The sequence below is a fragment of the Flavobacterium sp. genome, from assembly GCF_050696275.1.
Lineage (GTDB): Bacteria > Bacteroidota > Bacteroidia > Flavobacteriales > Flavobacteriaceae > Flavobacterium.
This window is the reverse complement of sequence record NZ_JBOGUT010000001.1, coordinates 1-57,671: the sequence shown is the minus strand read 5'-3', so window position 1 is coordinate 57,671 and position 57,671 is coordinate 1. Positions and strand designations below refer to the sequence as shown.

The 57,671-nt window shown below is 34.6% G+C and carries 61 protein-coding genes and 1 tRNA gene (1 of these 62 running past the window's edge); 14 read left to right on the top strand and 48 right to left on the bottom strand.

Translation table 11 applies throughout. The annotated features are described in order from the left end of the window. From ACRDEC_RS00310 to ACRDEC_RS00295, 4 genes are all read left to right on the top strand, one after another. Positions 1–30, top strand: the end of a protein-coding gene (locus ACRDEC_RS00310) for a DUF6929 family protein (RefSeq protein ID WP_431496335.1). Its footprint begins 792 nt before the window's first position; the window shows 30 of its 822 coding nt (coding positions 793–822); its start codon lies beyond the left edge, outside the window; it ends in the stop codon at positions 28–30. A gap of 62 nt (positions 31–92) precedes the next feature. Next, the gene (locus ACRDEC_RS00305; protein ID WP_431496334.1) at positions 93–683 is read left to right on the top strand and encodes a phospholipid scramblase-related protein; all 591 of its coding nucleotides are present in this window, start codon (positions 93–95) and stop codon (positions 681–683) included. Positions 684–891: 208 nt separating this feature from the next. Next, a complete protein-coding gene (locus tag ACRDEC_RS00300; protein WP_431496333.1) occupies positions 892–1,392 on the top strand; it encodes an RNA polymerase sigma factor in 501 nt (166 codons plus the stop codon). Between the two features lies 1 nt (position 1,393). Further along, positions 1,394–2,329 (top strand): hypothetical protein, encoded by a 936-nt coding sequence (locus ACRDEC_RS00295; protein WP_431496332.1) that lies wholly within the window; start codon positions 1,394–1,396, stop codon positions 2,327–2,329. Positions 2,330–2,390: 61 nt separating this feature from the next. Here ACRDEC_RS00295 and ACRDEC_RS00290 read toward each other — a convergent pair whose 3' ends face one another. Continuing rightward, positions 2,391–3,464: a PAS domain-containing sensor histidine kinase gene (locus ACRDEC_RS00290; RefSeq protein ID WP_431496331.1), complete on the bottom strand. Its 1,074-nt coding sequence runs from the start codon at positions 3,462–3,464 to the stop codon at positions 2,391–2,393. 191 nt (positions 3,465–3,655) lie between these two features. Next, positions 3,656–5,287 (bottom strand): ABC-F family ATP-binding cassette domain-containing protein, encoded by a 1,632-nt coding sequence (locus tag ACRDEC_RS00285; RefSeq protein WP_431496330.1) that lies wholly within the window; start codon positions 5,285–5,287, stop codon positions 3,656–3,658. A 134-nt stretch (positions 5,288–5,421) separates the two neighbouring features. Here ACRDEC_RS00285 and ACRDEC_RS00280 point away from each other — a divergent pair, with 134 nt between their 5' ends. Beyond that, a complete protein-coding gene (locus tag ACRDEC_RS00280; protein ID WP_431496329.1) occupies positions 5,422–6,669 on the top strand; it encodes a tRNA modification GTPase in 1,248 nt (415 codons plus the stop codon). A gap of 79 nt (positions 6,670–6,748) precedes the next feature. On the opposite strand, the gene ACRDEC_RS00275 is transcribed toward ACRDEC_RS00280, so the two are convergent. The 10 genes from ACRDEC_RS00275 to ACRDEC_RS00230 all read right to left on the bottom strand — a co-directional run bounded on the left by ACRDEC_RS00275 (position 6,749) and on the right by ACRDEC_RS00230 (position 15,286). Beyond that, a complete protein-coding gene (locus tag ACRDEC_RS00275; RefSeq protein ID WP_431496328.1) occupies positions 6,749–6,967 on the bottom strand; it encodes a putative signal transducing protein in 219 nt (72 codons plus the stop codon). Positions 6,968–6,983: 16 nt separating this feature from the next. Continuing rightward, entirely contained in the window at positions 6,984–7,610 is a 627-nt protein-coding gene (locus tag ACRDEC_RS00270; protein WP_431496327.1) for a DEAD/DEAH box helicase, read from the bottom strand. Between the two features lie 75 nt (positions 7,611–7,685). After that, the gene (locus ACRDEC_RS00265) at positions 7,686–8,849 is read right to left on the bottom strand and encodes a sigma-54-dependent transcriptional regulator (RefSeq protein ID WP_431496326.1); all 1,164 of its coding nucleotides are present in this window, start codon (positions 8,847–8,849) and stop codon (positions 7,686–7,688) included. Positions 8,850–8,935: 86 nt separating this feature from the next. Next, positions 8,936–10,240: an ABC transporter permease gene (locus ACRDEC_RS00260; protein ID WP_431496325.1), complete on the bottom strand. Its 1,305-nt coding sequence runs from the start codon at positions 10,238–10,240 to the stop codon at positions 8,936–8,938. Positions 10,241–10,321: 81 nt separating this feature from the next. Beyond that, positions 10,322–11,239, bottom strand: coding sequence for an ABC transporter ATP-binding protein (locus tag ACRDEC_RS00255; protein ID WP_431496324.1), 918 nt, complete (start codon positions 11,237–11,239; stop codon positions 10,322–10,324). Positions 11,240–11,307: 68 nt separating this feature from the next. Beyond that, a complete protein-coding gene (locus ACRDEC_RS00250) occupies positions 11,308–11,802 on the bottom strand; it encodes a hypothetical protein (RefSeq protein ID WP_431496323.1) in 495 nt (164 codons plus the stop codon). A gap of 111 nt (positions 11,803–11,913) precedes the next feature. After that, positions 11,914–13,029: a molecular chaperone DnaJ gene (gene dnaJ, locus ACRDEC_RS00245; RefSeq protein ID WP_431496322.1), complete on the bottom strand. Its 1,116-nt coding sequence runs from the start codon at positions 13,027–13,029 to the stop codon at positions 11,914–11,916. Between the two features lie 42 nt (positions 13,030–13,071). After that, positions 13,072–13,644: a nucleotide exchange factor GrpE gene (locus ACRDEC_RS00240; protein WP_431496321.1), complete on the bottom strand. Its 573-nt coding sequence runs from the start codon at positions 13,642–13,644 to the stop codon at positions 13,072–13,074. A 192-nt stretch (positions 13,645–13,836) separates the two neighbouring features. Then, positions 13,837–14,745, bottom strand: a complete 909-nt coding sequence (locus ACRDEC_RS00235; RefSeq protein ID WP_431496320.1) for a TIGR01777 family oxidoreductase — start codon at positions 14,743–14,745, stop codon at positions 13,837–13,839. Between the two features lie 88 nt (positions 14,746–14,833). Next, entirely contained in the window at positions 14,834–15,286 is a 453-nt protein-coding gene (locus ACRDEC_RS00230) for a DUF4442 domain-containing protein (protein ID WP_431496319.1), read from the bottom strand. A gap of 188 nt (positions 15,287–15,474) precedes the next feature. On the opposite strand from ACRDEC_RS00230, the gene ACRDEC_RS00225 reads away from it, so the two are divergent. The 6 genes from ACRDEC_RS00225 (at position 15,475) to ACRDEC_RS00200 (ending at position 20,788) form a co-directional block, all read left to right on the top strand. Further along, complete coding sequence (locus ACRDEC_RS00225; RefSeq protein WP_431496318.1) at positions 15,475–15,927, top strand: DUF4870 domain-containing protein; 453 nt, start codon at positions 15,475–15,477, stop codon at positions 15,925–15,927. A 73-nt stretch (positions 15,928–16,000) separates the two neighbouring features. Then, positions 16,001–16,333, top strand: a complete 333-nt coding sequence (locus ACRDEC_RS00220; RefSeq protein WP_431496317.1) for a PadR family transcriptional regulator — start codon at positions 16,001–16,003, stop codon at positions 16,331–16,333. Positions 16,334–16,335: 2 nt separating this feature from the next. Next, entirely contained in the window at positions 16,336–18,033 is a 1,698-nt protein-coding gene (locus tag ACRDEC_RS00215; RefSeq protein WP_431496316.1) for a PspC domain-containing protein, read from the top strand. 6 nt (positions 18,034–18,039) lie between these two features. Continuing rightward, positions 18,040–19,116: a M23 family metallopeptidase gene (locus tag ACRDEC_RS00210; protein ID WP_431496315.1), complete on the top strand. Its 1,077-nt coding sequence runs from the start codon at positions 18,040–18,042 to the stop codon at positions 19,114–19,116. A 32-nt stretch (positions 19,117–19,148) separates the two neighbouring features. Further along, positions 19,149–19,877, top strand: a complete 729-nt coding sequence (locus ACRDEC_RS00205) for a head GIN domain-containing protein (RefSeq protein WP_431496314.1) — start codon at positions 19,149–19,151, stop codon at positions 19,875–19,877. A gap of 77 nt (positions 19,878–19,954) precedes the next feature. Beyond that, the gene (locus ACRDEC_RS00200; protein ID WP_431496313.1) at positions 19,955–20,788 is read left to right on the top strand and encodes a GIN domain-containing protein; all 834 of its coding nucleotides are present in this window, start codon (positions 19,955–19,957) and stop codon (positions 20,786–20,788) included. Between the two features lie 160 nt (positions 20,789–20,948). Here the strand turns inward: ACRDEC_RS00200 and trxB are convergent, their stop codons facing one another. Then, a complete protein-coding gene (trxB, locus tag ACRDEC_RS00195) occupies positions 20,949–21,899 on the bottom strand; it encodes a thioredoxin-disulfide reductase (protein WP_431496312.1) in 951 nt (316 codons plus the stop codon). 205 nt (positions 21,900–22,104) lie between these two features. Next, positions 22,105–22,443, bottom strand: a complete 339-nt coding sequence (locus ACRDEC_RS00190) for a hypothetical protein (RefSeq protein WP_431496311.1) — start codon at positions 22,441–22,443, stop codon at positions 22,105–22,107. Positions 22,444–22,844: 401 nt separating this feature from the next. Between ACRDEC_RS00190 and ACRDEC_RS00185 the strand changes: the two genes are divergently transcribed. Then, positions 22,845–22,919 (top strand) — tRNA-Pro (locus tag ACRDEC_RS00185). A 231-nt stretch (positions 22,920–23,150) separates the two neighbouring features. After that, positions 23,151–24,992 carry a hypothetical protein gene (locus ACRDEC_RS00180; RefSeq protein WP_431496310.1) on the top strand — a complete coding sequence of 614 codons (1,842 nt, stop codon included), beginning with the start codon at positions 23,151–23,153 and terminating at the stop codon, positions 24,990–24,992. A 42-nt stretch (positions 24,993–25,034) separates the two neighbouring features. Here ACRDEC_RS00180 and ACRDEC_RS00175 read toward each other — a convergent pair whose 3' ends face one another. The 34 genes from ACRDEC_RS00175 to ACRDEC_RS00010 all read right to left on the bottom strand — a co-directional run bounded on the left by ACRDEC_RS00175 (position 25,035) and on the right by ACRDEC_RS00010 (position 56,209). Further along, positions 25,035–25,382, bottom strand: coding sequence for a hypothetical protein (locus ACRDEC_RS00175; RefSeq protein WP_431496309.1), 348 nt, complete (start codon positions 25,380–25,382; stop codon positions 25,035–25,037). Position 25,383: 1 nt separating this feature from the next. After that, positions 25,384–25,728 carry a hypothetical protein gene (locus tag ACRDEC_RS00170; RefSeq protein ID WP_431496308.1) on the bottom strand — a complete coding sequence of 115 codons (345 nt, stop codon included), beginning with the start codon at positions 25,726–25,728 and terminating at the stop codon, positions 25,384–25,386. Positions 25,729–25,816: 88 nt separating this feature from the next. Then, positions 25,817–26,050: a YtxH domain-containing protein gene (locus tag ACRDEC_RS00165; protein WP_431496307.1), complete on the bottom strand. Its 234-nt coding sequence runs from the start codon at positions 26,048–26,050 to the stop codon at positions 25,817–25,819. A gap of 378 nt (positions 26,051–26,428) precedes the next feature. Next, positions 26,429–27,718 (bottom strand): phenylacetate--CoA ligase family protein, encoded by a 1,290-nt coding sequence (locus ACRDEC_RS00160; protein ID WP_431496306.1) that lies wholly within the window; start codon positions 27,716–27,718, stop codon positions 26,429–26,431. Continuing rightward, on the bottom strand, positions 27,715–29,376 hold the full coding sequence (locus tag ACRDEC_RS00155) for a C45 family autoproteolytic acyltransferase/hydolase (protein ID WP_431496305.1): 1,662 nt from the start codon (positions 29,374–29,376) through the stop codon (positions 27,715–27,717). The genes ACRDEC_RS00160 and ACRDEC_RS00155 overlap by 4 nt, the downstream gene beginning before the upstream one ends. Then, positions 29,373–30,899, bottom strand: a complete 1,527-nt coding sequence (locus ACRDEC_RS00150; protein ID WP_431496304.1) for a phytoene desaturase family protein — start codon at positions 30,897–30,899, stop codon at positions 29,373–29,375. The genes ACRDEC_RS00155 and ACRDEC_RS00150 overlap by 4 nt, the downstream gene beginning before the upstream one ends. A 2-nt stretch (positions 30,900–30,901) precedes the next feature. After that, positions 30,902–34,573 carry a 1-acyl-sn-glycerol-3-phosphate acyltransferase gene (locus tag ACRDEC_RS00145; protein ID WP_431496303.1) on the bottom strand — a complete coding sequence of 1,224 codons (3,672 nt, stop codon included), beginning with the start codon at positions 34,571–34,573 and terminating at the stop codon, positions 30,902–30,904. A 10-nt stretch (positions 34,574–34,583) separates the two neighbouring features. Beyond that, a complete protein-coding gene (locus ACRDEC_RS00140) occupies positions 34,584–35,762 on the bottom strand; it encodes a DUF2062 domain-containing protein (RefSeq protein ID WP_431496302.1) in 1,179 nt (392 codons plus the stop codon). Positions 35,763–35,769: 7 nt separating this feature from the next. Beyond that, on the bottom strand, positions 35,770–36,255 hold the full coding sequence (locus tag ACRDEC_RS00135) for a hypothetical protein (RefSeq protein ID WP_431496301.1): 486 nt from the start codon (positions 36,253–36,255) through the stop codon (positions 35,770–35,772). 1 nt (position 36,256) lies between these two features. After that, a complete protein-coding gene (locus ACRDEC_RS00130) occupies positions 36,257–36,628 on the bottom strand; it encodes a 3-hydroxyacyl-ACP dehydratase (protein ID WP_431496300.1) in 372 nt (123 codons plus the stop codon). Positions 36,629–36,644: 16 nt separating this feature from the next. After that, a complete protein-coding gene (locus tag ACRDEC_RS00125) occupies positions 36,645–37,241 on the bottom strand; it encodes an outer membrane beta-barrel protein (protein WP_431496299.1) in 597 nt (198 codons plus the stop codon). Between the two features lie 12 nt (positions 37,242–37,253). Further along, positions 37,254–37,886: a hypothetical protein gene (locus ACRDEC_RS00120; protein WP_431496298.1), complete on the bottom strand. Its 633-nt coding sequence runs from the start codon at positions 37,884–37,886 to the stop codon at positions 37,254–37,256. Next, complete coding sequence (locus ACRDEC_RS00115) at positions 37,852–38,478, bottom strand: LolA family protein (protein ID WP_431496297.1); 627 nt, start codon at positions 38,476–38,478, stop codon at positions 37,852–37,854. The genes ACRDEC_RS00120 and ACRDEC_RS00115 overlap by 35 nt, the downstream gene beginning before the upstream one ends. Beyond that, positions 38,468–39,232, bottom strand: coding sequence for a polysaccharide deacetylase family protein (locus ACRDEC_RS00110; RefSeq protein WP_431496296.1), 765 nt, complete (start codon positions 39,230–39,232; stop codon positions 38,468–38,470). Before ACRDEC_RS00110 ends, ACRDEC_RS00115 begins: the two co-directional genes overlap by 11 nt. Continuing rightward, on the bottom strand, positions 39,226–40,287 hold the full coding sequence (locus ACRDEC_RS00105) for a beta-ketoacyl synthase N-terminal-like domain-containing protein (protein ID WP_431496295.1): 1,062 nt from the start codon (positions 40,285–40,287) through the stop codon (positions 39,226–39,228). Before ACRDEC_RS00105 ends, ACRDEC_RS00110 begins: the two co-directional genes overlap by 7 nt. Then, positions 40,287–41,483 carry a beta-ketoacyl-[acyl-carrier-protein] synthase family protein gene (locus ACRDEC_RS00100; RefSeq protein ID WP_431496294.1) on the bottom strand — a complete coding sequence of 399 codons (1,197 nt, stop codon included), beginning with the start codon at positions 41,481–41,483 and terminating at the stop codon, positions 40,287–40,289. The genes ACRDEC_RS00105 and ACRDEC_RS00100 overlap by 1 nt, the downstream gene beginning before the upstream one ends. 7 nt (positions 41,484–41,490) lie before the next feature. Further along, a complete protein-coding gene (locus ACRDEC_RS00095) occupies positions 41,491–41,748 on the bottom strand; it encodes a phosphopantetheine-binding protein (protein WP_431496293.1) in 258 nt (85 codons plus the stop codon). Continuing rightward, positions 41,736–42,383 carry a 3-oxoacyl-ACP synthase gene (locus tag ACRDEC_RS00090; RefSeq protein WP_431496292.1) on the bottom strand — a complete coding sequence of 216 codons (648 nt, stop codon included), beginning with the start codon at positions 42,381–42,383 and terminating at the stop codon, positions 41,736–41,738. The genes ACRDEC_RS00095 and ACRDEC_RS00090 overlap by 13 nt, the downstream gene beginning before the upstream one ends. Further along, positions 42,367–43,503 (bottom strand): beta-ketoacyl synthase N-terminal-like domain-containing protein, encoded by a 1,137-nt coding sequence (locus ACRDEC_RS00085; RefSeq protein WP_431496291.1) that lies wholly within the window; start codon positions 43,501–43,503, stop codon positions 42,367–42,369. The genes ACRDEC_RS00090 and ACRDEC_RS00085 overlap by 17 nt, the downstream gene beginning before the upstream one ends. Continuing rightward, on the bottom strand, positions 43,503–43,952 hold the full coding sequence (locus tag ACRDEC_RS00080; protein ID WP_431496290.1) for an acyl-CoA thioesterase: 450 nt from the start codon (positions 43,950–43,952) through the stop codon (positions 43,503–43,505). Before ACRDEC_RS00080 ends, ACRDEC_RS00085 begins: the two co-directional genes overlap by 1 nt. Further along, entirely contained in the window at positions 43,927–45,213 is a 1,287-nt protein-coding gene (locus ACRDEC_RS00075) for an ABC transporter permease (protein ID WP_431496289.1), read from the bottom strand. Before ACRDEC_RS00075 ends, ACRDEC_RS00080 begins: the two co-directional genes overlap by 26 nt. Beyond that, positions 45,203–45,958, bottom strand: coding sequence for an ABC transporter ATP-binding protein (locus ACRDEC_RS00070; protein WP_431496288.1), 756 nt, complete (start codon positions 45,956–45,958; stop codon positions 45,203–45,205). Before ACRDEC_RS00070 ends, ACRDEC_RS00075 begins: the two co-directional genes overlap by 11 nt. Positions 45,959–45,961: 3 nt before the next feature. Then, entirely contained in the window at positions 45,962–46,951 is a 990-nt protein-coding gene (locus ACRDEC_RS00065; RefSeq protein ID WP_431496287.1) for a BtrH N-terminal domain-containing protein, read from the bottom strand. Next, positions 46,951–47,355 (bottom strand): hypothetical protein, encoded by a 405-nt coding sequence (locus ACRDEC_RS00060; RefSeq protein WP_431496286.1) that lies wholly within the window; start codon positions 47,353–47,355, stop codon positions 46,951–46,953. Before ACRDEC_RS00060 ends, ACRDEC_RS00065 begins: the two co-directional genes overlap by 1 nt. Continuing rightward, positions 47,352–47,813 (bottom strand): ABC transporter permease, encoded by a 462-nt coding sequence (locus tag ACRDEC_RS00055; RefSeq protein WP_431496285.1) that lies wholly within the window; start codon positions 47,811–47,813, stop codon positions 47,352–47,354. The genes ACRDEC_RS00060 and ACRDEC_RS00055 overlap by 4 nt, the downstream gene beginning before the upstream one ends. A gap of 5 nt (positions 47,814–47,818) precedes the next feature. Further along, a complete protein-coding gene (locus ACRDEC_RS00050) occupies positions 47,819–48,253 on the bottom strand; it encodes a hypothetical protein (RefSeq protein WP_431496284.1) in 435 nt (144 codons plus the stop codon). Then, positions 48,253–49,386: a beta-ketoacyl-ACP synthase III gene (locus ACRDEC_RS00045; RefSeq protein WP_431496283.1), complete on the bottom strand. Its 1,134-nt coding sequence runs from the start codon at positions 49,384–49,386 to the stop codon at positions 48,253–48,255. The genes ACRDEC_RS00050 and ACRDEC_RS00045 overlap by 1 nt, the downstream gene beginning before the upstream one ends. A gap of 13 nt (positions 49,387–49,399) precedes the next feature. After that, positions 49,400–50,302: a dialkylrecorsinol condensing enzyme DarA gene (locus ACRDEC_RS00040; RefSeq protein ID WP_431496282.1), complete on the bottom strand. Its 903-nt coding sequence runs from the start codon at positions 50,300–50,302 to the stop codon at positions 49,400–49,402. Between the two features lie 11 nt (positions 50,303–50,313). After that, positions 50,314–51,201, bottom strand: coding sequence for a lipid A biosynthesis acyltransferase (locus tag ACRDEC_RS00035; protein WP_431496281.1), 888 nt, complete (start codon positions 51,199–51,201; stop codon positions 50,314–50,316). Between the two features lie 4 nt (positions 51,202–51,205). Beyond that, entirely contained in the window at positions 51,206–51,457 is a 252-nt protein-coding gene (locus tag ACRDEC_RS00030; protein WP_431496280.1) for an acyl carrier protein, read from the bottom strand. A 9-nt stretch (positions 51,458–51,466) separates the two neighbouring features. Next, complete coding sequence (locus tag ACRDEC_RS00025) at positions 51,467–52,687, bottom strand: beta-ketoacyl-[acyl-carrier-protein] synthase family protein (RefSeq protein WP_431496279.1); 1,221 nt, start codon at positions 52,685–52,687, stop codon at positions 51,467–51,469. 16 nt (positions 52,688–52,703) lie between these two features. Beyond that, on the bottom strand, positions 52,704–53,435 hold the full coding sequence (fabG, locus tag ACRDEC_RS00020) for a 3-oxoacyl-ACP reductase FabG (RefSeq protein ID WP_431496278.1): 732 nt from the start codon (positions 53,433–53,435) through the stop codon (positions 52,704–52,706). Positions 53,436–53,447: 12 nt separating this feature from the next. Then, complete coding sequence (locus tag ACRDEC_RS00015; protein ID WP_431496277.1) at positions 53,448–54,560, bottom strand: WG repeat-containing protein; 1,113 nt, start codon at positions 54,558–54,560, stop codon at positions 53,448–53,450. Between the two features lie 128 nt (positions 54,561–54,688). Further along, positions 54,689–56,209 carry an HAL/PAL/TAL family ammonia-lyase gene (locus ACRDEC_RS00010; RefSeq protein ID WP_431496276.1) on the bottom strand — a complete coding sequence of 507 codons (1,521 nt, stop codon included), beginning with the start codon at positions 56,207–56,209 and terminating at the stop codon, positions 54,689–54,691. Positions 56,210–56,323: 114 nt separating this feature from the next. Between ACRDEC_RS00010 and ACRDEC_RS00005 the strand changes: the two genes are divergently transcribed. Beyond that, positions 56,324–57,565: an NAD(P)/FAD-dependent oxidoreductase gene (locus ACRDEC_RS00005; RefSeq protein ID WP_431496275.1), complete on the top strand. Its 1,242-nt coding sequence runs from the start codon at positions 56,324–56,326 to the stop codon at positions 57,563–57,565. Positions 57,566–57,671: the final 106 nt, after the last annotated feature.

Genomic DNA, 57,671 nt, shown 5'->3' with positions numbered 1-57,671 from the left:
AAAATTTATACTTTGGAAATTTCCAAATAAGAAAACCATTTGTCAAAAATTCAAATCCCAATTTAAATTAACTTTTTAATTATATACAATCAATGAATACTGTTTTAAACCACAACCTCTTTTTAGTGAAAGAGAAATTAGGAATTTTCAAAGCCTCTAACAGTTATGATATTTTAAATCCGGAATCCGGAGAAATCATCATGAACAGTACGGAGACTGATCTTGGTTTTTTCACTAAGATGTTTCGTTTTACAAAATACAAAGCCATGACGCCTTTTAATGTTCAGGTAACTGCAACGGATGGAAAAAAAGTAGTCGGTTTAAAAAGAGGAGTTGCTATTTTCAGATCTGATGTAGAAGTTTTTGATGAAAAAGATCGTTTGATCGGCACGTTTAAACAAAAATTCTGGTCAATGGGCGGAAAATTTGAAATCTTTGACAAACAAGGAAAACAAGTTTGTACTTTACAGGGAAAATGGACAGGCTGGGATTTTAAGTTTATAAAAGAGAATCAGGAAATTGCACAGGTTTCGAAGAAATGGGCAGGAATAGGAAAAGAATTATTTACCACTGCTGACAATTATATCCTTGAAATCAAAGACACCGTATTGCCTGATGATAGCGTAAGACAATTGATTTTTGCCGCTGTTTTATGCATTGACATGGTCTTGAAAGAAAGATAATAGGTAAGCTGATAGTTAATCAATTATTCGTTTTTATTTTATATATATTCAACCCGGAACTATTTCCGGGTTTTTCATATCTATTACCTGATCGTAAATAAATTAAAAATAATTTACCTTCGTCCCAACCTTTTTATAAAAAACATCCTCTTTAGGTATAAAGACATTCATTGTGATAAACGAAACCCTTATAATCAACTGTAGAAAAATGCAACGTGATGCACAGCGTCAGGTGTATGAGTATATGGCGCCAAAGCTGTACCGCACATGCAAGCGTTATCTGAAAAAAGAGGAAGAAATAGAAGAAGTGCTGGCCGATGCGTTCTATACTATTTTTACAAAAATAGACACCTTAAAAAAACTTGGTGCTTTTGAAGCCTGGGCTCGTAAAATAACCGTCAATCATTGTCTTCATCAATTAAAAAGAAATGTAAACTTTAATATTTATTTAGAAGATACTAAGCTTCATTTGCAGCCTGAGAGTTTACCGGAAACACAATTAGAAGAAGAGGATCTGCTCAATTTACTCAATTTTATTCCGGAAGGATGCAAAACTATTTTTAACCTCTTTGTGATTGAAGGTTACGGACACAAAGAAATAGCCAATATGCTTAACATATCTGAAGGCACATCAAAATCACAATTGAATGCGGCTAAAACAAAATTGAAAGATTTAGTCAACAATCTTTATTATCAAAAAGCGAAGTAAAATGGAAAATCACGATACATTATTCAACCAGATAAAAACAGCCGCTGAAAATGCGGAAGCCAAAGACTTTCCGTCGATGGACAAAGTCTGGAACCGTGTGGAAGAAAAATTGGAAACAAAAGTGCTTACTAATAAATCCAATTCCTGGAAAAAATTAGCAGTTGCCGCTTCTATTATTGCTTTGATTTCTATAGGATACCAGTTCTTTAAGCCGGAAGAAAAAATAATGCTTCCACAAAATCAAGTAGTTATTCAGGAAAAAGAAAGTGAATCAACTCCAGAAGGAAATGCAATGGTAATGACGGATTCTATCGGAATAATCAATAAAAAAGAAAGAGAAAAAATACTTCAAAACCAAATTTCAGGAAACGGGACAACAGTTGTTTTACAACAGCCGATAAAATCGGAAGAGATAATCATACAAAACTATTTCTATTCTATTTCAGAAAAGGATAAGGAAGTTTCGAGACTGGATTGGTTCCAAAACGAAGAGAGTAATACTAATTCCGATGATAATTTAAAAGGCTATCTTTTTAATACTACAGGAGTGCATCACATCATTCAGTCTTCTAAATCTGCGGACAGCACACAAGCTGGCAGAAAAAATCCGCCACTGATTGTTATTGACGGAAAAGCAGTTACAAACAACGGAAAATCCAAAGAAACAATGCTGGCTGAAATGGATGGAGAGGAAATCGAAACCATTTATTTAACCGAACCATTGTACATTATAGATGGCATTCATTATTCGGAAGAAGAACTATTTGGTCCAAATCCGACCAGCCCTTACGCACCTTTGGACAAACAGGAAATCAAAACGGTTAAAATCCTTCAGGAGAAAAACGAAATCGCTCCATATGGTAAAAAAGGAGAAAAAGGTGTCGTAATTATTACAACTAAAGACGGGAAACCTTTAGTAAAAAAAGCAATTAAATAAATTTTGGTTAATATGTTTATTGAAAAACCCGGCTTGATACTGTATCCAGTCGGGTTTTATTTTAAAAATGTATAATAACTTTAGTCCCAATTCCGAGAGTACTTTCAAAATCTATTTCACATCTGTTCATATCTCCAAAACATTTCACCAATTGCAATCCCATTCCAATACCTTTTTCATTTTCCGTTCCATTAGTTGATACGTAATTATTAGCTTTTATACTCGTTATTTTCTCTTGTGGCATGCCTACTCCGGAATCTTCTATAATCAATTTATTATCCTTATGATAGAATTTTATTTTACCCTGTTGAGGAGTAAATTTAATGGCATTGGAAAACACATTTCTTATGATAACAGTCATTATTTCTACATCGCAATCTTTGGTCACAAAATTCTCTAAGTCAATATGGACTGAAATGTTCTTATGATGAAGCATACTTTTGTAGAAATCAACAATAGTAGTAACCAATGTTTGGTAATTTATTGCAACAGGAAAAACTTCTATAGTATTAAAATTCAGCTTTGTCCAGTTTAAAACGGTTTCAATCATTCCAAGCAGCAAATTAGATTCCTGATAGATTAATTTTACCATTTCTTTGAACTCTTCATCAGTAACATCATTGTCTTCAAACATACAGGATATGGCCGATAAATTAGCGATTGGATTTCTGAGGTCGTGTCCCAAAATAGACAGCATGCGCTCATTATTCAAATTAATCTTAGTTAGCTTCTCTTGCAGGATAACTTCATTGTTTATATCTACAAAAGCGAGAATGAAAAAATCACCAAAAAAGAAGGCCTTGATTTCATACCATTTTTCTTCTTTATCTTTTGGTTTTAGACGTGCCTTTATTTTAGCCTCTTTTTCATTTTTTGAAATAGCCTCGTGCAATTTTATGTTCCAAGCATTCCGTATTTCATTCCGGTAATCTTCATCCGGGTATAAAAGAAGGTACCAAGTGTCAACATCGGGGATATCCTGAGTAGTGTAGCCAAACTCTTGAATCAGATTCTCATTAAAAAATATACTTTTGAAAGACCTATCAAATGTTTCAATTTCTGTAATAATAAATGGATAAGGTAAAAAATTGGCAACTTTAACAAGATCTTCCCTCGATTTAAAAAAAGACTCCATAATTATCATTTATCAACTACTTAAAGTTAGCCATAAATCTCTTAACAAAAAATTGAGAAGGATTACATTCCGCCATAAACAGTTAAAAATCAGATATGTCGCTCAATTTAAACAACTATTCTTACAAAATCAAAAGAAAAAAAGGGATAAAACTTTCGTCTTACCCCTTTCTATTTTTCTTATCTGTAAAATTATTTTTCGATTTCTTTCAGACTTTCCATTTTCTTATAAGCCAAAAACCCTTTGATATCTTCAAAATGTTCTTTTACTCTCTTATGTCCAAATTCGAATACTTTTTCAGCCAGACCATCTAAGAAATCACGGTCGTGAGAAACCAGAATTAAAGTGCCGTCAAAATCTTTTAAAGCATCTTTAATAATGTCTTTGGTTTTCATATCCAAATGGTTTGTAGGCTCATCCAGAATTAAAACATTTACAGGTTCCAATAATAATTTAATCATTGCCAAACGTGTTTTTTCTCCACCGGAAAGTACTTTTACCTTCTTTTGAATATCATCACCTTTAAACATAAAAGCTCCTAATAAATCTTTTATTTTCGTACGCATATCGCCAACTGCAATATGATCAATTGTTTCAAAAATGGTAAGATCACCATCTAAAAGTGACGCTTGATTTTGTGCAAAATAACCAATTTGAGCATTATGGCCGACTTCTAGTTTTCCTTCAAAATCAATCTCTTTCATAATGGCTTTAATCATGGTCGATTTTCCTTCTCCATTTTTACCTACGAAAGCTACTTTCTGACCACGCTCAATAACCATATTAGCGTCTTTAAACACCACATGATCTCCGTATGATTTAGATAATTCCTCAACAACAACAGGATACTGTCCTGAACGCGGAGATGGCGGGAATTTTAATTTTAATGATGAAGTATCCACTTCATCCACTTCAATCGGAACAATTTTTTCCAACATTTTTACACGAGATTGAACTGATTCTGTTTTTGAAAAAGTCCCTCGAAAACGATCAATAAACGCCTGATTGTCTGCAATGAATTTCTGTTGCTCGTCATAGGCTTTTTGCTGGTGAACTCTTCTGTCTTTTCTTAATTCTAAATAATCCGAATAAACAGCTTTATAATCGTAAATTCTACCCATAGTAACTTCTATAGTTCTGTTGGTAATATTATCTACAAAAGTTTTATCGTGAGAAATCACCATTACTGCTTTGGCTGAATTGATTAAGAAATCCTCTAACCATTGAATACTTTCGATGTCCATGTGGTTTGTAGGCTCATCCAATAGAATCAGATCCGGTTTTTTCAACAGGATTTTAGCCAACTCAATACGCATTCTCCATCCTCCTGAAAACTCGGATGTGGAACGGGTAAAATCTTCTCTTTCGAAACCAAGTCCTTTCAGAACTTTTTCTACTTCGGCTTCATAATTTATTTCCTCTATCGAATAAAATTTCTCGCTTAATTCTGAAACACGCTCGATTAATTTCATATAATCGTCGCTTTCATAATCTGTACGGACAGTTAGCTGCTCGTTCAAATCATCTATTTCTGATTTCATGTCAAAAACTTCGGCAAATGCCTTTGAAGTTTCTTCCATAACCGTACAATCATCTTTAGTTAATAAATGCTGTGGCAAATAAGCAATTACAGCTTCTTTAGGCGCTGAAATATTTCCTCTTGACGGTTTGTTTTCACCTGCGACAATTTTTAAAAGTGTCGATTTTCCTGCTCCGTTCTTACCCATAAGGGCAATTTTATCGTTCTCATTGATGGCAAAAGTCACTTCGCTAAAAAGTGTAGTTCCGCCAAATTCTACGGCGATATCATTTACTGTAATCATACTCGTTTATTTGATTGTCACAATTTTTAAAGGCGCAAAGATAGGTTAATTTACTATTTACTTATACTATTTAGATTTAAAGGATTTTTGAAATTAATTTAACTATTTTCGCACCTTGAAAAAATAACTTACAAATGAAAAAACAATTATTAGTACTCTTTCTTCTCGCCTGCTCTTTCACACAAGCGCAGATTACCTTCGAAAAAGGATATTTTATTTCTAATGGCAGCCGGACAGAATGCTACATCAGGAATATAGATTGGAAAGACAATCCGAGTGAATTTGAATATAAAAATGCGCTTGAAGAAACCGTAACTAAAACCGTAAATATTAATACTGTTGAAGAATTCGGAATAGATGACAGCAGCAAATACAAACGATTTAAAATCAATATTGAAAAATCCGGCAACGATATAAACAATGTTTCGAAAAGCAGTACTCCTAAATGGAAACAGGAAACTTTATTCTTAAAAGTACTAATTGAAGGAGAAGCTACTTTATATTCTTATACTGAAGGAAATTTATATAAATATTTTTTCGAAACGAAAAGCATCCCTGCGGAACAGTTAGTGAGAATAAAATACATCAATACAGATTTGATTCCTGGCAAGGGGTATTCTGATGACAGCGTTAAGGAAAACAACCAGTTCAGGCAGCAATTGTTTAATGGCTTGAAATGTGATGCTATTTCAGAAAATGACATTAAAAATACCAGTTATACAAAATCTTCACTGCTGAGAATTTTCAAAAAATACAACTCCAGCACCGGTTCAAATACCGCAATCAGTTATGGGGAAAAAAGTGATAAAGATCTTTTGGCAGTAAAAATAACTGCGGGAGTTGATCAGACTTCGTTAAAACTAACAGATCCCAACAAATATTATAATGCAAGTAATGATATCACGGGAAAAACTACTTTTAAGATTGGTGCAGAATTAGAATACACACTGCCTTTTAATAAAAATACATGGAGTGTCTTTATCAATCCTGCATATCAGAAATACGAAGCCGAAAAAAATTATACGAGAGATAATGGCCTTGGAGTAATACTTTTACATAGCCTTAAAGTTGATTATTCATTTATAGAGCTTCCTATTGGGATCAGACACCATATATTTTTAAATAAAACCTCAAAAATATTCATAAACGGGGCATTTGTATTTAACGCTTTTGGAGGTTCTGCAACATTTAATTTTGATAATGGAAAAACAATATTCGAAGGTAACTCAAGAAATAACTTTGCTTTTGGCGCTGGTTATAGCTTCCAGAACAGGTATAGTATTGAATTTAGGGTTAATACCGGAAGAGAAATATTAGGTTATCAGCAATGGTCTTCAAAATACAATTCTGTAGGGGTTCTTTTAGGATATAGATTATTCTAATCTGAGAAAACGATTGTTTACAAAAAAGCCCGGTATAGTAATTATGCCGGGCTTTTTCTATTATTTAAAGACATGTATCTTAAATACTCAATCGAAACTCCTCAATTACAGGATTTGCTTTTGCAAAATCAGTTTCCTGAATAAAGACCTCAACCGCCTGATCTGCAGTTCCAAATCCGGCCAATCTCCCTGATTGTACATTGTTTTTTACCACGGTCTCTACATTTGCTTCATTCAATTTTGCCTGTAGCGCCTGTGCAAGGATTTCGTTTCCGGAAAACACTTTCATTAGTCCCATTTTCTATTTTTTTTAATTATTCTTCTTCGTAATCCTCAACGCCAAACAAAAATGGCTCAAGCATGATCTTATCCGCTAAAACTTCAACTCTTTCGGTTAAATTTTCAGAGAAAAAAATACGCTGTGTCTTTTCGATACTGTTCGATAAACGCAAAATAATGGCATCCATACGGAGTTTAAACAATTCGTCTGCATCATCAATAATAAACATCTTAACGGTATTCATATTAAATCCTGCAGAAGAAAACATCGCATTAATTTTATTAGGCGTACCAATTAACACATCTATTCCCAAAGAAATCTGGTTTTTATCATAATCGATATCTCCTTTGTCATGTGCCCCAAAAACACGCAAATCACAATAATTTCCATATTTCTTAAACATTTCGACCATTTCCAAAACAGCTTCCTTGTCTCTTACAACAATTAAAGCTCTGGTTGATTCTCCAATGGCTTTTTCTAATTTTTGAATAACCGTATAGGCAATCGTAGTCGATTTACCTTCCCCTTTAGGCATAATTACTACCGCATCAGCACCACTTTTAAGTGTTCCGAAACTATCGGATTGCACTTCATTGGCTTCGGTTAATCCGTTTTCAATAAGTGCTTTTTGAAGATTAGGGTTTATTTTTTTTAGATTCATTTTTTATATTTAAAACCGAACAATAAAGATTGGAAAACTCCATCTGACTCTTTAAATCCTATTTTTTAATTCGTATTATTTGCTTGCAAACAATTTTACATCGCTTTCCGAAATCTCGTTGTTACCCAATATAATTAAACGTTCAACTACATTCCTCAATTCACGTATATTTCCTGTCCAATCGTATTCCTGCAACAGTTTGATGGCTGGAGCCGAAAATTTCTTGATGGTATTTCCTTGTTCGGAAGCAATCTTTTCTGCAAAATGATTTACCAATATTGGAATATCATTCCGTCTGTCATTCAGTGCCGGCACTTTGATTAAAATGACCGCCAGCCTATGGTACAAATCCTCACGGAAACGGCCTTCTTCAATTTCTTTTTTCAAATCTTTATTGGTTGCAGCAACAACGCGAACATTGACTTTGATGTCTTTATCTGCTCCAACTCTTTGAATTAAATTTTCCTGTAAGGCACGAAGTACTTTGGCTTGCGCCGAAAGACTCATATCTCCTATTTCATCCAGAAAAATAGTTCCGCCATCGGCAGCTTCAAATTTTCCGGCGCGATCCTTCACAGCTGATGTAAACGCTCCTTTGATATGTCCGAACAATTCGCTTTCAATTAATTCTGATGGAATAGCAGCACAGTTTACTTCAATTAGAGGGGCATTGCAACGCTCACTTTTTTCATGTAATTGATGTGCCACTAACTCTTTCCCCGTTCCATTAGGTCCGGTGATTAAAACTCTGGCTTCGGTTGGAGCCACTTTTTCAATCATTTCTTTAATATGGTTGATGGGTTCGCTTTCCCCTATCATTTCGTAGTTTTTAAAAACTTTCTTTTTCAAAATCTTGTTTTCAACTACGAGTTTTTTTCTGTCTAAAGCATTTCGGACTGTATTCAGCAATCGATTTAAATCCGGTGGTTTCGAAATATAATCAAAAGCTCCTAAACGCATCGTATTTACTGCTGTTTCTAAGTCTCCATGGCCTGAAATCATCACCATTGGAATTTCAGGTTTTATTTTTTTGACAGCTTCTAATACTTCTTCACCATCCATTTTGGGCATTTTAATATCGCACAAAATAAGATCATAATCTTCCGCTTTGACCTTTTCGAGGCCTTTCACTCCATCTTCTGCTTCATCCACTTTATACGTATCGTTTTCTTCTGAAAGAATTTTTACCAAAACTCTTCGGATGGAAGCTTCATCCTCTATGATAAGTATTTTACTCATTTTATTTAATGTTCTAAGAAAAAAAGCAAAGTTACAAAGGTTTTCAAACTTTCCACCTCTGTAACTTCGCCTCTTTATTACTTTATTTAATATTTAAGCCATTTGTATAATTCTTTCCAGGTTGGCTTTTTTCCGTACATTAAAATTCCAATCCTGTATATTTTGGAAGCGAACCATACAACTCCTAAAAAAGTTCCAAATAACAACCCAATAGAAATTGCCAACTGCCACCATGGCACACCGAATGGAATCCGCATCAGCATTACGATGGGTGACGTAAACGGAATCATGGAAAAAACTGTCGCAACTGTACCGTGTGGGTCATTAACCACCGTAAAAATTCCAACATAAACTCCTAACATTAACGGCATGATGATAGGCAATAAAAATTGTTGCGAATCGGTTTCCGAATCAACAGCAGCACCAATAGCCGCATATAGTGAACTATATAAAAAATAACCTCCAATGAAATAAATCACAAAACAACTGATTAATGTTCCTAAAGGAAGATTGAAAATTTCTTTAATATAAGTTTGAATTGTGTTTCCTAATTCGCCTTGAGCAGCATGCATCACCGCCGGATCAACACTTGTCTGCGCTCCAGCCTGCATACCAAAAAATGATGTTGCAGTAAACAGCAATACTCCTCCAACAATGGCCCAAATGGTAAATTGCAAAATTCCTGCCAATGAATTTCCGATTATTTTACCCATCATGAGCTGGTATGGCTTTACGGAAGAAATTATGATTTCGATAATTCTGGACGTTTTTTCTTCAATTACACTACGCATTACAAAGTTTCCGTAAATAATGATGAACATCATAATCAAATAACCAAAAGCACCTCCAATGGCGATTTTTATTTCATTGATCCCTTTTATAGTGTTTTCTCCTGAAAATTTCAATAAATGGATGCTTGCTTTCGTTTTTGCTTTTTCGATTTTATCCGAATCAAAACCTAAGGCAGTTAAGTTATTTTTTGTTAACTGATTGTCGACTACATCTTCCATGTCCATGATAAATTCCATACTTGGGCTTTCATCTGAAATGTATTCTACTTTATTGATTAATTCTTTCGAATCAGCCACTTTTGGTATATAAATTAATCCTTCGTAGTTTTTACTTGCTGTTTCCTTTGCTAATTTCAAAGGCATTGCAGATAAATCCACATAGGTAATTTCTTTTGTATTCTTGAAATCTGCTTTTAAGCTCCCAACTTCGTCATGGATAGCTATTTTAGTGATTTCGCCTTTATTCATATTGGCCAGATAGGCAATAAAAAAGGACATTCCCACTATTAACAACGGACTTAAAAAAGTCATGACAATGAAAGATTTATTACGCACTTTGGCGATAAACTCTCTTTTTATAATTAATGATAACATACTCATTTCTTAGATTATTGAGGTTAGATTACTAATTTTCAGGCTTTCCGAAAGGCTTGAAAATCCAGTATTCCAGAAGCCTATTTACTACTTAACAGTTTGAATAAAAATATCGTTTACACTAGGAATATTTTCGGAAAAATGCGTTACCTGACCATTTTTGGAAAGGATATTCAGTAATTCATTTGATGTTGAAGTTCCTAAATCGATTTCGAGTTTTAAGTCATCGTTTAATGATTTGAAATCAGTTGGGCCAACAGTAAATTTCTGGGTTAAATCATACATTAATCCTTCGACATTATTAGTCAAGATACCCACTTGAAATTTGTGTGTACGGTGATCTCGCTTCACATCATCCAGCTTACCTTCAATTAATTTATTCGATTTATGAATTAAGGCAATATAATCGCACATTTCTTCCACGCTCTCCATTCTGTGTGTCGAAAAAATGATGGAAGTTCCTTTTTTATTCAATTCAATGATTTCGTCTTTAATCAAATTGGCATTAACAGGATCAAACCCTGAGAATGGCTCATCGAGAATTAACAGTTTTGGTTCGTGCAAAATAGTCACAATAAACTGGATTTTTTGTGCCATCCCCTTTGAAAGCTCTTGTATTTTCTTGTCCCACCAGCCTTCAATTTCAAATTTTTCGAACCAATATTTCAGTTGTTTTTTAGCATGTGCATGCGACATCCCTTTAAGCTGTGCCAGATATAATACCTGCTCTCCTACTTTCATGGTTTTATACAAACCTCGTTCTTCAGGCATATAGCCAATGTGCTGTACGTGATTTGGAGACAGTTTTTCACCATCAAGAATTATTTCGCCGCTATCCGGCATAGTAATTTGATTGATGATTCTTATTAAAGAGGTTTTTCCGGCTCCATTTGGACCTAAAAGCCCATAAATACTTCCCTTGGGAACTTGCAGTGAAATATTGTTTAATGCAGTGTAATCACCATATTGTTTGACTACATTTTTAACTTCAAGAATATTATTCATTGTGGAAATTAGATTTTTGTAAAAGTATGATTTTTATTAACGTCCAGGAATTATAACTACAAACAAAATCATAAAAAAGCTGCATGCATCAATTTTGTTTTTAGCCCTTGCAAAATGGAAAATAACAGTAATTCTTTATGGTTTATAGTTTGAAATGCTTCCGACGATTTGATATGGTATTCGCAACTGAAATTTTTCCACTTGTAGGCAGGTTTAATTTCTAATAATTCGCTTTTATCCTGATCCAGCAGAGAATGGGTATCTGACCAAAATCCCTTAGCTTTCAAAATATAATCCTTATTATTTTCCTGCTCTAAAGTAGAAAATGTAATATCTGAATTCCAGTCAAACCTAGATTTAAAAATTGATTTCTCGTTTTCTTTTACAATAAAATCACTTCTCCAGGCGCTTATATTTTCAATCCTGAAAACCGGTCCGTTTGTGATTTGAACTGTCGCCTTATTGCACGAAAAAACATTGTCATAAATAAATCTCCCTAATTCATTTTGATTCTGCTCTAAAACATAAATTTTAGAATTGACGGGTTTGATTATGTATTCCATTTTCAGATTTTTTTTATAATTAGATACCATCCGATATGAAACGTTACAAAAAACCCATCCTTTTTTCAAAGGATGGGAAAATAAATAGATAGCTGTCTATTCAAAAAAAAATTATGAAAACATATCTTTGACTTTTTCAAAGAAAGATTTTTCTGATTTCTCTGGTTTTGGAACGAAATTTTCATCTTCTAAATTACTTTCGAAGAATTTCTTTTGTTCCTTATTAAGGCTTTTCGGAGTCCAGACATTTACGTGAACTAACAAATCTCCGCTTCCATAACTGTTTAAACTTGGTATTCCTTTTCCTTTCAATCGAAGAATTTTACCCGACTGAATTCCTTCTTCCAATTTAATTCTGACTTTACCGTTTACAGCTTCAATATCTTTTGAAACCCCTAAAACAGCTTCTGCAAAACTTATATAAAGATCATAATGAAGGTTTTCACCTTCACGTTTCAGAAATTCATGTTCAACTTCTTCAATAGCAACAATTAAATCTCCCGGAATTCCGTTTCCTGGTGCATCATTTCCTTTTCCAGAAACTTTCAGTTGCATTCCGTCTACTACTCCAGCTGGAATTTTAATCGATACAGTTTCGTCTTCCAAAATCATCCCTTGTGCATCAGCATGGTTTGGTTTTTTATCGATAGACTGACCTGAACCGCCACAAGTTGGACAAGTGGTTGCTGTTTGCATACGACCTAAAATAGTATTGGTAACACGCATAACCTGACCTTGACCGTTACAAGTTGAACAAGTTTTATAAGAAACTCCAGGCGCTTGGATTTTACGTTTCACTTTAACTTTTTTCTCAACACCATTGGCAATTTCTTCCAAAGTCAATTTAACTTTGATACGCAGGTTGCTTCCTTTTACTCTTCGCTGACCTCCGCCACCGCTAAATCCGCCAAAACCGCCGCCACCAAATGCGCTTCCGAAGATATCACCAAACTGGCTGAAAATATCATCCATATTCATGTGACCTCCTCCAAAACCTCCGGCTCCGTCAAATGCCTGATGACCGTACTGATCGTATTTGGCTTTTTTCTGTGGATCGCTTAATACTTCATAAGCTTCGGCTGCCTCCTTAAATTTCTCTTCAGCAGCTTTATCTCCCGGATTTTTGTCAGGGTGAAACTCAATAGCTCTCTTTCGGTACGCCTTTTTAATCTCGGCTTCCGAAGCATTTTTAGCAATGCCTAATATTTCGTAAAAATCTTTTTTCATTTTTAAAGCCCCTCGATTTTACTCAGGGTGACAATTTTATGTTTAATTACCAATAACAACCTTAGGAAAACGAATAATCTTATCTCCTAATTTGTATCCTTTTTCGATTACATCAACCACTTTCCCTTTTAATTTATCACCAGCAGGGATTTGTGTAATAGCTTCAGCAAAATCGGCATCAAAAGCATCGCCAGACTTGATTTCAACAACTTCCAATCCTTTTGAAAACAAAGTATCTTTAAGTTTGTTGTGAATCAATTCAACTCCTTTAATCAAATTTTCATCTTCTGATTTTGAAATTTCTGCCAAAGCTCTGTCAAAATCATCCATAACTGGCAACATGGCTTGTAAAACTTCCTGATTGGCAGTCTTAAAAAGATCTAAGCGTTCTTTTGTAGTTCGCTTTTTATAATTTTCAAATTCAGCAAAAAGACGTAAAAATTTATCTTTTTCGTGAGCCAAATCTTTTGCCATTTGCTCATCAATACTTAATTCTTCTACAATTAGTTGCTCACCATTAGCATTTTCTTCTAATGTAATTTCATCCAATTCTTTATCTATTTCAGTATTCTCCGTAGTCATTTTTGATTTATTTTTAAATATATTTTGAAACATTACCTTGGGATTGCAAAAGTACTGCCAAATATGATACAAATGCCAAATTGTCATTAAATAAATTTAATATAATTTTAAGATGACATTGCCAAATTTTACGTAAATTTGGAATAGAAACTTCAGTTACTTATTATTTATTATATACGATTATTAATTCACAATACCTAAAAAGCGCTATTCCAGCGCTTTTTTTCATTTTACTAACAGTTGTTCCAGCGCATTGTGAATAGATTTGTATTGAAAAGAAAATCCAAGATTGGTAATTTTTTGAGAGCTTACATTCTGACTTTCATAAAGTAACGTATGCATTTCTCCTAAAACCAATTTTAAAGTTATTTTTGGAATACCGGGCAGAAAGAAAGGTTTGTCTAAGACATCCGCAATTACGGCAGATAATTCTTTGTTTGACACCGGATTAGGCGCAACAGCATTATAAGTACCGCTCAACTTATTTTGCAAAGCAAACAAAAACATACTGGCCAAATCATGAATATGTATCCACGACTGCATTTGATGCCCTGTACCGAAAGGAGAACCAATGCCTAGATTTATAGGTTTGACCATTTTTGGCAACGCACCTCCTTTTTCAGACAACACCAACCCAATACGTAATTTACAGACTTTAACATGCAGACGTTCAAATTGATTTACCGCATCTTCCCACTTCACAACCACATTTGAAAGAAATGAATCGTTGAAATTTGTAAAATCCTCAGTATAATAATTTTGAAGACTATCCGGGTAAATCCCAATAGCAGATGCCGAAATGATTTGTTTTACCTGATGCGGATTGTTTTTTAAAGTTGTAAAAAGCAGATTTGCAGATAAAATACGGCTTTCTACAATCTCCTGTTTATTTTGTGAAGTCCAGCGTTTTGCTATAGAAGAGCCCGCAAGATTGAATATGGCACTAACTCCCAACAAACAGCTCTCATCGATAATTCCAGACTCAGGATCCCAAAAAAAACCTTGAAAATTCGGCTGATACTGGATTTTATTTTTTGAAGTTGTCAAGTAATTAATCTTAATCCCATTTTGCAACAGAAGTTCGGTGAGCGCTGTACCCACTAATCCTGTTGCTCCTGTAATTAAAACTTTCATATCATTTGATTTTACTCAAATTTACGAAAGAAAAATCTTAAAAAAGTACTAATTGTATTGAGTTTAACTTTTAAGTAACGGGTTATTATTACTTAGCTCTTACACTCCATTCAAAATCCATTTCAGAAACCTGATCTCCTTTTTCATCGATTCCTATAGATTTCATCCAGAAAGTCTGACCTTCACCTGTAGCAACTGTTTTTTGAATAGCTTCCTCAATTAAATGTCCGTCTTTACAGGTAAATGTTATTCTACCTGTTGCTTTTTTAGAATAGTTACCTTTATTATTAGCAACGAGCATGGATATTTTCTTTCCGCTTTTCTTAATATGCATCATAACTAAGGCTCCTGTCGTGAGCTCTGCTGCCATAGCCTGAACAGCAAAATACATTGAGTTGAACGGATTCTGGTTTATCCAACGATGCTTTACTGTAACAACACATTCTTCATTGGAAATCTGTTTTACACGAACTCCATTCCAAAATGCAGATGGTAATTTGAAAAACAAAAAGGTATTTAATTTTGACGGTGAAAACTCCATAATGCTTGATTTTCTGCTAAGCTACAAAAAAATACTATGCGTGCCTACTATTTTTTCATGTTAAATAAATGTTAAAATACAGTACTTTGTTTTGCATAATACCTTTTTTTAGACTTATCTTTGTATAAGAAATTAATAGTTTATCAATAGTATTATTAAAAATCAAATCAATCATCAAAAATAAAATTATGACAACTACACAAGAAAAGAATACAGCAACACTGATTCACTTAAGTACACTTACTCAGTTTTTCTTTCCATTTGGAAATTACCTGTTCCCAATTTTAATATGGTCCTTAAAAAAAGACCAATCAGAATTTGTGGACTATAACGGAAAACAAACTTTGAATTTTCAATTAAGTATGCTTTTATACACAATCGTTTTAGCTTTTATCGCTATTCCTACATTATTGTATACTGTGTTGAAAAATGTAACCTTTGAGCAATTTGAAAATGGTGATTTTCCATTCGAGCAGTTTTCAACAGGAAATGTAACCGGAATATTGGTTATCGGTCTGACTGCCTTATTTGTTTTATGTGTCTTAAAAACGGTTGAATTTTTCTTAGTTATTTATGCCGCTGTGAAAAGCAATAACGGTGAAAAATACACGTATCCTTTAGCCATCAATTTTTTAAAATAAGTTTTAATCATCAATCACAATCATCAATCATCAATCAAAAAATGAACAGTTTAATCACAAAAAAAGAAATTCTATGAACATTGAGAACACAAAAGCTCAGATGAGAAAAGGAGTTTTAGAATTTTGCATCTTATCGGTATTAAAAGAAAGAGATGCTTACACTTCTGAAATTCTGGACACACTGAAAAACGCAAAGCTACTCGTAGTAGAAGGAACAGTATATCCTTTACTTACAAGACTTAAAAATGACGGTCTGCTCAATTATCGTTGGGAAGAATCAACATCAGGGCCACCTAGAAAATATTACGGATTAACTGATGAAGGACAAAATTTTTTAACCGAATTAAATAGCACCTGGAAAGAATTATCAGATGCGGTAAACATAATAACCATACAAAACAAATAGCCATGAACAAAACAGTAAATATGAATTTAGGAGGTTTTTTCTTTCACATTGATGAAGACGCCTATCAGAAATTAAATCGCTATTTTGATGCTATAAAGCGATCACTTTCAAATGAAGGTCGTGAGGAAATCATGAACGACATTGAAAGCAGAGTTTCAGAGCTTTTTTCTGAAAAATTAACTAATGACAAACAAGTTCTTGGTATTAAAGATATTGATGATGTAATTGCCGTTATGGGTCAGCCTGAAGATTATAAAATTGAAGACAATGAACCAAATCCGGAAAGTTACACTTACGCAGCAAACAGATCCAAAAAATTATATCGTGACAGAGATGGCGGTATCTTAGGGGGCGTAGCATCAGGTTTAGGTTATTATTTCGGAATTGATAAAGTTTGGATACGAATCCTATTGGTACTATTGGTTGTTGCCGGATTCGGAACAGGAATAATCGCTTATATTGTTTTATGGGCTGTAACTCCGGAGGCTGTAACAACCTCTGAAAAACTGGAAATGAGAGGAGAACCTATTAACATTTCAAATATCGAGAAAAAAGTAAAGGAAGAATTTGAGAATGTATCCGACAAATTCAAAAATGCAGATTACAGCAAATTTGGAAGCCAGGCAAAATACGGAGCCGAAAAAATTGGTAACACTTTAGGTGATATTTTCATAGCTATCTTTAATGTATTTGCGAAATTCATTGGCGCAATTATGGTATTGTTCGCTTCAATAGGTATCATTTCGTTATTGGTAAGTTTATTTACAGTGGGTTCAACATCGTTTATGAATGTGCCTTGGCTGGATTATTTCAATACTTTTAATTACACTAACACTTCAATGTGGTTCATTAGCTTATTGTTCTTTTTTGCCATAGGAGTTCCAGTATTTTTCCTTTTAATCTTAGGATTGAAAATATTGGTAACAAACATGAAATCGATTGGAAATGTAGCAAAATATACTTTATTGGCAGTTTGGATCATATCTGTTGCTGTACTTATCTTTTTAGGTGTTCGTCAGGCTACTGAAATTGCTTTTGAAAATAAAGTTGTTGAAAAACAAGTGATCAATCTAGCTGCAAATGATACGCTTTTTGTAAAATTCAGATACAATGATTATTACACAAAATCAATCCACAATCGTGAAGACTTCAAATTTGTTCAGGATTCAGCCAACAATAATTTGATTTACTCTAACAATGTGAGTATCGAATTGATGCCAACGGAAGAAAAACTGCCATTCATCCAAATCGAAAAAAGTGCTAATGGTAAAAGTTTTGGTGAAGCAAAACAAAGAGCTCAAAAAATAAGCTACGGATTCAAAATTGAAGGCAACCAATTGATTCTTGACAATTATTTATTAGCTGATGTGAAAAGCAAATACCGCGGACAAGAAGTAGCGATATACTTATACCTTCCAAAAGGAACTTTATTGAAACCGGACAGCACAGTATCTCGTTACGATGATACAGACGGGGATTACTTCATCTCACATGACAAAAACTATGCTTACAAAGTAGGAAATGAAAGAGTTGAATGTTTGAATTGTCCTGCAGATGAGGAGTATGACGGTGACGAAAATACAACTGTTATTATTGACGAAGACGGTGTAAAAATTGAAAATGATACCGTGATATCAGACACAAAAGACATCAAAGAATTAAAAATTAACAAAGACGGTATTATCATTAAGACCAAATAATTAAAGATGAAATCCAGACTAACAACAACCAAAAACCTTCTATGTGGAATAGCTGTTTTAATCAGCCTCACCGTTTCAGCCCAAACCGGTATTAAAATTGAGCATAAACCGGAGCAGCCGATAAAGGAAAAAACAGGAAACCAATACAGTTTGAATTTCGATTTTATTATTCAAAATAATTCGGCAGACACATTACGATTAACTCGTTTAGAAGTACGTCTTCTGGATAAAAACAACATCTTGTTACAACAGAAGTTCTTAGACAATAACGGTACGGCTCCAAGCATAAACACCATTCCTGAAAATCAATGGAATGGTGTTTCGAAAAGCTTGCTGTTCAATCCTTTTCCGGAAATAAATTCTGTGACTGACAAATTGGAATATACGTTTACTTTTAATGACAAAATTGAAATAAAAGAAACAATAATTCCAAAAGAATATATTCAAAATCAAGATTTTATCTTACCGCTTAAAAAGAAGTTTTTAGTTTATGACGGTCATGATTTCAATTCGCATCACCGTCGGTTTAACTATGAATTCCCTTTTATTAGTGAATTAGGTTTTTCAGGGAATTTTATGCGATATGCTTATGATTTTGTGGTATTGAATTCAGAAAACAAGCAATTTTCGAATAAAGGAGAAGATAACACAGAATGGTTTGGTTTTTCTAACGAAGTAGTAGCCGTATCCGATGGGGAAATTATAGCTATAGAAACCAATCAGAAAGACAACAAAACATTCGATGTTCCGTCTCTAAAAGACAATCCGTTAGCCTTGTATGGGAATTATGTAGTAATTAAACACGGAAATGAAGTGTACAGTATGTATGGCCATTTAAAAAACCAAAGCTCGACTCACTTTAAAATTGGGGATAAAATAAAAAAAGGACAGCTAATAGGTTTAATAGGCACATCAGGCAGTTCATTTTTTCCACACCTGCATTTCGAAATTCGAAATAGCATTAATCACAAAGCAGAAGGAATCCCTTCTTATTTCTCAAATTATTCCTTAATTTTAGGGTCAGTAAAGCAGGAAGTAAAAAAGGGAACAGTAAATACAGGAGATATTATTCAATCAAAATAAACAAACACAAAACCATGATTATGATAAAATTTATGACTCACTTAGTCAGACTAGTAGTAGCCGTGTGCATTGCTCTATTATTTAATTCATGTAGGTATGATATTAATTCAGGAGAGAAAATCACAGGAAGCGGAAAAGTAATTTCTGAAGAAAGAAAAGTAAAAGATTTCACCAGAGTCGAAGTAAGTGACGGTTTGGATTGCGAAGTAACGCAAGGCGATAAAACCGAAGTAATTGTTGAAGCTGACGATAACCTGCAAAACGGAATTATCACGACAGTTGAAAACGGGACTTTAAAAATCACATCAATTTATAACAATTACCACAACGTTGCTTCAAAAAAAATCAAAGTGCAATTGCCTAAAATTTTAGGACTTGAAACAGGAAGCGGATGTAATTTAATTACAAAAAACACCTTAAAAGGAGAAGATATAAGTCTGAAAGCCAGTAGTGGAAGTGAATTAGAAGCAGGTGTTGAAGCAGACAAAATCACTTTGGAATCATCCAGCGGAAGCACTCTGATTGTAGGCGGAAAAGCACTTACAGTATCTACGGCTTCATCCAGCGGAAGTACTATTGATGCCGGAAGATTATTGGCAAATGACATTACTTCTCAAAGTTCGAGCGGAAGCAACTCAATAGTAAACCCGATAGTTTCATTAAAAGCACATGCGTCAAGTGGCAGTTCAATTGAATATGAAAAAGCACCAAAAAAATTAGTTATTGAGAAAAATTCTGCTGGCGATGTAAGTCTGAAGTAAAAAAAACTTTTAAATAATAAAAATCATCTATCACAAGTAGATGATTTTTTTATATTTGTAAAACAAACACCCCAAAGATGAAAAAAATTATACTACTTTTTATTGTCATTTTATGTTCCCATTTTGCCATTGCTCAAAAAAAGGAAAAAGTGAAAGGTTCAAAAATCGTAACTGCTGAAAAACATGATGTTGGGTTATTTGACCAAATTGAAATTGAAGATAATTTAGAAGTCTTTTTAACAAAAGGGAATAAAAGCGCCATTGAAGTTGAAACCGATGACAATTTACATGCGGCAATCGATTATAAAGTTTATGGCTCAGTGCTTCGTTTAAATACAAACAAAGATGTTTCCGGATTCAAAAAACTGGAGGTTAGGATTACGTATACAGACAGTTTAAAATTAATTGTAGTAAAACACGAGTCCAAATTAAACTTAATTTCAGAGATGGTGCTGAATAATATCACCATCAAAACCTATGATTATTCGAAAACATATGCGAATGTAAATTCACCGAATTTCACTTTATTAGCAAACGATAAATCAAAAATAGAATTGAATTTAAAAGGTCAGGATTCTTTTGTGGAAATGAGCAAAAATGCAGAAATAAAAGCATTGATTTCTTCCAATAAATTAAAATTTGACATGTATCAGAAATCAGTTGCAGTAATTGAAGGAGATATCAATGAGATGAAACTCCGTTTGGACAATAACGCAAAATATACCGGCAAAAACCTTACTTCAAAAATACTTAATCTTACCACCGAAGGCTATACAGACTGCAGTGTGAACACGAACGGGAGTTTGTCGATTACAGCTTTAGGCAAATCCGAAATATACATTTATGGTGAACCGAAAATCGAATTGAAAAAATTTGGTGACGATGCCGTACTGTATAAAAAATCAAAATAATACAGCCGTTTTTCTTTTTGGATAAGTGACTTTACTTCTTACATAAGCTACTTTGCTTTTTGCATAAGCTACTTTGCTTCTGCCAATTCGGAACAGTAGTAACCAAATAAAAAATCCATCCTGTAAAACAAGATGGATTTTTTATATTTTAACCTTCCGATTAATGTTCTTTGGCAGCCAAATACCTTTCGGCATCCAAAGCAGCCATACATCCTGTACCCGCAGCTGTAATAGCCTGTCTGTACACATGATCTGCAGCATCACCGGAAACAAACACACCCGGAACATTCGTTTTTGAAGACCCTGGCGTATTTATGATATAACCCACTTCATCGAGTGTGATGTAATCTTTAAAGATCGCTGTATTTGGGTTATGCCCAATAGCAACAAAGAAACCTGTAGCCGGAATCTCTATAATTTCCTGAGTCGATTTGTCTAAGGCTTTAACCCCGGTAACAACCTGTCCGTCACCCAATACTTCAACTGTATCAGTATGCATTAAGATTTCGATATTTTCTGTTCTACGGACACGTTCTTCCATAATTTTTGAAGCTCTAAACTGTTCGCTACGTACTAACATAGTCACTTTTTTACACATTTTAGATAAATAATGTGCTTCTTCACAGGCACTATCTCCTGCTCCAACGATTACTACCTCTTGGTTTCTGTAGAAAAACCCATCACAAATTGCGCAGGCAGAAACACCACCTCCCATTTGAAGATAATGCTGTTCCGATGGCAATCCTAAATACTTAGCCGAAGCTCCTGTAGAAATAATTACAGTTTCACAGTGCAATTCGATCGTATCATTAATCCATACTTTATGAATATCTCCTGAAAAATCAACTTTGGTTGCCCAGCCATCACGAATATCAGTCCCGAAACGCTTGGCTTGCTCCTGTAATTGCACCATCATTTCCGGTCCGGTAACACCATCAGGATAGCCTGGGAAATTTTCTACTTCGTTTGTGGTTGTCAATTGTCCTCCCGGTTGTGTTCCTTGGTACAAAACAGGATTCATATTAGCTCTGGCTGCATAAATTGCTGCAGTATAACCCGCAGGGCCAGAACCTATAATAAGGCATTTAATTTTTTCGATTGTATCAGACATAGCAGTAATTATTTTTTGAGTTGCAAATGTAAACTTTATTATAAAAAATTCACAGCTTAATAAATCCTAAATAACTATGCTGAAATAAATTTTATTTATTTGACAAATTCGAATAGATCAAACAGAGAAATGTAAAGAATATAGACAAAAAAGAGACCGCCAAACGACGGTCTCCTACTATTGATTACAGTGAATCGTGATCGGATTAAGCAGTAACTACATCTGCTTTTAAAACATTTGGTCCCATAGCACTGGTTGTGGTCAATTGAATGAAATATCTATAAGGACCATTCGGGCTAGCTTCTGCGATATATGCACAGTTCCAGCCTGTTCCCCATTTTTGACCTGAATCCCAGTTAGCATTATTCTCGTTATCCCATGACCAAGAAGCAGTATCTTTTGTAGGATCAGAAGGAAAACCTCCTTTGTATACATGAATCTGCCCTTGTTGGGCTCTGAAAGGTGAATTTGTGCTCCATCGTAGCCATAAATTACCGCGAGACTCATAAGCCTCTAAATTCCAAGTGAATGTTGATTGTGACATAATATTAAATTTTTTGGTTTCCTACTCGTTTAGTAAAGGTTTTTCGGATACGACCTGTTTTTTTGATTAGTAATTGTGTTATTAAGACCGTCTTTTACAACATTGCTAATTTATCTCATAAAATTATATTTTGTAAGAGTATATTTACCTATTTTAAAACCGCGTAAAACTACGCATTCTGATTATCAGTCAATTAAATAGAAAATATGAAAAAAGAATCTGAAACAGAAAACCCAGATACTACTTCAAAAGTGACAGTATAAAAAAGGTTAAATCAAAATGTAAAGTCCAGACGCTCAGCGATTAAAAATAGAAGCCTTCCAAAATCATTAAATAAATGCTATTTATTTTTAAAATTCCTTTTGAAAAGAAAAATTAAAACTTATATTTGCACCCGATTACGGGGTGTAGCGTAGCCCGGTTATCGCGCCTGCTTTGGGAGCAGGAGGCCGCAGGTTCGAATCCTGCCACCCCGACAACAAAGTTGTCAATTTATGCAAAAGCCTGTAAATCTTTATTTACAGGCTTTTTTATTTGAACTAAATAACTATCTTTTTGCAAATCATCTTCACAACTTTGACATCGTAAGAATCCTACATCCAAATTGAAATCTTTCCTTTTCTAGCATTATTTATATAAATTTCATAATTTACGTACTTTACTGGTTAATAGGTGTTTTAATTGTAATTTTGACAAATTAAACTGCAATGTCTTTAAATCTTAAATTCCTGGTTCTCTTTTTGATACTATGCAGTTATCAAATTTCTCCTGCTCAGGTTACTCCCAAAGCAAAAGACACATCGAAAGTATATCTCAATATTGAAAAATATTCCAAAAAAAGAGGCGTTACCAAATTTTTACATAAACTCGTTTTTAAACCTGTAGAAAAACAAAGAATTAAAAAAAATTCATTCCAGAAAATTAAACGACAGGACTATTCCGGATTGGAAGGAAAGATTATCAGACAAATAAATGTTGTCACTTTAGATCCTTTTGGATATTCCGAAATTGATACCACTTTACAACCAAAGCATTTTATACACAAAACCGGCAATTCTCTGCATACTAAAACAAAAAAACTGGCCATTAAGAATCTGCTGTTAATAAAAAGAAACACCCCTTTGGATTCCTTGTTAGTTAAAGAATCTGAAAGGTTAATCCGCAGCCAGCGCTATATAAGAGCTGTTCAGATTAGCTCTCAATTAGTTTCCGAAAGCTCTGATTCAGTGGACGTATCCATACGTGTTTTGGATTCCTGGAGTTTGATTCCCGATTTTTCTGCTTCGAACTCCAAATCTACATTTTACCTGACCGACAGAAATTTTGCAGGAACAGGTCATGAATTTTCCAATTCGTATACAAAAAGTTTAAAAAGCAGTCAGGAAGGTTATAAAACCAGCTATACAATACCCAATATCATGAATACGTTCATCCGATCTACGATGAGTTACACTATAGATCTGGATGCGAATTATGCCAAATCTATCAATATAGAAAGACCTTTTTTCTCTCCGTATACCAGATGGGCAGCCGGGGCCTATCTGGACCAGCAATTGAATCATAGCAAAAGTCTTGATGCCAATCAGATTTTGCAGTCACAAAGTTTTAAATCCAATTCGCAGGATTACTGGGGTGGCCATTCTTTCAAGCTATTTGATGGTAATACTGAAGATGACAGAGCCACAAACCTGATTACAAGCCTCCGCTATTACAATAAAGATTACATCGAGAAGCCGTTTAACTTTCAAGACAGTCTGGGCATTTATTCGAGTGAAAATCTATATTTGATTGGAATTGGAATGTCATCAAGAAAATATACACAGGATAAATACATCTTCAATTTTAATATTGTAGAAGATGTAGCTTCCGGTGTTTTGTATAATATCACTACCGGATATCAGAAAAAGAATAACGACTACCGATTGTACTTAGGCGGACGATTTGCTCTGGGAGATTATTTCAAATTTGGTTATCTAAGCGGTAATATTGAATATGGAACTTATTTTGATCATTCCAAAACGGTGCAGAACACTATTAATTTCAGTTCGGTTTATTTTACTAATTTGTTTGAGAACGGTACAGGCAGATGGAAATTCAGGCAATTTATCAAACCGGAACTTATTATTGGCCACAACAGACTGAACAGTAATTCCGACAGGCTTACTTTCAATGGAGATGCCGGAATCAGAGGTTTTAGCAGTCAAACCCTTTTTGGAACAAAAAAACTGCTGGTGACTTTTCAAACGCAGGGATACTCTCCATGGAAACTCCTTGGATTTCGTTTAAATCCTTTTTTAAACTTCACAATGGGAACACTGGGCCAGGAAAATGTTGATTTTAAAAAGAGTAAAGTTTATTCTCAATTTGGATTAGGCGTTATTGTAAGTAACGATTTTTTGGTTTTTCATAACTTCCAATTCTCTTTTTCTTATTACCCAAGCATCCCTGTTGATGCCGGATCCACATTTAAGACCAATTCTATTAAGTCCTATGATTTCGGGTTACAGGATTTCGATCTTTCAAAGCCATACATTGTTCCCTATCAATAAAAAACAGCATTTTCATTAAAATATAAACTTATTTGTTTTAAACTAAACGGTATCGGTCTGATTTGAATCCTTACCCTTTTCTGCACTAGCGTTAACAACAAAATTCAATGCTGATTTCAGTATGTTGCTGAAAAGATTATTATTGGAATTCTTAAATACTTTTTTAGACAAGTAACCCGCTGCTGTTAACAGGATTCCATTGAAAATATCCCTTCTAATATCTTTTGAAGAGGTAATTTCCTGCAATGTGCTTTTGATATAATTCAATGGTTTTAGGCTTTCAAATGTAACCTGAAACTGCTCTTTTAGAAGGTCTAATTCTTCCGCCTGTTGGTGCTGCAATGCAATTATTTTTTTCTGTAGCGCTTCCTTTTTATCTGTAGCTTTCATATCAGTCTTCTTTCAGGGTTTTGACAATAATGAAATTACTCACCGGATTTTTAATCCATTGTTTTCTGAAGATATAAAGCAATAATGCCAATAGCAGATAAAAGACCGCTATTACAAAAAAACCGTAGTAGGCTTTCCCTAAAATTTCCCCTATCCACAAGGCAAGACCTATATTGATCATCAGAGAAAACATAATAAGAACAACCGTAATGGCCAGCCGAACTGCTAAAGTTGAGAATATATCGGCGGATTTATCAATAGCATTGTATTTATAGAGCTCTAAAGATGTTTTAGCATAAGCTTCGGCTCTTTCAATCAGTTTTTCTATTGCAGAATTATTTTCCATAATTCGTTATTTAAAACATTGGAGACCGTAATCTAAAGCCTGCTCTATGTTTTTTACTATTACATAAAGCAGGCTTCAGTTACGAAAATTACACTTTTTTATTGGTCATTTCTTTGGCATCACCTAAGATACGTTCGTACTTGTTGTTGACCTCATTTTTGATTTCATTAATTTTACCTTTCAAGTTATCGGCATAATCTTTTCCTTTGTCAACTATCTTTTTTCTCGTATTTGATCCCTTATCGGGCGCAAATAAAACTCCTAAAGCAGCCCCGACGGCTACGCCACCCAATACTCCTAATAATACATTACTTGCTTTCATAATTTGTAGGTTTAAATTCAACTTTATTTTACGAATTCATTTTAAAGATACAGCAATAATTACTATAACTCACAGTATATCAACACTATTTTAACATTATTTTATTTACTCCATCCTCAAAAATCAGCAAAAACAAAACGGATAAACTAAATCATTCCGAGTCTGAAAAATTAAATTTCCAATTCCCTTTTTTTCTTTTTTTAGTAGTAATTACGGTTTCGGTAGTAGTAAAACCCAATTTCAATTGCCACAAAACAGAGCAATCTTAGTTGATAATAATGTGTAAGTTAGTATGAGATAAAACTTTCGGATGATTGTTCTATACCTAAATATAAACGAAGAATTGTTCCTTTTATTGTAAAAAAAGACTGACTGAGTTTAATTCCTCTTATCAATAAAATGTGTCGGTTTTCTGCTCATAGGAGAAAATACTATTTTATTCAGTACATCGGCAGGCACAAATTCCACCTTAGGAGTAACACGTAATTTTGCTCTGAAATGATCTTTAATTTGAGTCAAAAGGTCCTCAGTATTTTCTTTTGCAGCAATTTTAATCAGAATTTCATCCGTGCCTAAATCATTAGTAGAAATTTCTATTACATGATTTTGAATTGCTTCAAAATACGTCAGTGAATCATGCATTGCAGGCGGATATAATGTTGTTCCTTTGTATTTGATCATATGCTGTTTGCGACCTACAACAGGGCCAACACGCATCGTATTCCTGCCACACAGACAAGGTTCGGCATGTAGTTTAACAATATCCCCTGTTTTAAATCGTAATAAAGGCATTGCTTCAACACCTAAAGTAGTAATGGTTAATTCTCCGCTTTCGCCTTCTGCAACCGGCCTATTATTATCGTCTAAAACCTCCGTGATGATTAGTTCCGGATGATGATGTCCTCCTTTCAATTGCTGACATTCGGTAAAAGCAGTGCTCATTTCGGTGGAAGCATAGGTGGAAAACAGTTGAACATTCCATTTTGCCGTTATTTTTTCGGCTAAAACAGAAGAAGAAAAATCCTGATTACGCAACGATTCTCCTATACAAATCACTCCTTTAACACTTGATGCATTATAGTCGATGTGATTGTTTTCGGCAAATTCTATCATTTTCAGCAAAAAAGACGGAACGGCAATCAGGTATTTGGGATTGTACTTCTGAATCGAATCCCACTGCAATTCCGGGATTCCGGCTCCAACTCTTATGACTCCTGCTCCTAGTTTCCTAAGTCCTAGAAAATAGGCCAAGCCAGCCATAAATTTACGATCAAGCGTGGTCATAAGTTGTACAACATCGCCTTCCTTAAGTCCTGCGCAGGCAAAAGATATTGCTTCATTATAGGCCAATCGGTCCAGATCTTTATCGGTCAGGCCAAAAGTAACCGGATTTCCCAATGTCCCGGAAGTAGTGGCATAATCGATGATTTTATGCATCGGAACACAAAAAAAATCGTCATTATTTTCCTGAAGATCTGTTTTTGTTGTAACTGGTATCTGTTGCAAATCTTCAATCGTTTTTATGGAATGAATGTTCACTTCGTTTTTAGCAAACAGTGCTTTATAATAAGGTGAATTTTCGCTTAGGTATACCAGCGTCTCTTTCAGCTTCTGTTCCTGTAATTGCTTAATCTCATGTAAGGATGCTTGTTCGATTGCCGGTATCATTTTCTTCGTCTTATTTTTTTCAGATATTTTTCAATTCGGATTTTATCCGGTACAGTTGTAATTTCTTTCGTCAGTGCTTTTTCAAATTCAGTTTCAGCAGCTGCATACAACTTTTTTTGGTAATAGTATTGTCCGGCTTTACAATAAACAATCCAATGGTTTGGATTAAGATTTTGGTAAGTTGCAATAAAACTATCTTCTAAAGTTCCTTTTTCAGCAATAATCTTGTCGATTATCTGACTTTGAATCCTGTATTTTTCATAATTTTTGTATTCTTCCGAATTCAGGAAATCATCTTTTGGAATGTTTAGTGAATCTGTGCCTAAAACTACAAAATCATTTTCTTTTTTACTGAAAATTTTATTTAAGTCATACGCCACAAACTCACCTAATTGGTACGGATTTGAAGAAACCCAAACCAATCTGTTTTCGGGTTCAAAAACAATACTGTGATGCGCCAGTAGTTGATTTAATGATTTTTCGTTTCCGTATCCTATTCTTTTTTCTTTCAGTCCTTCTTTATTTCTTAGAATTTCGACCATTTTTTCCGGATTCATACTATCATTTTCCGATAATAATTCAATCATTCTGTCAAAACGATATTTGGAATGGCTTTGCTGGATGTGTTCCTGATTTCTTACATCGGATTTATAAACATCACTTTGAAAATGATTAGAGCATACTAATTGGCTGCTATTCTGAACTTCAAACACGCCTATTTTTTTGGGTGAAATTTCAATCAGCACCGCTTTTTTATCATAGGCGCTTCCTATCATAATAGACTCGGAAACAAATACTTTTCTCTTCTTTGCGATTACAATAGCTTCTTCTATATTCGAGGCATACTGTAAAATTTCTCTCGCTACAATAGATATGGGTGTTTTTGCCGCTAAGGGAATTTTTGATTTCCCAGCATTCATAGTTACTGTCAGTCCTTCTTTATTCATTCCTGAAACCACACCAATCATTCCGCCCCAAGTTACCATCATAAACGGATGTCCTTTATCCGGAGTTATAAACGCCACTATTTTGTCGACAGCAAATTCGTCACCGGCATAGAAATCAAAATTGCGTCCAATCAACAGTTTTCCGTCTTCCGTTTTATCTCCCCAAACAGCCATAGACGAACAGCCGACCAAAGCCAAATCCTGCATGGCATGACCGATATCATGAGCTCCGTGCAGGTAAAGGCTACGCAAATATTTAGGCGCTACCCAATTGTAATCATCAGAAGCATATTGTGAAATCCCATAAATCTCTGTTTTGAATTCTTCGGGAACATTCAAATATAATTTTCTGTTGTACCAACCCAGAAAGTTCCGAAGCAGTTTTTGCTTGAATTTTGACGGAATAAGATCTTGAATCTTAGAAAAAAAAATCTTTTCCTGTTTTTTTACCATTGGTTCAGAAAGACTTCCAATAGTTAATCCTCTCTGCAAAGCATCTCCTGAAACATACAGTTCCCAAAGATTTTGTTTGTTTTTAATCAGGTAATTTGATCCTGATGAAAAAAGTGTGTCAGAATGTTTTATAAGAATCGGTCTCTCTTGATTATAACCGGCTGTTTGTGGCTGATGGCGGATAGATTTAGAGATTCCACAAGAGAAAAAAAGAAAAAGTATTCCGATGAAAATGCCTATTTGAAAGTATTTTTTCATCCTAAATTTCCTATTTCACTATTAATTTTATTGATCAAATAATCCTTGCCTAAAATTTCCGAACAGGTCACCACAGCTCCGATAGTAACTCCCAAAACACCGTGCATATTGATACTTTGCCCTGTTAAAAACAGATTGTCTATTTTTGTTTTTGGTGAAATAAATGTTTTCATCGGGTTATTGGAATCCTTAACATAACCGTATAAATTTCCCCTATGTCCTCCAATATAATCTCTATATGACAAAGGCGTAGAAGTATGAACCGATTTAATACACTCTCTTATTCCAGGAAATTTTTTTGCAATTTCAGTTAAAAATGCTTCTGCTTTATCAGCTTTAAACTGTTCATATGCAGCTCCTCTTACGTCTTTCTCTGAAACAGTATTGTGAGTCGTTTCCCATTCATTAAATTCTTCAAATTTCAAATAGGTAATTGCCGTTAAACTTTCTGCCCAAATTTGATTTTCATTTGAAATATTCATAGAAGCCATATAGGCTTCCGGCCAAGATTGCTCAGTATAGTCATTTGCATCCCAAACACGGTTACTTTTCCTGAAGTGATAATAATTGTGATTTAAGTATTTGAATGTTTCCGGCTTAAAAACAATATACAAACTAAATGCTGATGGCAAAACCTCCAAACTTTGAATACGGCTGTAGTATGATTTGCGGAATTTATCTTCCCCAATCATCTTCAAAGTCGTCTTCGGCTCGATATTAGAAATGAACAAACTCCCGAGAAATTCTTCACCATTTTTCGTTTTAACCGAAGTTAGCTTTTCATCTTTAAAACCAAAACCAGTAACTTCTCTATGCTTATATACTTCTCCTCCATATTTTCTGAGTTGCTTGATTAACTGTTTTGTAATCTGGCTTCCACCGTTGATACAACGCCACGAGCTCTGAATATAGGAGTTTACAGATAAGGCATGAACATAAAACGGGGTTTTATCTGCGATTCCAGCATACAAAAAATTAGAACCTGCTAAAACGGCTTTTAGTTTTTCATTAGAGGTTAGTTCGTCCAGATAATCTTTGGCATTGATAGATAAAATCTCGCTTTGATAACCTTCGCCTCGCTTTAAATTATACAATGGAAATGAATCGCAGGTGTAACTGATTTGTTCACAATACTTCCTTATAGTTGCTTCTTCTTCTGGAAAATAAACAGCCAGCTGCTGGATAAAATTTTCATATCCTTGTGCATGTGGATATTGGATTGCATCATCATCAAAAGAAATTATATCGAAAGCATTTTCGTCCATCTTTTTTAATTTAAGATGATCCATAATGCCTATGTATGAAAAATAATTATAGAGATTTTGTCCTTTATCCAGACCTCCGATATAGTGGATTCCAGTATCAAAAATGGTTTTATCTCTTACAAACGTTTGAAGGTTACCTCCGTATTGGTTGTTTTTTTCAAGCACACAGACGCTTTTGCCTTCTTTTGCAAGAATTATTGCCGAAACTAAGCCGCCTAAACCACTACCGATAATTATTATGTCGTACTTTTTTTCCACCGTTATTTGATTAGCACCAAAATAGTTTCGGTTTCGTTAATTACTTTAAATCCTATACTCTCAAAGTCATTTTTCAATCCTGAATTATCAATCAAGATAATTTGATTTATACTTTCATTTTTATCAAAATCTCTTGTAAATGTATAATTCTTATCTGAAATCAAAAGTAAATTGGCTTTCTGATTGTAATCTGAAATGGTATTCAAATACTGTATTTGGCGCTTTTTAAGAATGAAACTGGCAGAAGCTATGCCTCTTTTTTCTTCATTTGGAATCAGCGTTTGTATTTTCCTTTTTGGCTCTTGCAAAGCCAGTAAAACATCAATTTGTCCGTAATCGTTTGCAAAATGCAAAATTCTTGCATCGTCTTTCAGGAACGAATTCAATTGCAAATAGGTTTTTTTTCTATTCTCAAAATCTGTTTTGACTTCATCGATAACTTCCCGTTCCTTATAGAGAAAACTCAAGAATAATTTATATCGGAAGTAGTTCTCATCTTCCAACTCGTTACGTATTGCTGCGAATTGCTCCCGGTAATATTTGTTTATTTTTTTTGTTCTTTGAGTATAATCCGAACCGAAATCAGCATCTGAAGCTTTGATCCTTTTGCCTACAACTACTGAAATACTTTCATTATAAATCATAAAATCGCCTTTGGGAGATACCTCAGAATTTCCATGAATATAAATAGGTAAAATATCCAAATTAAACTCCTGTGCCAGAAAAAATGCCCCTTTATGGAAACGTTTGACTACATTATCTTCAGAACGCGTCCCTTCCGGAAAGATCATTAGTGAATAACCTTGTGCTACTTTTTCACGAAGATGCTCTACTCCTCCTTCAATCCCTTGAGAGACTGGATAATAGCCCATAGCTCTGACAGCCTTTCCAAAAACAGGCGATTTCCAAACCCAGTCATTCACTAAATAAACAATTTTGTGTGTAACCATTCCCATAGCCAGAGTATCCAAAACAGAAGTATGATTTGCAATCACTACAGCAGGTTTTGAGAATGTTTCATGATGCTTATTGATAACTTGTTTTTTGACAAACGGATTGGTATATAAAACCGATGTCACAAACTTAGCCATCATTTTTCTGAAGACAAGCATTTTCTTTTCTTCTTTCCCAGGAATTATCTTAACCAGAATGCGACCGAAAGTAGATAATAAAATCCCGCCTAACCCATAATATAGCAAAGAAAAAACAGAATGTATAAATGTAAAAATCGTAACGGGTGATTGTCCTTTTTTCACTCTGTTAAAAATACAGATTCTGAATAATATAGGGTAAAAGATAAACGTAATAATCAACGCTGCAAAAACCCCGATTAATGAAACGGCTGAAATCGATTTTAAAGCAGGATGCTTAGCAAAAATCAAAGCTCCGATAGCCAAAATCGTGGTCAGCGCTGCTAAAATAATAGAAGTTCTGTATGTAGGCATTTCGTCTTTTCCGTTCGTATATTCCTTTTGCAGGGCACTGGTCATAAAAATACTGAAATCGACACCGTGTCCAAAAATAAGCGTACAGACGATAGTACTGAAAATATTCAATTGGATATTAAAAACACTCATTATTCCAGCTGTCACGATACCTGTAATCACAATTGGAATTGTACTGATAATCACCAATTCAATTCTTCTGAAGAAGACAAATAAAATTAGAATTACGGCCAGAAATGAATAATTAATCAAATCATTAAAATCGTCTCTAAGTTTCCCTAAGAAGGTTTCGTTCATTTGCTGACGGTCTATAGCAATGACTTTCTCTTCTTTCGAAATGTTTTTAACGAATGCATCACGTTGTTCGTCAGAGACTTTGGCAACGGATGAAATAGTGTAAAATCCGTTTTTATGAGAAACAAATTCCTCCAGGAAAAAGGCCTTTACTTTGGCATACTCTTCAAAAGAAATGGGTGTAAATCCGGTGTCCATCAAATGATAGAATTGTTGGTGTGTTTCTGATTTGAAACCAAAACTATTACCGCACGAAATCAAATTATCCCGAAGTATTTTTTTCTTTTCCGGTGTCCAGAACGCATTCCATTTATCAATTTTCTGCTGTTGCATTTCTTTTGAAAGCAAAACACCTCCAACAGAACTAAAATTTAAAATTTCTGAATTCTTTTTATCCGATAACAACTTATCAAACAGCTGATTATTATTAGAAACTGCTTCTTCCATTAAATTTCCGTAAGAAGCTAAGTAAATCGATTTTGAGGTTAAATTCGTCGTATTTTCCAGTTTGGCTTCGGCATTTTTAATCTCTGTCGGAATAAAATTCAAATCGGAAAGATTATTATTAAATTTCACTTTACCGAAAGTAAACAAGCTGATTATGATAACAATAAAACTGGAAATAATGAGGAATTTATTTTTTTCGAAAGAGAATCCGGCAGCTTTATCCAAAATGGTTTTATGCTCTTGCTGTCCTTCTTTGGGTTTGTACAAATGAGGAATGATAAGCAACGAAAATAACGCCGAAACCACTACGCTAATAGCCGCAAAAATCCCCAAATCCTGTAACGCTTCAGAATTGACAAACAACAAACATAAAAACGCCAAAGCAGTAGTGGTACTGCTCATAATAAGCGGCATCGTAATGTCTTTGTAAAGTGTTTTCAAATCACTGTTATTCTTATAGTGTGTCAATATGTGGAGCGAATAATCTATCGTGACTCCTAAAAGTACGGCACCAACACTTAGTGAAATTGCCGAAATAGTGGTTTTGATAAAGTAAAGGCATGCAATGGCAAACAATACTCCAAAAATGGTTGGAATAAAAATGATTACCGGAATGAGTATTTTCTTGTAGAACAATATTAAAATAAGCATTAATGTTCCTAATGAAATCAGGATAGTTGTAATGATATCGTGCTTAATCTGTTTGGCATTGGCAACTGCAATCAATGAGGAGCCAAAATAATCAATCGAAGTTTTCCCTTTAAACTGACTGTTTATTTTACTTTTAATATTGTTTAATTTCTCAACAAAAAGAGTGTTTTTTTCTGTCTCGCTTCCGCTTAATTTCGGGTTGATGAACAGCAATAACTTCGATTCGTCTTTAGTAATCAGAAAACCGTCTCTTAACTGAAATTCATCACCAATACTAAGCTGTTGTAATTTTTTTAAAGCAATAAATGAAATCCCTAACGGATCATTCAAAATAAAATCCTTAGCAACGATTCCTGTAGGAGAAATTAAAGTTCTGTAATTTTTCTCCACTTGGACTGAAATACTGTCTTTACTGAGTTTTCGTTCAATTTGAGTGTAATCTTTATCTTCCAGAAATAAAGGCAGATTGTGATACACAAAATCGAAAGTCTGCTGAATGTTTTCTTCATCGACTTTTCCTTGAATGGCTTTGATATACGCATCACAAAAAGCAACGCTGTCTAAAAAAACGGAGGCAGTTTCAGAGAGATCATCAACTGTTCCGTTTTTGTCTTTCTCAATGATAACTGTGATTTTATCAGAAAAATTAATCTGTTTAAGCACTTTGGCTGTTACGTCCGTTTTATCATTTTTAGGGATAATCCGGGTAATATCTTCTTCAAACTTTATTTTGGAAGCAAAAAAACCAAAAATCAACAAAAATACCAATGCGATTCCAATGGAAATAAGTTTGTTTCTCTGAACAAAAAAATGAATTCCAATAAAATACTTATGCATTATTTCCTTTTTACTCGTTTGAATTTCTAGACAGCGAAAGTAATAAATAACTTCCAACTCCGAAAAGAATTGCCATAGTAGTTGCTAAGACAAAACTGCCTATCAAGTATTGCATAATATGGATTCTTACGTCATTTAGAGTAATTGACGTATTTAATGTAAATTTAGCTTTATCTTCCACAAAAAGACCACCTGCCTGAAGTGAACCGTAAATAATAAAAGGGATCATTGGCGGAATACTGACATTGGAAAATGTAAAAGCTAAGATTTTGTTCCAGCGCAATAAAACGGCAAGAAAGATAACAATGATAGTTTGAAATCCCCAAAAAGGGGCGATCCCAACAAAAACACCTAAAGCGATGGATAATGCTTTTATTTCATTTGAATCAGTACTTTCCAAAATATCTTCGCGGATAAAATCCTTAAAGCTTTTTTTTTTGAAACTCATGAAGAAATTCCTTGGCTTGATATACAAAAGTGTAATAATAACCAAGATAGTGTTGAGAATGCTGATTCGGGTAAAATCCTTAAACGGTCTGAAATGTGTTACACGTTCGTTTGGATCGTACAAGATTTTAACAGGGATATTTTTTACAGGAATGCCATTCCACGCAGAGCGGACGATAACTTCTATTTCAAATTCAAATTTTTTGGTAAAAAATCGTTTCGGAATAGCATGCAATGGATACAATCGATATCCTGATTGTGTATCCTCTAAACGTATTCCTGTTTCAAACCAAAACCAGAAATTGGAAAATTTATTACCGAAACTGCTTTTTTTAGGCACACTGTCGTGATTCATGTTTCGGCATCCTATTAGCAATATGTCTTTCCCATTACTTTCCAAAGTATCAACAAAAACCGGAATATCATCCGGATAATGCTGTCCGTCAGAATCAATGGTGATGGCATATCCGAACCCTAGTTCTTTAGCTTTTTTGAATCCTTCCCGAAGTGCGTTTCCTTTTCCTTGGTTTTTGTCAAGATGGATTTTTGTAATTTGCGGGTAGGGATCTGTAATTTCTTTTGTTGTATCCGTTGAACCGTCGTTTACAACAATAATATTTTGGGTATAATTCAAAACCCCGTCAATAACACGACGCAATGTTTTGTGATTATTATACGTTGGAATAATAACACACAATTTTAAATTTTCAATTCGCTCGCTGATGGATTGAGTTGGACTCATAAATGTGTTATTTAAGGATACTTTGCTTTTCTTTCTCTGTAAAAGCTTTTGATATTCTGGTGTAGATTTTTATATATTCCCTTAGGTCTTTGGATTGTTTTTCGAAAGTAGCGATAATTATTTTTTTATCTTCTTCGATATTACTTTTATACTTTAGGAATTTAGGTGTGTTCTCTTGGATACTTAATCGTATCAATCGTATTTCCGGATTACCGGGTTCATCTTTAACCGAATTTTCAACCAATTTTACTCCTTCAATAAACAATTCCTTCTTTTGTTTTTTATCCGGTGAATATCTCGATTTCAAGACTTTTGCAGCACCTTTATAAGCTAATAAGGTTTTATTTTCTTTGTTGTATTTTGAAAGAGAATTATAAAACTCTTCTGCATTTTTCTTTGTTTTTGAAGCGGCATAATAATTTTCTCTTACATCAGGCAGTTCCTGAGCAATTAAGAAAAAGAAAGAAAACACAAAGGTCAATAAAACTTTCAAATTATACTTTTTTGTATGTATTTGTTAATTTTAACGCTACAGTTTCATCAAAAATTGTAGTGTTTTTAACTTTAATTTCCGATTCCAGATCTCCTGAAATTTCTAATTCCAGTTGCAGTCTGGGATTTTTATCGGGATTGATCAACGCCATAAACTTCACATTTGAGGCGCTTTTCATAAACAAAGAACTTCCAATAATCTCCTGTGAAAGTTCTTTGATTATCTGCATCATGCAAACACCCGGCATTACTGGATTTCCTGGAAAATGACCTTGGAAGACGGCGTGTTTATTATTGAGCACAACCACTGCTTTATATTTCCCTTCAGAAACATTTTCTACTCCTTCAACAGTATAAAAATCCTTTAATAACATGGTGTTTGTCTATTTATTATTTTACATCAAATGTGTAAGTTATCCCTGTTTGGAAAACAACATTGGTGTGGTCTCCGTTAGAATAATCCAAAACCGGGACAATTCCTTTTTTAATTCTTGCTTCAATACCGAAGTTCGGAGTAAAGTTATAACCTGCTCCAAGCATAAAAGCTAAATCTACTTCACTGTCTGTATCAAAGTTCTCATCTACAACAAAATCAAGTGTTGGTCCAACATGAACATTGAATTTACCATTGAATGTGAATTTGTTTATTACCCCTAAAGACAAATAAGATACTTCCAGCTCTTGCTTTACTCTTCTGTCGTTATTATCATAAAACACAAAATTAGCACCTTGTCTTGAGTAGGTGATTTCAGGCTGCAATGTATAAAATTTTGATAATTTTAAAGCGCCGTAGAATCCAACATAAAAATCTGTTCTGGAATCAAACTCTCTGTTATCATTCGTATAATTATCATTATAATAATCTCCTCCTTTGGAAAAATGAGCAAAATTTAATCCTGCTCTGATTCCTGGTTTGAAAGTTACTTGGGCGTTTGTTTCTACTAATCCGAAAACGCAAAATAATGCAACAATAATCGATTTTTTCATTTGATAAATGGGTTAATTATTAATTTGATTTAATTCAATTTTTAATTTTATATGCTTGTGACTGATAATTATATTTTCTGCAAAACTACTGTTTTTTGATACAAATTCGAAGATAACTTTTTCTTTCGTCTTTGAAGCATTGACTAATTTTAAGAGTTTATTATCTTTTCTGCTTTCAAAAAAATAATTGAACCGCTTTCCGTCTTTCGCTTTGTAAATAAAAGAATCCTGATTTTCAAATACTTCTTCTACCGGATGGTTTACTTTTAAAAGCAGACGAAAATCATCCCTTAATGTATTAACAATTATTTTCCGGTTCATATCTTCAAGAATATAATTGATTTTAAAATCATTTTCAGACAACTCAAAATCCAATAATTTATTCCCAAATTCAGTTGTAAAAACGACACGATGAATCGAATCGTTAATTCTTTTTGCAATAAAAATACCTCCTAGCTTATTACCGTAGACTTCAATATGTGCTTTATAAACATAATCTGTTTCCGGGTTGGAAAAATAGGGGTTTTTATATTCTTTTACCAAATTCTCATTTTTAGCCGTACCTTTTATTTCATAAGGTTTACACGAAAAAAAGAAAACTGTAAAGAGACTAATTAGTAAAAGCCGAATCGTCAATTTTCGCATTGATTTGTTTATTTTTGAATACAATTCTGGTAAAATCCCCGGAAGGTTCAATTAATTTTACTTGTGAAACTGTCCCGTCATTAATAGGAAAATACAAATCTACCTGTTTAATATATTTTTTTATTGTAGCTGTTTTAGGAGTCAGCTTAGCAATATAAGCCTCTTTGGACTTAAAATAAGAGATTTCAAATTCTTTATCATCAAACATATTTCCGCTTACACTTCCTACTATGAGCTTATTGATTTTTTCGAACATCTTACTCTTGGCATCAACAGTACTCTTATTACCCTGATCGTTTATATATACTTTGTTGTTCTTAAAAACGATACTGTATTGATAAGGCTTAGTGTATTGCCAATTCAATAAGTTTGGAGCTTTGAAAACCATTTTCCCTGAAGTTTCAATATCTTTTGACAAAAAATCAAGGTGTTTGTACTGTATAAAATCGGTTTTAAGTGATTTTATGTTTTTAGTTTCCTTTTCAACGGTTGCTTTAAAATTGGCAATTTCAGAAGCTGACATTTTTTGTTCTTGTGCAAAAATGTTCAGACAGAATGTTAAAAGCAGTACTAAAAAAAAATTAGTCTTCATAAGCCGGAAGATTTAATAGTTTATCGATGGTTACAATATCATATTTTTCTGATTGCAAAAGTAGCAATAACTGTTCCAAAACATTCACTGTTTTTAAAGAAGTGTCATGCAAAAGGATAATTCCTCCCGGTTCGATTTTGCTTTTAATCCTTTCAAAGATCTTGTTTTCATCATCAATGACAGTATCAAGTGAGCGTATATTCCAGCCAATAACCGTATGTTTTGTCTCGGAAACCGCCCTGGCAACATTTGGGTTCGTCACTCCAAAAGGAGGTCTGAAAAATTTTATTTTCTTATTTGTAAATTGAAAAAGTAACGAGTCATTTTTCAAAATTTCTTCTTTTACTTTTTCCGCAGAAAAAAAACCAAAGGACTTAGAATGAAAATATGTGTGGTTCCCTAAAATATGACCTTCGGACATCATCCGATTCATTATATCAGGATGTTTTTCTATTTGTGTCCCGATACAGAAAAAAGTAGCTTTTGCGTTATAATTCTGTAATAAATCCAATACTTTTTCAGTCATTTCATGAGGACCGTCATCAAAAGTAATTGCTATTTTATCCTCTTTCTCTTTTGGATTGTTACAATGAGCTGTCAGGAAATAGCTCAAACGAAGATCAAATGAACCCCATGAAGTTACTCCTACAAAAACCATCAGAATAAAAAGAAAAGCCCACCATTTTGCATTAAGGGCAAAAAGCAAAACAAGCAGAAGCAAACACAAAACAATTATGTTTCTATGCTTTAGCATTTTTTAAGTAAAATTAAACTGTGATCCTTTCCTTGGTATTGATTATAAAGCAGAATGGTATTGTAATTTTCTTTTTCGAGATTATTCATCTTTACAACCAATGGAATTTCCTGCTTTTTTATGATATGAGAAGCCAGCCACAATCCAAAGCCTGAAGCAGTATTGTACTCACCACTCAAATGCTTGTAATAAACCTGAGGGATTTCTTTAAAAATTGAATGAGCAATATTATAGTAATGGTCATAATCAACATCGCCGTTATTTCCTAAAACAACTGCATCAATCTGATCGATATTTGTGTCATTTGAAGCCAGAAAATCAAGAACAAAAGCGTCTACCTGATTGGTTTTTAACGTATTTTGGATAAAAACATCTTCAACCTTGGCGTAGGAACTTTCTTTTTTATTGTTTTCTAAAGTAAAAAAAACGGCTCCTTCACTAAAAACAATACCTTTAGTTTTGGAATCAAGAATATGATACGGTTTATCTTCTTCTTTTTTGATGCAATTATTCAATTTGTACATCTCAATGGTATGAGCTGCCATTTCATCAATTCCGCCTATTAAAGCCGAGTTGATTTCATCATTCCCAATTTGCATTTTGGCATCCATCAGTGCTGATTCCAATGAAACCGCACCATTTACATATGTAAAATTATAACTTTTACATTGCAAGCCTAAAGCAATTTGTGCTCCAACCGTATTGTGAGTAGATTGAATGAAAGAAGTTGGTGTTAAAAACTCTTCATTGTTATCCAGAATAGCTTTCAGAAACTTCTCAGAATCTTCAGTACAGCCCATCCCTGTTCCGGTAATTATGGCATCAGGTTGCTCTAAACCAGCTTCATTTAGTGCTTGTGTAGAAGCATAAATCCCCATCTTTACTCCTTTTGCCATCCTACGAATCGCAGCTGGCGGAATAATTTCTTTATAAGACGGCTGTTGCGCCTGTAAAACGTTTTCGGTTTCATTAACAACAACCTCACTCAAAAACTCCGATTCAAAAGTTTTTTGGGCAGAAATGCATCCCATTCCATTGATATAACAACTTCTCATTAGTTTTTTGAAAAAATTACAGTGGAACAATTACCTCCAAATCCAAACGAATTAGACAATACATGATTGATTTCTTTAGCTTTCAATGTGGTCTGCGGGATCAAATCGAATTCTTCCATAGGCATTTTAAAATTCATGTTAGGAAAAATGACATTATGCTGCAATGCCAAGACGCTGTAAACGGCTTCAATTGCAGCTGCTGCAGCTAATGTATGTCCGGTAAAGGCTTTCGTTGAACTGAATTCCGGAGTCTTTTCTCCAAAAACACGAATCAAAGCTCTTCCTTCCGACAGGTCGTTGTTTGGCGTTGCTGTTCCATGCGCGTTAATATAATCGATATCTGATGGCTGCAAATTAGCAATCTTCAATGCTTTTTGCATCGCCAGAAAAGCCCCATCTCCATTTTCGGAAGAAGCGGTCTGATGGTAAGCATCATTAGCATTTCCAAAACCGGAAACATAACCTAAAACCTTTTTATCCTGTTTTTTTACCAGCTCTTCCGATTCTAATACCAAGAAAGCGGCTGCTTCCCCTAGGTTCAATCCCTTTCGATTGTTGTCAAATGGTGTATTATAAGTATCCGACAGAATCATCAGGGTTTTAAAGCCATTGATGGTGAATTTTGCCAAAGCATCTGTTCCGCCAACAATCACGCGATCCAATTTTCCTGCCTGAATCATTCTGGCGCCCATCATTATAGCATTTGCCGCAGAAGAACAAGCAGTACTTATAGTAGAAACAAAGCCTGTCAAACCGATATATTCAGCTATTTTATGGGAAGAATCGCCCGCATCATGTGCTGTAATGTATTTTTGATTTGCTTCATTTTCAAAATAATCATAAAAATACCTTTCAGTCATGTCCATTCCGCCTACACTAGTCGATGAAATAAGACCTGTTCTGTATTCGTTTATGTCCAAAATATGGGCATCTTCTATAGCTTTCTTTGCAGCATAAGCACCAAGCATTGCCGTTCGAGGGAAATTATTCTCAGAGGAAAGTTCAAGCAATTGCTCTAACTCAAGATTGGTTAATTTTATTTCACCCACTTTAATCACATCTTTATGAATTGTTTCGAGGTTTTCAATAGTAGAAATCCCTGATTTTCCTTGGGTTAAAGCAGTAAAATTCTCTTCGACGGTTTTTCCGATCGAAGAAATTATTCCCATTCCGGTTATGGCAACTTTTCTGTTCATGAATTATTTATTTTGTTCTGTTGGCAGTAATATAAGCCGCCATAGTTTCAATAGACTGGAAAATCGTTTTTCCTTCTTTCGGATCTGTCAATTTAATTCCGTAATCCTTGTCCAATAAGACGATTAATTCCAATGCATCGATAGAATCCAATCCTAATCCGTCACCAAAAAGAGCATCGTTATCATTAACATCCTCAACTGCGATATCTTCTAAGTTTAAAACTTCGATGATTTTTGATTTTAATTCCTGTTTTAAAGCGTCCATAATGAATTTGTATAAATTTGATTTATTGTTTCTTTGTTATGTTCTGATTTGCCTTGCTTTTCAACTGAATAAAGAATGGAGCGATACTTTTCCTTATACAATTCAATCCAGCCGCAAACCACTTTTTCTGCCTTCCCTGATTCTAATAACATTTCGGCATAATTCTGCATAAATTCCGAAGGAAATGCATCAAAAACGAAAAATGCACTTTCCGATTTCAGGTTGTGCCTGATGCTGATTTCCCCAATGCAGATATTGGGTAATGTATACACAAAAACCGCTGGACTTGGAAAATAATTCTCTTTATCTGTTATTGAATCCTGGTATTTTGCATCAGTATCCAAACTGGACGATTGATTAGCAAAAACAAGGGCAATATTATTTTCTTTTTCTGATTCTGTTGTATTTCTCAGAATAATTTCTGCTGTCAAAAAAGCCAGTTTGCTCAGGTTGTCCATTTTAAAAAACTTGGGATAATCAATCTCAAAATTTTTATACGCCGCTTTTGCAAATTCTGAAAAAGACGTATTTCCTAATTCAAACAATTTTTGACCGTTAGCGAAAACCGAATTTTCTTCGATTACGCAATAATTTGATATATAATTACTTTCTTCCAAATTAATGTACCTTTTCAAATAAAACAGCTGTATTGCAACCTCCAAATCCGGAAGCTGTTTTCAGAAAGCAATTGATATCCAAAAAATTATTTTCTGTAATTATGTTGATTTGTTGTGTTACACCACTCTCACTGTATCCTTTTGAAACAACAAATTGATTTCGTTTTGCACTCTCAATGGCGATAACGGTCTCCAAAAGCCCTGAAGCTCCCAAAGTATGACCATAATATCCTTTCAAGCTGTTAACCGGCACGTGCTGTAAATTCAGTCGGTTAAAAGCAATGGCTTCCATTTCATCGTTAAATAAAGTGGCGGTACCATGTGCTGAAATATAATTTATGTTCGCTTTTTCTATTTTTGCTTCTGCAAAAGCACTTTCAATACTTCTGAATAATCCTTCTCCCGTTCTTGACGGTCCCGAGATATGATTGGCGTCATTTACTGCTCCGTCACCGGAAATTTTCATACTGCCGGCTATCACTTCATTTTCATCGGAAGTAATATAAACCGCTGCAGCTGCTTCACCAAGTGTCACACCTGTCCTGTCCTTATCATACGGTTTGCAAGGTTCGGAACTCATCGCCTGAAACGAATTAAAACCGGATAATACAAATTCTGAAACTTCGTCCCCAGCAGCCACAAATGCGTTATCATACATTCCTGATTGTATCATTCTTTTTGCAATTGCAACTGCAAGAACTCCGGAAACACAAGCATTAGAAACCACTATCGGCTCGTTTGTAAATCCAAAATAACTGCTTATTTTTTTAGCCAAAGCCGATAGATGAACTGTTTCGATTCCATTTTCAGTATTTTCGAGAAGAGAAATATTCCCTTTCGTAGTTGAAAACAGAAAAGCGGTTCTATTTGTAATCTTATTTTTTTCTACCAAAGGCTGAAGTGCCAGAATAAGCATTTTCTCCAACTTGGTAAACCTTTTTTTTGTTGTGATTGCATCAAAAGAGGCATTTAATTTCTCAGTAACTATAACCGACGCATAAAATGATTCTAATTTTCCGATTTTTTCCTGCTTTTTAATACCTGAAATGTCTTTTTGCAACGCTTCCCAATTAGAATTCACATCAAACCCTAAAGGTGTAATGCAATTGGTATTAGTGATGTAAACGTTTTTCTTCATTATTTCAACAGCCCCATCTTTCGTTTCCAATCTTCAAAAAAAGAAGGATAATTAAGTGATAAATCGCCTTTGCCATCTACAAAAACCTGAATAGTTTCTCCAATGCAGACAACATTCTCATTGGCATCAAATATTTTATACCTGAAAATCATTTTAGCAGCAGGAGAATCAACAATTGTTGTTTCAATTCGCGCCACATCTCCGTAACGAAGCGATAGTTTATGTTCGCATTTCGATTTTACGATAGGCGTTGTATACCCACTTTGCTGTATATCAAGATAAGATATACCGTGTTTGCGCCCAAAAGCCTCTCTTCCATCTTCAAAATAAGTAATATAATAGCCGTGCCACACGATTCCCAAAGGATCGGTTTCATTAAATCTAACACGTATTTTTTCGGATACGGTCAATTCTGGAACTTCATTATACTTCTCTTTTCTTTTTATCATAAACTATGGCTATTGCTGTTGTTAGTAAGAAAAACAAAAGTAGTAAAATTATTTCGGGCAGGATTTCACCGATTCCTCCGTTGCGGAGCAACACGTCATAAAACGCATTCAAACCCCAATTCATAGGGGAAACATGGGATACATACTGCATAACTTTTGGCATGGCAAAAACAGGAACCCATACACCTCCTATTGCAGCTAAAATAACTACTGAAGTGGCTCCAAACGGCGCTGATTGCTCTTGGGTTTTGGCAATTGTTCCTAACAAAATACCAAACCCGATGGCGGCAAGGCCTGAAAATAAAGCTACTATGCTCATCAGGATCAGTTTTCCGTTTACATCCAATGTTGGCAAACCAAAATATGGGAAAAGATAAACACCTACTGCTACCATAAGGAAAAACTGAATCATGCAGATAATCAGATAAGTGGCCGTTTTTCCTAAAATAACAACGGCATAAGGAACTGGATTCGTAATTAATCGTATTAGTGTCCCCTGACTTTTTTCTTTTACAATATTGATGGAAAGCGGCACAACTACAAAGAAAATGGCAAATAAAGCCCAAGCCGGAACATTATGTTGCACCGAGTTAGGCATAATTTCTTTATCATTAACTTTCGGTACTATTTCTTTAAAGGAAATAAAACTTTTCTGGTCGAAAAGAGGCGCATCATTTTCCCCTAACTGATCTTGAAAAGTAGCATAAATCGATTGAGTTTCAATTTTTGAAATCATTTTATCGATGGCACTTTTCACAGCATTCTTAAACGTCAGCTGAGTGGCCGGATCGAAATACAGTTTAACCTCTTTAGGAAGAATTTTGATGTTTTTTTGAGCTACTGAAGCCGTATCTTCCATACCGAAACTACCTAATATTTTCTCTACATTCTGGTTTACTTTCAATTGCAGGTCTTTGCTCAGTTTTTCAGGAATAACAATTGCTAATTGAAATTTTCCTTTAAAAACAGCTTCTCTGGCAACTTCCTCGTTTATAGTTTTCCCGTCAATTTGAGTTACTATTTCAAACGAACCGCTTTCATTCAGATTTTGTTTTACTGTTTCGGAAATTTGACCATTATCATTATCTACTAATAAAACCGGGATTTTGGTTTCATGAATGGATTTAAAAGTACTGTCCTGGATTAAAGTTATAGTAATAATTAACACCAAAGGCATTATAAAAAGTATTACCAATCCGCCGAAATCTCTTTTCAGCAGTAACATTTCTTTGTAGACCGACATCAGGAATTTATGCATCATCACGTAATTCTTTACCGGTTAATGAAATAAAAACATCTTCTAAATTGTGTGCATTTGGTGTTTTGGAAACCAATTCTTCAGGAGTTCCCTTTGCATAAATTTTTCCTCTGTCTATAATGGCTATATGAGAACAGAAATCCTGTGCTTCAGTTAAATGATGAGACGTATAAATAATACTCGTTCCATTAGAATTAAGTTCTTTTAAATAATCGATAATCACATTTTTTGATTGTACATCTACTCCTACTGTGGGTTCATCCAGGAATAAAACTTTGGGATTGTGCAAAATTCCTGCAATCAGGTTCACTCTTCGTTTCATTCCTCCAGAAAAGGTATCTACTTTTTTATCAGCGAATTTTAAAAGCCCAAGATGTTCTAAAGTATCATCTACTTTTTTACACAAATCTTTACCTTTCAATCCGTACATACTTCCGAAATAACGAAGGTTTTCCCTTGCTGTCAAAGTGGGATATAAAGCATATTCCTGAGGGACAACACCAATTATCTTTTTAATATCGGTTGCATTTTTATCGTATGACAGATTATTGATCGAAAAATTACCCGAAGTAGGTTTTATCAAACCGCATAGCATGGAAAGCAATGTGGTTTTCCCGGCACCATTAGGTCCCAATAATCCAAAAATTTCCTTTTCTTCAATAATCAGGCTCAGATTATTTACAGAGAAATCATCTGCATCCTTATATTTTTTATAAAGCTCATTTATATAGATAATTGGTTCATTCATCTTTTAAATTGCTCTTTTAAGTTTCTTGAAAAAGGCTTCTTCTAAATCGGCTATTTTATTTAATTCATCAGCCATACCGTTATAAACATCCGTTTTATTACTTCTGTTTTTATATACACGAGAAGCATTTACGGCAAAATCTCTCCATAAATCTCCTATTGCAGTCATTTCTAATGATAGTTTTTTCAACTCTTCATTTTTCAAAATCACGGAAGCTTCCTGTAAAAAAGCGGCATAGATAAAACGGAAACCGCCTCCGCCAGTACCAATTTCCTCCTGCATACGAACCATTTGTGCCAAATAATGATTTGCTTTTTTTACTCCATGTTTGATAGGCCATTTTCTGATACTTCGTGCTAAAAAACGCATTCCGCTTACTCCAATAATCGGAAGTGGCGCCAACATATCGTTACAGGTATTCTTAATCCCTTTTTTGATTGCAAACTCCCAATCAATTACTTCAGGAATTTCTATTGGATAATACATTTGACCCTTAGGTGCTAAAGCTCCTTTGGCAAAACGCACTTTATCCAATTCTTTTTCGGTCAGAGTGGTTACCGTTTCCATAACCGGGTCACTGATTAAAAAAGTGTCATCTTTCTTGCCATAAACAACCAGATTATGAGCATTAAAATGAAAACGATATTCATCCGGGAAATAGGTAAGATTATAAACACCAACCTGCAAGCCTGTTGGAATATTCTTTTCCAAATTCTCTTCTAAGGCTTTTTGCGCCTTTTCATTATTAGAAAACTTAATCCTTTTGACTTTAATTCCCAATCGTTTTGCAGCCCTGTTGAATATAAATCCGGGCATTGGCCTATAACTTATTGCCGGAGCATAGTTTACTTTAAGTAACGGCAGGAAAAAAAAGAACAACCCGGAACCGATTCCGAAAACCATAGGTTCACTGATACTTATTCCCTGATGCCTCAAGAGATTAGAGGCAACACCGTTCTCGCAATGTGCTGATTGATGATGAATAAATTCCATTAGTTTCCTTTATAATTTTTTAGTTCTTCAACCGAAATTTCAAAAGCTTCGGCATATTTCCCTAAGGTTTTATCACTTAATTTTTTAAAAACAGAAGGTTTCCCATGTCTTTTTACTCGCCAAATCCACATTTCGACATATCCGGCAAGCGTGAGCCAATCCATTTTATGCAATTCCATAAAATACACTATTGGACTCGCTAATCCATTAATCACATCGTTTTTTGCCTGTTCAATACGTTCGTTTATATCCTGAATGGAATTTTCCAAAGCTATCGTTTTTGGTTCCCATCCTGAACTCAGAGCTGTGGTATAATTACCATTTTCATCGGTAGCATAGCACAATTCTTTCAAATTGCTTTTAGAAAGATTACTGCTGTCCTGTGGTACTTCTTCTTTCTTCATCGCTTTTCCTGAATAAATAAGTTAATTTCTGCTTCCAAAAGCAGTTCTTCATTGCAAAACGTTTTGCATTCTATGGTACAAATACTGTAATCCGTAGTATCAAACCTTGAGACTAAAACGGCATTAGTCCTGATTGTATTGCCAACTTCAGGCAAATGATGTATCGTTATTTTTTTTATTCCGCTGATAAAGCCTATTACTTCAACATCTTCTTTCACTTGCTTAAATTCATCAACAAAAAAAGATTGTCCAACAATAGCGGAACAGGTCTGTGCAGCATTTTCGATTAACCCTACTTCAGCGAAAAAATTATTGGCAACAAATAGATTATCTGCTTTTATTTCAAAAATAGTCTTTACTTCACGATCGTTAAGCTCCAATATAAAATCAACCATTAGCATCGGGTCGCGATGTGGCAGATAATTTTGGATTTCAATTACGTTTTCCAGAGACTTCATTTTATTTAATTGGCTAGAACGGTTTTCATTTGCCCGCGAGCTATTTCTTTATCATTTAATTTTGTGACAATATCAACCAATGTAACTCCCATAAATTCTTGAAGCACATTTACTGTGGTTTCAATTTCTTCGTTGTTTTTAGGCAACTGAAGAATCTCAATTGATTTTATAGAACCGATGTAGCCAGTAGGTGCCGGTTCGTTTTTTAAATAAAACTGATAACCGGTAAACAGCGCAACTGATTGTGCCATGTGTTCAATTAATCCTGATTCCTGGAATTTTTCATCATTAAAAAATATATTCTCCTCTGAAACCGTCAGACCTGCAGTCACTTCATTTTCAGAAAAAGAAAGTAATTTATCGACCATGACAAACGGGAATTTTTGAGGAATAAGATTTCCAACAAATTTTTTATCTAATATGGGTAGTTTATTTTCCATTAGCAAACCGTTAAATAAGCATACGAATAAGAAAAACGTCCGCTTTCAGGAACTGATAATAAAACGTTGTCTCCTTTTCTTAGTTTTCCGGAATTCATGAGTTCTTCGAGCATCAGGTAAATAGAGGCTGAACCTACATTTCCAACATGCTTAAGATTCATGAACCATTTTTCAGCCGGAATACCAATCTCTTTTTCTACCAATGATTTACGCAGTCCTTCCACAAAATAATGAGAGGAAACATGTGGCAGGAAATAGGTAATATCTTCTGGTTTTATATTGTTTTTATCCAAAGCTGCTTTCATACTAAGCGCACCTTTTTCAAGTATATGCTGATCTAAAATCTTTACATCCTGTTTGATTGAAAATACCGATTTTGTCAGCCATTCTTCAGATTCATAATCGCTCCAAGGCTTAATATCTCCGTTTTCAAGCTTATCACCTCCCGCATACATACAAGCTTCCAATTCATAGGCATACGAAAACGCTTCCATCCATTCAATTCGCAACGGATTTTCTCCTTTAGGCTTGTTTTCCAGCAAAAATGCGGCTGCGCCATCCGATAGCATCCAGCGAAGAAAGTCTTTTTTAAAAGCGATGATTGGCTGTTCTTCCAGATTTTTAAGATTGGAGATTTCGTTTTCATACTTTTCGGATTTCATCCAGGTTGAAACACGCTCAGAACCAGTACAAACTGCATTTGGAGTATTTCCAGCCTTAACGGATAAATAGCCGAATTTCAGCGCATTCATTCCCGCATTGCAAACTCCTGATGAAGAATTCAATTCTACCGATTGGTTTCTCATCAGTCCGTGAACCATCGCAGCATGTGATGGTAACAAATGATCAGGTGTTGAAGTTCCACACGAAAGCAATGCTACATTTTTTGCAGAAAAAGCTGCATCATACAATTCTTCAATAGCTTTATTGGTTAATTCAGCATTGGTATGTGTTGGATTACCGGACTTGTCCAAAGCATAGTAACGTGATAGAATCCCATTGTTTCTAAGAATTATCCGTCTGGCTTTAGAGGCTGTATTATTGATCATACCTAAAAAAGATTCCATTTCATCATTAGAAACAGCCTCATTAGGCAAATACTTTCCGGCTTTTGTTATATAAACTTCAAACATAGTTTTTAAAATCTCATACCCCTTTATAATAGACTTTTTCTTTTTTTATTTTGGCATAAACCAATGGGTATTTTAGAAGGTGCAAGATATAGACAATTGGGGAGATTAACCATATTGCAACCAATAAATAAATATTAAAAACTTTGAGCCATTTTGGTCTTGAACTCGTTTTTCTAACGATTAAACCAGCCCATTTTTCGAACATTTTATTGGCTTTTTTATCCATTTCAATTAAAAAAGGTCTGATTTCTACAGCATTACCAGCTATCAAATCTGCCTGCAGACTTTCAAACGAGTTTTTTTGCAGATGTTCCAAAATGATTTTTCCGAATTTCGGAGACTCTTTTATTTCTTCATCCGAAACGCCAGGTTTTGGGAAAATACCCAGGTATTTTTCTTTCTTACCGGTAAACATCCACTGTACAATGGTTATCACACTGATATGATTGATATGTCTGTCCGTTAAAGCTATGTTTCCTACCAATTGGGCATTGATATCTTTTAAAAGTAATTTTACTTTTTCCTGAGCCATTACCCACATGTTCCGGCAACCCACTACAGTAATTACAGGAGTATTTTCAAATAATTGTCTGGCAGAATTGCTCTTTAAAAATGAATTAATCGGAATAGATGGTGAAAGGTACCAAACTTGATAGCCTAAAATAATCAAATCGTATTTACGGCTTAAAACTTCATCCGAAGGCGGATAAACTACAGCAGGTATCTGCAAAAAAGATTCAGGAAAAGCATCAAAAAAAGAATGCTTATCCCATGGAAACGGGAAAGGCTTTTCTAATTTAATATCACAAAAAGTCACTTTAACCTCCTGAGAATCAAGAAAAGGAAGAGTTATGTTTTTGACAATATCTTCTAACTGCCCTGATTGGGTATAATATAAAACGAGAACATTTTTCATCTGGATTGCTTTTATTTATCTGGCCCCAAGGTATTCCAAAAATCAAAATAATTAAACCACTGCAGCGGATATTTTTTCAATATGGATTCAACACTTTCCGTATAAGCCTTTAACAGCCCTTTCTCATCACGCTGTTTTACATTTGCAGTTCTTGCGTACAGATGGTAATGCAAATTAGGTTCTTTCATAACATATACAAAAACAACCGGCACTTTTAGTCGTGAAGCAATTAAAAATGGTCCAGCTGGAAAATTCGCATCTGTTTCCAAAAGTGATTCAGTCATGAATTTTGTCCCTTCAAAATAACGATCGCCTGTAAAACATATCAATTCATTATTGGATAGCGCATTGTTTATTTCAAAAATATGAGATAAGTCGTTTCTTACAATAATAAATTTAATGGATGATTTTTGGGTTACACTTTCCATGTATTCTTTAATTGCCGAATGCTCTCTATCAGTAGTCACTAAATTAATCTGGCAATCCAAATCTATTTCACCGAAAAAATGCTCCGCAATTTCGAAATTTCCAACATGGGCACTGATTAAAACACCTCCTTTTTTTTCACTCAAAAGTTGGTGTAATAATTCTACTCCGTCAAACTCATACGAAAATTTATTTCGCAAGCCTGCTGAAATAGCCGTCTTATCAATAATGGTTTGTCCAAATGTAAAATAACTCTTGTAGACCATTATTTTTGCCTTCAAATAGGAATATTGGAGTCTCTCCCTAAAATAATAAAATATGGCCCGATTGGATTTTCTTTGGAATACAAAATAATAAAAAGCCACAAAAACCAAAACAGAGTATGCTGCTTTAATTCCGAGCTTTTTAATACAAAATACAAATATTTTATAACCTAAAAGAGTCCCTTTGGACTTTCCGTCCCACTCGCTCATGAGATTAACCCTTTGCTTTTATTTTATTTTCGATTAAATCGTAAAAGTCCTGAAATGATGTAATCCCGACAAAATCAGCCTCTCCTAATTTTACACCAAAATTAGATTCGATAACCACTACCAAATCAACGTAATCCAAACTGTCTAATCCTAATGTCTCTTTCAATGGAGCTTCCGGAGTTATAAGATCTCCATCCACTTCAAACTCATCTACTAAAAACCCATTGACAATTTCTATAATTTCTTCTTTATTCATCTCTGAAAACTAAACTTTTTTAACTATTAATGCTGAATTTGTCCCTCCAAATCCAAATGAATTCGACAAAAATACGTCGATTTTTTTACTTATGGTATTCGTTACCAGATTTATTTTTTTTGAATCCTCATCTGGAGTCTCAAAATTAATATTAGGTGCTACAAAAGAATTTTGCATCATCAATATCGAATAAATCACTTCGCTTGCTCCTGCCATCCAGCATTCGTGTCCAGTCATAGATTTTGTAGAGCTCACCGGCGGGTTACTTTCTCCGAAAATTTCAAATATAGCTTTCGCTTCATTTGCATCACCAACAGGCGTCGAAGTGGCGTGTGCATTGATATAATCGATAGCATTCGGCTCCAGTCCAGCCTGTTCCAATGCTCGGCGCATGGCTGTTGCAGGACCATCTACGTTAGGTGTGGATATGTGCCCACCGTTTGATGAAAAACCATATCCCACAACTTCAGCTATGATTGGAGCTCCTCTTTTTACGGCCGATTCGTAGCTCTCCAAGATCAAGGTGGCACCGCCTCCGCTAGGCACTAAGCCGTCTCGGGAAGCGTCAAAAGGCCTCGAAGCTTTGGCTGCATTGTTTTCATTGGTGGAAAAAACACCCAATCCGTCAAAACTTGCCATAGCATATTGATTGATTTCCTGAGCTCCTCCGCAAATAATAATATCTTGTAATCCGCTTTTTATAAGGTGGTAACCCAATCCTATCGAATGCGACCCGCTCGCACAGGCTGCACTGACTGTAAGATTGATTCCTCTTAATTTGAAAATAGTGGATAAATTCATCGTTACCGTAGAATTCATCGATTTAAAAATAGCACCTGAACCTATTAATGCCGTATCTTTTTTCTCTCTGATTATATCGGTTGCTTCAATAACAGCCATAGAAACACTGTCATTTCCGTATAGGATTCCCACTTCATTTGTATCGAAAAAAGCTTCGTCTATATTTGCATTTTTCAACGCTTCAATAGTTGCCATATAAGCATACTCTGTTTCTTCACCAATACTGATTCGTTGTCTTCTACTGAGTAATTTTTTCAAATCAGGCCTTGGTACCATACCCGTTAAGGCAGAGCGGAATCCAAATTCTTTTCTTGCTTCATCAAATATTATCCCTGATTTTCCTTCGTAAAGCGATTCTTTCACTTCATCCAACGAAGTCCCAATGCAGGAATAAATTCCCATTCCGGTAATTACTACCCTTCTATCCATTTTTTAAAAAGTAATGTTATGAATAAATCCCTCCATTAATATTAATCACTTCCCCGGTAATATAACTTGCTTTTTTTGAAGTTAAAAATGCTACTAAATCAGCCACTTCTTCTGCTTCACCAAAACGGTTAACCGGAATTAATTTCGCTAATTCTTTTTCATCTAATTCACCTGTCATATCAGTTCTGATAAAACCTGGCGCTACTGCATTTACAGTAATATTACGTTTTGCCACTTCCTGTGCCAATGCTTTTGTAGCTGCAACCACAGCTCCTTTTGCAGCCGAGTAATTAGTTTGGCCCGGAGTTCCTTTGACTCCTGAAACCGAAACCATATTTACAATCCGACCGTATTTATTGCGTAACATTTTTTGGATAAAGAAATTAGTCACATTAAAAAAACCATTCAGGCTGGTATTGATTACATTATTCCAGTCTTCAAGTGACATCCACATGAATAATCCATCACGAGTAATTCCGGCATTGTTCACAATAACCTCTACTATCGCTTCCGGATTGGCTTCCTGCCAGGATGTTAAGGCATTTTTTACCTCTTCAGCATCGGAAACATTAAATTTAATAATCTCGCCAGTAGCACCTTTTTTAAGGACTTCTTCCAAAGTTTTTTCTGCAGCTTCCTGATTTCCCTGATAATTAATCAGTATGTGGTAATTTTTCTCTTCTGCTAATTTTTGACAAATAGCACTCCCGATTCCTCTTGAGCCACCTGTAACTAAAGCACATTTCATATTTTCAATTCTTTATTTTTGAAATAGTTCTGCATTTTCGAACCATTTATCTCCTAAAATTTTTCCATCTGGTTTGAGAAAGCCCCATTTTTTTTCAAATTTCACTCTGCTCAATCCATCGATAAAACCTTTATCACTCTTTTTGAATAACGAAATTAAACTGCTGGCAGTAATTTGATATTGAGTCGGTATTACTATTTTTCCAGCAGTCGAAATAAATCCCCATTCCTTTTCTTTCACTGGTGCCAGTCCATCATCACTAAACACTTCGGCATCATCATAAATGGGTTGCACAACATAATCTCCTTTGAGATTAATATAACCCCATTTTTTTCCTTCACAAACCGGAGCTAAATTTTTATTAAACGCTCTGACTTTATCAAATTTAGGTGATATAATCCATTTCCCTTTTAAATCAATAAATCCAATTTTATCTCCCTTTTTAGCATAGGTGATATCTTGTGTATTGAAATCCCATATTTTAGTGACTCCTTCAATTGGTGAAAATTTATTAGCAAAAACTAAACCAAAACTTTCTCCTTTTTTTGCCCAGGTCGTATTTTTATACAAATCTCCCAGATCATCATATTCAATAGAAACAATAACTTTCCCTGTTTTGTCTATAATTCCCCACTTATCATTATTTTTTGCTTGTGCAAAACCCTCTGAAAAAGATTTAATCAATTGATAAGTCGGTTCTAAAACGATAACTCCTTTAGTATTGATTAGACCTACTTTTCCATTTTGTTTAATAAAAGCAACTCCGTCTTCAAAATCAAAAACTTTTTCTGAATCAGGCATTTTTAATGCTTCTCCTTTTTTATTGATATAAAACCATTTCTTGTCTTTTTGAACCACGCAAATGCCGCTGTCAAAATATTTAGCATCATCAAAAGCAGGCTGAATTGTCCAATCTCCTTTGGCATTGATAAATCCAAATTTCCCATTTTCCTGTACTGCTGCCAGTCCGTCAGAAAAGTTTTTGGCGATTTTAAATTTTGGTTGAATAGCGTAATTTCCTGATTTAGAAATGTACCCGAATTTCCCATCTTCCCTGACTAACGCCAATTCTTGTGCGGAAAGTAACTGAACAAAAAACAACAGAATAAAAACTAATTTTTTCATAATCTATTAATTTAAAATTAAACATCACTTTATGTGGTCCAAGCTTTAAATCTCCTACATTTGAAATTTGTCTGATTGGGCACAAATCAATATATTTTTTGATTTTATGATCAAACTTTCTGTCAAATTTACTCCGCCATCAAATACTCTTTTACTTGCTGAACGAACGGATACATTACCTGATCTTCTTTAAATTCAGGGATAATAACTCTTACTTCGTCATATATTTTTCGGGTTATTGAAGAAACTTCTTCTTTATAACCCAATGCATCTATAGCCTGAACAATAGTAATTAATTCAATCGCCAGTACTTCAAATGCGTTTTCAATCACTTTTCCTGTAATCACGGCTGCGTTTGTTCCCATGCTTACAATATCCTGATTGTCATTATTGTTAGGTATACTATGAACATACATCGGATTAGACAACATTTGATTTTCAGCTGTTGTTGATGTAGCTGTAAACTGAACTCCCTGCATTCCAAAATTAAATCCTAATGTCCCTAAATTGACAAATGGTGGAAGAATTTCATTCAATTTAGAATTCAGTAAATAATTCAGCTGTCTTTCAGCAAGCATCGTTAATTTAGTAATAACCAATTTCAGCTTGTCCATTTCAAGAGAAATATAATCTCCATGAAAATTCCCTCCATGATACACATGTTGGTTTTTAACATCCACAATTGGATTATCATTTGCTGAGTTGATTTCGTTTTCCAAAACTTCGGATACACCTTTAATAGTATCCAAAACCGGGCCTAAAATTTGAGGAACACAACGCAGTGAATAATATTCCTGAACTTTTTCTTTAAAAACATCCTCAGTATTTTCTCCCGTATATAAATGATCTTCTCTTTTTCTGACCAATTTGCTGTTTTCCAGATGGCCTCTCATTCTTTTAGCAACTTCCTGCTGTCCAAAATGACGTTTTGTGTTGTTCAATTCGGCAGAAAGATGATCATCATAAGCCTGTACAATCTCGTTAATAGCACAAGAACATTTGATTGACCAATCCAATATTTTTTCGGCATTATGAACATTGACAATTCCAATTCCTGTCATTACCGAAGTTCCATTCATTAAAGCCAGTCCTTCACGGATTTCCACTTGGATAGGTTGCAGTTTTTCAATTTCAAAAACATCTTTTGTCAAACGTCTTTCTCCTTTATAAAAAACTTCTCCTTCTCCAATTAAAGTAAGTGCCAAATGAGCCAATTGAACCAAATCACCACTAGCTCCAACTCCTCCATGCTCGAAAATCAAAGGTGTAATATCTCGGTTGATAAACTCTGACATCAAATGAATTACTGATGGATGTACTCCGGAATTCCCTAATGAAAGTGTGTTCAATCTTGCCAGAATTGCTGATTTCACAAAGACCGGAGACAACGGTTTCCCTGTTCCTGAAGAATGACTTCTGATTAAATTATATTGCAGCTGCAGCCTGTCTTCATCTTTAATGCGGTATTGAGCCATCGGCCCAAAACCTGTGTTCACACCATATATTACCTTATTCCCTGAAAACTCCTTCAAAAAATTAAAACTTTCCTGTACTCTGTTCAAAACTGTACTGCTTATACCAACTTTGTTATTCTTAAACACGATTGATGTAAACTCTTCAAGGCTTAAATATTCATTAATTGTACTCATTAAGTTTTGTTTTTGCTTAAAATTAAGTAAGCAATTTTATTTTAAAATTGAAATTATGTATTTACATTTGACCAGTGCAAAGGTAGCATATTATTAAAAAGAAAAAAGAAAAATATGACACAGGAATTTGTAGATGTCCTAGTAATTGGAGCAGGGCCTTCTGGCTGTGTATCAGCATCTTACCTACATAATAACGGCACAAAAGTCAAAGTAGTTGAAAAAACAAAATTCCCTCGTCTGGTTGTAGGTGAAAGTCTTATTCCCCGAGTGATGGATCATTTTGACGAGGCAGGATTGTTTCCGGCGCTTGACGCCATGAATTTTGAGAAAAAACTCGGAGCCCGTTTTATTAGAGGTGAAGAAATCTGCGTTTTTGATTTTAGTAATAAATTTTCCGAAGGATGGGATTGGACTTGGCAGGTACCAAGAGCCGATTTTGACAACACATTGGCACAGGAAGTTATCCGAAAAGGGATAGACCTGGAGTTCGAAAGCGAAGTATTAGATGTTAAATTCAACGGAAGTAATTCCATTACAATTGTTAAGGATAAAGACGGTAACACAAAAGAAATTCACGCGAAATTCATTATCGATTCCAGTGGATACGGACGTGTTTTACCAAGATTATTGGATTTGGACACTCCTTCAAAATTGGATCCGCACTCATCAATATTCACACACGTTAAAGACATTAACCGTCCGGAAGGCGAAGAAGGAACCCTAATTTCTTTTGATATTCTGGAAACCGAAGTTTGGCTTTGGGTTATTCCCTTTTCAAATGGAAATACTAGTTTAGGAGTTGTTGGACCAACAGATTTCATCAATTCGTTATCTGAAAATAAGAACAATGCCGAAGCGCTTAAAAACGCTATTCAATTATCCGATTATTATATTAAACGTTTTGGAGGTGTAGAATTCCTGTTTGAACCGGTAAAACTCGAAAATTATTCCCGTTCCGTTAAAAAGATGTACGGTGACGGTTTTGCCTTAACAGGAAACAGTTCTGAATTTTTGGATCCGGTTTTTTCATCAGGAGTGGCTTTTGCTACAGAATCCGGAATGCTGTCTGCCAAATTAATTCACAGACAATTAAATGGTGAAAAAATAGATTGGGAAACTGAGTTTACCGAATATATGAAACGAGGAATCGGTGTTTTTACCACTTACGTAAAAGAATGGTACACTGGAAATTTACAAACCCTATTTTTCCATCAGCCTGAAAATCCAGATGTAAAAAGAAAGATATGTGCGGTTTTAGCAGGTTATGTTTGGGATCAGGAAAATCCGTTTGTAAAAAAGCACGACAACGTAATCAGAAATATGGCACACTTGCTGCAGCTCGAAAAAGGAGAATAAATAAAAACCCGGTCGTTTTGCACTGCCCCCAAAAAGTTAGACACTATTTGGGGGTATTTTTATGGAAAGAAAAGTCAAGTATAATTTTGCATTAAAGCTTGAATGC

What these genes read in the sequence shown, in the direction of transcription:
- ACRDEC_RS00120 (WP_431496298.1), bottom strand. Translation starts at nt 37,886, where the DNA reads ATGCGAAAATTGACGATTCGGCTTTTACTAATTAGTCTCTTTACAGTT.
- ACRDEC_RS00295 (WP_431496332.1), top strand. Translation starts at nt 1,394, where the DNA reads ATGGAAAATCACGATACATTATTCAACCAGATAAAAACAGCCGCTGAA.
- ACRDEC_RS00005 (WP_431496275.1), top strand. Translation starts at nt 56,324, where the DNA reads ATGACACAGGAATTTGTAGATGTCCTAGTAATTGGAGCAGGGCCTTCT.
- ACRDEC_RS00085 (WP_431496291.1), bottom strand. Translation starts at nt 43,503, where the DNA reads ATGAAGAAAAACGTTTACATCACTAATACCAATTGCATTACACCTTTA.
- ACRDEC_RS00300 (WP_431496333.1), top strand. Translation starts at nt 892, where the DNA reads ATGCAACGTGATGCACAGCGTCAGGTGTATGAGTATATGGCGCCAAAG.
- ACRDEC_RS00220 (WP_431496317.1), top strand. Translation starts at nt 16,001, where the DNA reads ATGAACATTGAGAACACAAAAGCTCAGATGAGAAAAGGAGTTTTAGAA.
- ACRDEC_RS00160 (WP_431496306.1), bottom strand. Translation starts at nt 27,718, where the DNA reads ATGATACCGGCAATCGAACAAGCATCCTTACATGAGATTAAGCAATTA.
- ACRDEC_RS00155 (WP_431496305.1), bottom strand. Translation starts at nt 29,376, where the DNA reads ATGAAAAAATACTTTCAAATAGGCATTTTCATCGGAATACTTTTTCTT.
- ACRDEC_RS00285 (WP_431496330.1), bottom strand. Translation starts at nt 5,287, where the DNA reads ATGATTACAGTAAATGATATCGCCGTAGAATTTGGCGGAACTACACTT.
- ACRDEC_RS00030 (WP_431496280.1), bottom strand. Translation starts at nt 51,457, where the DNA reads ATGAATAAAGAAGAAATTATAGAAATTGTCAATGGGTTTTTAGTAGAT.
- ACRDEC_RS00205 (WP_431496314.1), top strand. Translation starts at nt 19,149, where the DNA reads ATGACTCACTTAGTCAGACTAGTAGTAGCCGTGTGCATTGCTCTATTA.
- ACRDEC_RS00230 (WP_431496319.1), bottom strand. Translation starts at nt 15,286, where the DNA reads ATGGAGTTTTCACCGTCAAAATTAAATACCTTTTTGTTTTTCAAATTA.
- dnaJ (WP_431496322.1), bottom strand. Translation starts at nt 13,029, where the DNA reads ATGAAAAAAGATTTTTACGAAATATTAGGCATTGCTAAAAATGCTTCG.
- ACRDEC_RS00210 (WP_431496315.1), top strand. Translation starts at nt 18,040, where the DNA reads ATGAAATCCAGACTAACAACAACCAAAAACCTTCTATGTGGAATAGCT.
- ACRDEC_RS00080 (WP_431496290.1), bottom strand. Translation starts at nt 43,952, where the DNA reads ATGATAAAAAGAAAAGAGAAGTATAATGAAGTTCCAGAATTGACCGTA.
- ACRDEC_RS00035 (WP_431496281.1), bottom strand. Translation starts at nt 51,201, where the DNA reads ATGAGCGAGTGGGACGGAAAGTCCAAAGGGACTCTTTTAGGTTATAAA.
- ACRDEC_RS00045 (WP_431496283.1), bottom strand. Translation starts at nt 49,386, where the DNA reads ATGTTTGAAGTTTATATAACAAAAGCCGGAAAGTATTTGCCTAATGAG.
- ACRDEC_RS00265 (WP_431496326.1), bottom strand. Translation starts at nt 8,849, where the DNA reads ATGAGTAAAATACTTATCATAGAGGATGAAGCTTCCATCCGAAGAGTT.
- ACRDEC_RS00260 (WP_431496325.1), bottom strand. Translation starts at nt 10,240, where the DNA reads ATGAGTATGTTATCATTAATTATAAAAAGAGAGTTTATCGCCAAAGTG.
- ACRDEC_RS00250 (WP_431496323.1), bottom strand. Translation starts at nt 11,802, where the DNA reads ATGGAATACATAATCAAACCCGTCAATTCTAAAATTTATGTTTTAGAG.
- ACRDEC_RS00305 (WP_431496334.1), top strand. Translation starts at nt 93, where the DNA reads ATGAATACTGTTTTAAACCACAACCTCTTTTTAGTGAAAGAGAAATTA.
- ACRDEC_RS00130 (WP_431496300.1), bottom strand. Translation starts at nt 36,628, where the DNA reads ATGTTATTAAAGGATTTTTATACTGTTGAAGGAGTAGAAAATGTTTCT.
- ACRDEC_RS00140 (WP_431496302.1), bottom strand. Translation starts at nt 35,762, where the DNA reads ATGAGTCCAACTCAATCCATCAGCGAGCGAATTGAAAATTTAAAATTG.
- trxB (WP_431496312.1), bottom strand. Translation starts at nt 21,899, where the DNA reads ATGTCTGATACAATCGAAAAAATTAAATGCCTTATTATAGGTTCTGGC.
- ACRDEC_RS00255 (WP_431496324.1), bottom strand. Translation starts at nt 11,239, where the DNA reads ATGAATAATATTCTTGAAGTTAAAAATGTAGTCAAACAATATGGTGAT.
- ACRDEC_RS00110 (WP_431496296.1), bottom strand. Translation starts at nt 39,232, where the DNA reads ATGCTAAAGCATAGAAACATAATTGTTTTGTGTTTGCTTCTGCTTGTT.
- ACRDEC_RS00055 (WP_431496285.1), bottom strand. Translation starts at nt 47,813, where the DNA reads ATGAAGTCTCTGGAAAACGTAATTGAAATCCAAAATTATCTGCCACAT.
- ACRDEC_RS00075 (WP_431496289.1), bottom strand. Translation starts at nt 45,213, where the DNA reads ATGATGCATAAATTCCTGATGTCGGTCTACAAAGAAATGTTACTGCTG.
- ACRDEC_RS00115 (WP_431496297.1), bottom strand. Translation starts at nt 38,478, where the DNA reads ATGAAGACTAATTTTTTTTTAGTACTGCTTTTAACATTCTGTCTGAAC.
- ACRDEC_RS00105 (WP_431496295.1), bottom strand. Translation starts at nt 40,287, where the DNA reads ATGAGAAGTTGTTATATCAATGGAATGGGATGCATTTCTGCCCAAAAA.
- ACRDEC_RS00225 (WP_431496318.1), top strand. Translation starts at nt 15,475, where the DNA reads ATGACAACTACACAAGAAAAGAATACAGCAACACTGATTCACTTAAGT.
- ACRDEC_RS00175 (WP_431496309.1), bottom strand. Translation starts at nt 25,382, where the DNA reads ATGAAAGCTACAGATAAAAAGGAAGCGCTACAGAAAAAAATAATTGCA.
- ACRDEC_RS00145 (WP_431496303.1), bottom strand. Translation starts at nt 34,573, where the DNA reads ATGCATAAGTATTTTATTGGAATTCATTTTTTTGTTCAGAGAAACAAA.
- fabG (WP_431496278.1), bottom strand. Translation starts at nt 53,435, where the DNA reads ATGAAATGTGCTTTAGTTACAGGTGGCTCAAGAGGAATCGGGAGTGCT.
- ACRDEC_RS00235 (WP_431496320.1), bottom strand. Translation starts at nt 14,745, where the DNA reads ATGAAAGTTTTAATTACAGGAGCAACAGGATTAGTGGGTACAGCGCTC.
- ACRDEC_RS00125 (WP_431496299.1), bottom strand. Translation starts at nt 37,241, where the DNA reads ATGAAAAAATCGATTATTGTTGCATTATTTTGCGTTTTCGGATTAGTA.
- ACRDEC_RS00060 (WP_431496286.1), bottom strand. Translation starts at nt 47,355, where the DNA reads ATGAAGAAAGAAGAAGTACCACAGGACAGCAGTAATCTTTCTAAAAGC.
- ACRDEC_RS00040 (WP_431496282.1), bottom strand. Translation starts at nt 50,302, where the DNA reads ATGAAAAATGTTCTCGTTTTATATTATACCCAATCAGGGCAGTTAGAA.
- ACRDEC_RS00070 (WP_431496288.1), bottom strand. Translation starts at nt 45,958, where the DNA reads ATGAATGAACCAATTATCTATATAAATGAGCTTTATAAAAAATATAAG.
- ACRDEC_RS00015 (WP_431496277.1), bottom strand. Translation starts at nt 54,560, where the DNA reads ATGAAAAAATTAGTTTTTATTCTGTTGTTTTTTGTTCAGTTACTTTCC.
- ACRDEC_RS00170 (WP_431496308.1), bottom strand. Translation starts at nt 25,728, where the DNA reads ATGGAAAATAATTCTGCAATAGAAAAACTGATTGAAAGAGCCGAAGCT.
- ACRDEC_RS00165 (WP_431496307.1), bottom strand. Translation starts at nt 26,050, where the DNA reads ATGAAAGCAAGTAATGTATTATTAGGAGTATTGGGTGGCGTAGCCGTC.
- ACRDEC_RS00200 (WP_431496313.1), top strand. Translation starts at nt 19,955, where the DNA reads ATGAAAAAAATTATACTACTTTTTATTGTCATTTTATGTTCCCATTTT.
- ACRDEC_RS00240 (WP_431496321.1), bottom strand. Translation starts at nt 13,644, where the DNA reads ATGTTTCAAAATATATTTAAAAATAAATCAAAAATGACTACGGAGAAT.
- ACRDEC_RS00095 (WP_431496293.1), bottom strand. Translation starts at nt 41,748, where the DNA reads ATGGACGCTTTAAAACAGGAATTAAAATCAAAAATCATCGAAGTTTTA.
- ACRDEC_RS00180 (WP_431496310.1), top strand. Translation starts at nt 23,151, where the DNA reads ATGTCTTTAAATCTTAAATTCCTGGTTCTCTTTTTGATACTATGCAGT.
- ACRDEC_RS00100 (WP_431496294.1), bottom strand. Translation starts at nt 41,483, where the DNA reads ATGAACAGAAAAGTTGCCATAACCGGAATGGGAATAATTTCTTCGATC.
- ACRDEC_RS00290 (WP_431496331.1), bottom strand. Translation starts at nt 3,464, where the DNA reads ATGGAGTCTTTTTTTAAATCGAGGGAAGATCTTGTTAAAGTTGCCAAT.
- ACRDEC_RS00065 (WP_431496287.1), bottom strand. Translation starts at nt 46,951, where the DNA reads ATGGAATTTATTCATCATCAATCAGCACATTGCGAGAACGGTGTTGCC.
- ACRDEC_RS00280 (WP_431496329.1), top strand. Translation starts at nt 5,422, where the DNA reads ATGAAAAAACAATTATTAGTACTCTTTCTTCTCGCCTGCTCTTTCACA.
- ACRDEC_RS00010 (WP_431496276.1), bottom strand. Translation starts at nt 56,209, where the DNA reads ATGAGTACAATTAATGAATATTTAAGCCTTGAAGAGTTTACATCAATC.
- ACRDEC_RS00025 (WP_431496279.1), bottom strand. Translation starts at nt 52,687, where the DNA reads ATGGATAGAAGGGTAGTAATTACCGGAATGGGAATTTATTCCTGCATT.
- ACRDEC_RS00215 (WP_431496316.1), top strand. Translation starts at nt 16,336, where the DNA reads ATGAACAAAACAGTAAATATGAATTTAGGAGGTTTTTTCTTTCACATT.
- ACRDEC_RS00275 (WP_431496328.1), bottom strand. Translation starts at nt 6,967, where the DNA reads ATGGGACTAATGAAAGTGTTTTCCGGAAACGAAATCCTTGCACAGGCG.
- ACRDEC_RS00190 (WP_431496311.1), bottom strand. Translation starts at nt 22,443, where the DNA reads ATGTCACAATCAACATTCACTTGGAATTTAGAGGCTTATGAGTCTCGC.
- ACRDEC_RS00050 (WP_431496284.1), bottom strand. Translation starts at nt 48,253, where the DNA reads ATGGAAAATAAACTACCCATATTAGATAAAAAATTTGTTGGAAATCTT.
- ACRDEC_RS00270 (WP_431496327.1), bottom strand. Translation starts at nt 7,610, where the DNA reads ATGAATCTAAAAAAAATAAACCCTAATCTTCAAAAAGCACTTATTGAA.